The following is a 57,671-nucleotide window of genomic DNA, read 5'->3' as shown; positions in this document are numbered from 1 at the left end:
CCGTCGCCAACGGCGACGCGCTCTCCGCGGTCCCCGTGTCGCTCGCGGTCGGGCCCTGACGTGCGCATCGCACTCGCCGTTCCCGGGCTCGACGCCGACACACTCGAGCTCGCGCTCTTGCGGGCCGGGCACCGCGTGGTGTGGCGGGCGCTCGACACTGACGAGGTGGTCGGTCAGCTCGCGGAGGCCACCCCCGAGGTCCTCCTGCTCGCGGACCACCCCGACGTCGCCACCTCCACCGTCGTCGGGGCGTCCGACCTCCTGGGCGTCCGCAGTGTGCTCGTCACCACGGGGTCTGCGTTGAGCGCGGCCGCCCGTCGGCTGGGGGTGCTCGAGCAGCTCGTTGCTCGACCCGGCGCCCCGATCGACCTCGCAGCCCTGGAGGCGGGGCCGCTCGGCGCCACGAGCCACACGGCCGTTCCCGACGGCACCGGGCTCAGCGGGGACCTGTCCGACGGCCCCGGTCTTCTCGACGGCCCTGGCCTCCGTGATGAAGCTGGTCTTCCCGACGGCGTTGGCCTAAGCGACGACGCTGCTGAGCACGACGACGCTCGACCGCCGAGCCCGCAACCGTCGAGCCCCCCAACATCGACGCCGGTCTCGCCGCACACGCCGCCTTCCCGATCGAGGGGGAGTGCCGCACGCGGCGACACGATCGCCCGCCTCGAGATCGACCCGTCGTCGGTCGCCCCCCGCGTCATCGCCGTATGGGGCCCCGCCGGCGCCCCGGGGCGCACGACGATCGCCATCGGGCTCGCGGCCGAGCTGGCCGGCCGCGGACTGCCGGTGTGCCTCGTCGACGCCGACACGTACGGCGGAGCGATCGCGCCGGCCCTCGGATTGCTCGACGAGTCGCCCGGCTTCGCCGCGGCCTGCCGGCTCGCGGGGTCCGGCAGCCTCACGGCGGACGAGCTCGACCGCGTCGCGCAGCGCGCCCCTCTCGGGTCGACGCTGCGCGGCACGCACGGAGAGCTACGAGTGCTCACGGGCATCGGGCGCCCGCACCGGTGGCCGGAGCTCTCCGCCGAGCGCGTGACGAGCGTCCTGGAGGAGTGCCGGGCGTGGCGGCCGATCGTCGTCGTCGACACCGGCTTCAACCTCGAGACGGACGAAGAGCTCAGCAGCGACCTGCTCGCACCCCGACGCAACGCCGCGACGATCGCGGCGCTGCGCGCGGCCGACGATGTCGTGGCCGTGGGCACTGCGGATCCGCTCGGGCTCGCACGCCTGCTGCGCACCTACCCCGACCTGCTCGACGTGGTTCTCACGACGAGCGTGCGCGTCGTCGTCAACCGCGTGCGGTCGAGCGTGCTCGGGCTCGACCCAGCGGGCCAGGTGCGTCAGACGCTCGATCGCTTCGGCGGTGTGAGCGACGCCGTGCTCATCGACGACGATCCGCACGCAGCCGACGCGGCCCTGCTCACCGCCCGCAGTGTTGTCGACGCCGCGCCCCGCTCGGCGCTGCGGGCCGGCATCGCAGAGCTGGCCGACGTGCTCGAGGTCACCGAGCGGCCCGCTCCGGTGCGCTCCCGATTCGTCGGCGGTCTCGCGGCGCTCCTGCCCGGGCGCAGCGGCTAGCCTGAGGGGGTGTCGACCCTCTCCGATCTCGTGCACGAGCACGCCGCCTCGAGCGAGGCCGACATCGAGTGGCTGCACCTGCTCATCGCTGACGGTCAGCTCATCGCCGACCTCGCCTTCGCCGACATCGTGCTGTGGGTGCCGACTGCGGAAGGCAGCTTCGTCGCCGTCGCCCACCAGCGGCCATCGAGCTCGGCGACGCTCTTCTACCGCGACTTCGTGGGGCAGGAGATCAGGGCCGAGTGGCGCGACCAGGTCAGCGAGGCCTACAGCACGCGCAGCATCGTCGACTCGAGCACGCCCGACTGGTACGAGGAGACCCCGACGCGGTTGCGCGCCATACCCGTGCTGAGTCGCGATCCGGGCGGAAAAGGGGTGAGCGAGCATCCCATCGCCGTCATGACGCGCCACACCAACCTGAGCGAAGCGCGCATGCCCGGCCGCCAGGAACTCACCTTCAACGAGTGCGCCAACGACATCTTCGCGATGATCGCCGCCGGCGACTTTCCCGACATGACCGCACCCAGCGGGCCCCGACGTGGCGCACCCCGCGCCTCCGACGGGCTCCTGCGCCTCGACCTCGACGGCACCGTGACATTCGCGAGCCCCAACGGCCTGAGCGCCTTCAACCGCATGGGCTTCGTCGGCGAGCTCGAAGGCGAGTCGCTCGCGCACGTGACCACGCGCCTGCTGAGCGGCAAGCTTCAGGTCGACGAGTCCCTGCCTCTCGTCGTGACCGGGCGAGCGCCGTGGCGCACCGACATCGAATCGCGAGGCGTGACCGTCACCCTGCGCACGATCCCGCTGCGGCAGCACGGCCAGCGCATCGGCGCGATCGTGCTCGTGCGCGACGTCACCGAGGTGCGGCACCAGGAGCGCGAGCTCATCACCAAGGATGCGACGATCCGCGAGATTCACCACCGCGTCAAGAACAACCTGCAGACCGTCGCCTCGCTCCTGCGCATCCAGGCCCGCCGCACCCACAGCGACGTCGCCCGCGAGTCGCTCACGCAGGCCATGCGCCGCGTTGCCGCGATCGCCGTCGTCCACGACACCCTCTCGGAGGGACTCAGCCAGAACGTCGACTTCGACGAAGTCTTCGCGCGCGTGCTCATGCTCATCGCCGAGGTCGCCTCGAGCCACTCCACGACCGTGCGCCCGACGTCCACAGGCAGCTTCGGCACTCTGCCGAGCGAGTACGCCACGCCGCTCGCCCTCGCGCTCACCGAGCTCGTCACCAACGCCGTCGAGCACGGCCTCGCCGGGCGGCCCGACGGCGAGGTCGAGATCGTCGCGAGTCGCAGCGACGACACCCTCTCGGTGAAGGTGCGCGACAACGGCGTCGGCCTCGGCGAGGGGAAAGTCGGCTCAGGGCTGGGCACGCAGATCGTGCGCACGCTCATTCAGGGCGAGCTCGGCGGCGTCATCGACTGGCACACGTTGCAGGGCGAGGGCACCGAGGTCACGATCGAGGTGCCCCTCCTCTACCTCAAGCGCCGCGCTTAACCGCGCGGCCAGCGGGCCCGCGTTGCGCCAGATCTGGCGCGAAGGGGCGCTTGAGTTGAGGCGGTGCGCCACTATGCGCCAGATCTGAGCCGAACGGGCGCTAGTGGGCGTGCGCGACCGCGAGCCAGTGCAGCGCCGTGTCGCCGTAGCTCGTACGACGGTCGAGCTCGAGCCGCGGTGGCAGGCCGGGCAGCGCGGACCGTGCGCTGCGCTCGATGACGACCACGGCATCCTCGCTTAGAAGCGGGGCGAGCAGGTGGAGCGCGCGTTCGAGCTCCGCATCGCCGAGCTCGTAGGGCGGGTCGAGGAACACGAGGTCCCACGGGCCGGTCGCCGACGCGAGGTACGTCGCGACCGCCTTCGTGACGACCTGGATGCTCGGGGCCGAGCCGCCCGCCGCGCGACCCTGCACGAGTCGGGCATTGGCGCTGCACACGCGGGCAGCCGAGCCCGCGCGCTCGACGAGGGTGACCTCGGCGGCCCCACGACTCGCCGCCTCGAGGCCGAGGGCACCGCTGCCCGCGTACAGGTCGAGCACGCGGGCTCCCGCCACGAGGTCGCGCGCCTCGAGCGATGAGAAGATCGCCTCGCGCACGCGGTCACTCGTGGGGCGCGTGCCCGACTTCGGCACCTGCAGGGTGAGGGAGCCCGCGAAGCCGGCGATGATGCGCGTCACAAGGGCAACGCTACCCTCGCTGGGCGTCGCCGCACGCGCGCCCGTTCGCGCCAGATCTGGCGCGAAACGGCGCATCGCCCCAACGCAAGCGCCCATACGCGCCAGATCTGGCACAAAGCGCTCGCGCGCGCGGGCGCGCGGGCGGGCGCGGGCACGCGGCGCGAGCGCGCGCGGCGGTAGCGTGGGGCCGTGACCAACCCCCTGGATGCGCGGCTCGGCGGCGTGCTGGGCGACCGCACGGCGAAGGCGCTCGCCAAGGCGTTCGGGATGCGCACCGTGGCCGATCTGCTCGCCCACTACCCGCGTCGCTACGCGCGGCGGGGCGAGCTCACGGCGCTGAGCGAGCTCACGGTCGGCGAGTCGGTCACGATCGTCGCCGAAGTGCTGAGCGTGAGCGAGCGCTCCATGAAGCAGCGCAAGGGCTCGATTCTCGAGGTCGCGATCGGCGACGGCAAGGGTATCCTGACCCTCACGTTCTTCAACCAGACCTGGCGCAAGGCCGAGCTCACGCCCGGTCGGCGCGGCATCTTCGCCGGCAAGGTTGGCGAGTACCGCGGAGCGCGGCAGCTCGCGCACCCCGACTACGAGCTCTTCGAGGCGGGCGACGAGCGCGACCCCGGCACGGGCGGCAAGGACGCCCAGAAGTGGGCGATGCAGCCGATCCCGATCTACCCGGCCACGTCGACCGTCGCGAGCTGGCAGATCGCGAAGACCCTCGCGATCGTGCTCGACACCCTGCCGCCGCTCGACGACCCGGTGCCCGAGCCGGTGAGGACCGAGCGCGGCCTGCTCGACCTCACGCAGGCCCTGCAGTGGGTGCACCGGCCCGAGCAGGACAGCCACTGGCGCCGCGCCCGCGACACCCTGCGATTCCACGAGGCGTTCCTGCTGCAGGCAGCGCTCCTGCAGCAGCGGGCCGCCCTCCGCGCGCAGCCGGCCGCCCCGCGCGTGGCGGGCGACGAGCTCGCGGGCTTCGACGCAGAGCTGCCGTGGACGCTCACCGACGATCAGAAGCTGGTCGGCGGCGAGGTCGCGCACGACCTCGCCGCGGACGTGCCGATGAACCGCCTCGTGCAGGGTGAGGTCGGCTCGGGCAAGACCCTCGTCGCGGTGCGCGCGATGCTCACGGTCGCGCAGAGCGGTGGCCAGTCGGCCCTGCTCGCCCCGACCGAGGTGCTCGCGCACCAGCACTACCGCAGCATCGTCGACACTCTCGGCCCCGACCGCGCGGCCCGGATGCGCCCCGTGCTGCTCACCGGCCAGTTGAGCGCGGCCGAGCGCAAGCGCGCCCTGCTGAGCATCGCGAGCGGAGCATCCCGCATCATCATCGGCACGCACGCCCTGCTCGGCGACAAGGTGCAGTTCGTCGACCTGGGGCTCGTCGTCGTCGACGAGCAGCACCGCTTCGGCGTTGAGCAGCGCGAGAGCCTGCGCCGCAAGGGCGCCGTGCCGCCACACGTGCTCGTGCTCACCGCCACGCCGATTCCCCGCACGGTCGCGATGACCGTATTCGGCGACCTGGACATCTCCACGATCGCGACCCTGCCCGCGGGGCGTGTGCCGATCGTGAGCCACGTCGTCGCGCTCGCCGAGCGGCCCGAGCTGTGGCACCGCGCGTGGCAGCGCCTCTCCGAAGAGCTCGAGCAGGGTCGCCAGGGCTTCGTGGTCGTACCCGCGATCGACCCGACGACCGTCGAGGACGACCCTGATGCGCTCGCCGAGGACGCGCGCGATGGGTCACCCCCGGCGGTACCGGATGCTCTGCCGCCGCTGCCCGCGACGGTCGCCGAGCTGACGCCCCTCCTGCGGGCGCATCCCGCGCTCGAGGGTCGCCGCATCGAGCCGCTGCACGGCCGCATGTCGACCGACGAGAAGGACGCCACCATGCAGGCCTTCGCGCGAGGCGAGATCGACGTGCTCGTCGCCACGACCGTCATCGAGGTCGGCGTGGACGTGCCCAACGCCTCGACGATGGTCGTCGTCGAAGCCGACCGCTTCGGAGTGAGCCAGCTGCACCAGCTGCGCGGCCGCGTGGGGCGCGGCGGAGTGCCCGGCCTGTGCCTCTTCGTGACCGCAGCGCTGCCCGAGACGCTCGCGCGCGAGCGGGTCGAGGCGGTCGCGGCGACACTCGACGGCTTCGAGCTCGCGCAGGTCGACCTCGAGCTGCGGCGCGAGGGCGACGTGCTCGGGGCGACCCAGAGCGGCGGGCGCTCGAGCCTCAAGCTGCTGCGCGTCGCCACCGACGGCGACCTCATCGGCGACGCCCGCATCGCGGCGGCCGAGGTGCTCGAGGCGGATGCGGCCCTGGCGGAGCATCCGGCCCTCAAGGATGCCCTCGTGCGTCGCCTCGATGACGACGCCCGCGAGTTCCTCGCCAAGAACTGAGCCGCCAACTGTGTGACGGCCCCGAGCCTGCCGAGCACGCGCGGGGCCGTCGTAGGGTTAAGGCGATGAGAGTGATCAGCTACAACCTGCGCAAGCACGCGGCGGTCGGCGAGCTCGCCGCGCTCATCGCCGACCACCGGCCCAACCTGCTGTGCCTGCAGGAGATCGACACGGAGCGCCTGCCCGTCGACCTCGGGCCCATGCACCTCGCTGACGCGACGAAGCTCAACCGACTGGGGCTGGCGATCTACTACGACCACGAACGCTTCGAGGCGCTCGAGACGAAGGCCTTCGCCCTCAAGAAGTCGCTGCACGACATCATCGCCAAGCCCGCGCTCGAGCGGCTGCTCGGCAGCCACCTGCACGACCGCACGAAGCAGCGCGAACTCGTGCTCGGGTCGTTCCACGCGGCGCCGCTCACGGCCCTCAACTCGCTGCGGCGCACGCAGATCAAGGCCGCGCACGACGCCCTCGACACGTTCGGGGAGACGCTGCCGACCCTCATGGTGGGGGACTTCAACTACCCGGTCTTCCAAGACTTCCTGAACCGGCGCCTGCAGCAGACCGGGCACGAGGTGACCTTGAGCGATGCGCGCACGTACACGCGCTACAAGTTCTTCCGCGGCCACTTCGACTTCGCGACCTCGATCGGGCTGACCATCCGCAGCGTCAGGACGCTCGAGCAGGGGGCCAGTGACCACCTGCCGATCTTCGTCAAGGCGGACTACGCGGAGGACGACGCGCCCGTGGCCGACGACGCGATTATGGGCGGCGCCGACGACTCCGTCACGTCGTCGTAACACGCGCGCCGATAGGGTGGGGTCATGAGCAGGATCGCCGTTGTTCCTGGGTCGTTCGACCCCGTCACGCTGGGCCACCTCGACGTCATCGAGCGGGCCGCAGCGATCTTCGACGAGGTGCACGTCGTCGTGGTGCACAACCCCGGCAAGACGGCGATGCTGCCGATCGCGCAGCGCGTGACCCTCATCGAGCACGCCATCGCTGACCGGGCGCTGCCGCAGAGCATCCTCGTCACCGGCTGGAGCGTGGGCCTGCTCGTCGACTACTGCACCGATGTGGGCGCGAGCGTTCTCGTGAAGGGCGTGCGCAGTCAGGTGGATGTCGCCTACGAGACGCCCATGGCGATCGTGAACCGCGACCTCGCCGACGTCGAGACGGTGTTCATGCTGCCCGACCCTGCGCACGCACACGTGTCGAGCTCGCTCGTGCGGCAGGTCGCGGCGCTGGGCGGGGACGTTGCGCCGTACGTGCCGCGGGCCGTCGCAGAGTTCCTGCAGGCGGACCAGGCAGAGTAGCGCCATGACGCATCCCCTCACCCTCGGGTACAAGGCTTCGGCTGAGCAGTTCGATCCGCGCGAGCTCGTCGAGATCGCCGTCGCTGCGGAAGCGCACGGCATGGAGAGCGTCGCGGTGAGCGACCACTTCCAGCCGTGGCGGCATGAGGGTGGGCACGCACCGTTCTCCCTGGCATGGATGGCCGCGGTCGGGGAGCGCACCTCGTCGATCCGCATCGGCACCTCCGTCATGACGCCGACATTCCGGTACAACCCGGCGGTCATCGCGCAGGCATTCGCCACGATGGGGATGCTCTACCCGGGCCGTGTGTTCCTCGGCGTCGGCACAGGCGAGGCTCTCAACGAGATCGCCACCGGGTTCCGCGGTGCCGGCGAGCAGGAGTGGCCGGCGTTCAAGGAGCGCCTCGGGCGCTTGCGCGAGTCCATCGAGCTCATGCGCCAGCTGTGGACCGAGGAGCGGGTGAGCTACCGAGGCGAGTTCTACTTCACGCAGGATGCGAACATCTACGACCGCCCCGAGACCCCCGTGCCGGTGTACGTCGCCGCGGGTGGCCCGACGGTCGCGCGCTTCGCCGGTCGCGTGGGCGACGGGTTTATCTGCACCTCGGGCAAGGGCGCCGAGCTGTACACGGACGAGCTCATCCCCGCGGTCGGCGAGGGCGCCGAGAAGGCCGGTCGTCGCTTCGAGGATCTCGACCGGATGATCGAGATCAAGATCTCTTACGACACCGACGCGGATGCCGCGCTCGAGAACACGCGCTTCTGGTCGCCGCTGTCGCTCAGCAAGGAGCAGAAGCACGACATTACCGATCCGGTCGAGATGGAGAAGGCCGCCGACGCGCTGCCGATCGAGCAAATCGCGAAGCGCTGGATCGTCGGCAGCGACCCGGATGAGGTCGTCGCCGAGGTGGCGAAGTACGTCGATTACGGGATGAACCACCTCGTGTTCCACGCGCCCGGTCACGATCAGCGGCGCTTCTTGGAGCTCTTCGAGCGGGATCTCGCGCCGCGCCTGCGCGCCCTCGGCTGAGGCGACAATCGGCGGACTCCCAGCTGAGGACGGGAGCTCACGGCCGCGGCGCGTACACTCTCCCGTTGTGACTGGGGGCCGACATTCTTCTGCGCGCGCACGCACGCGCGCACTCTCGGTGACCCGTCGATCGCCGCGCATGACGGCGACACGTGGAGTCTTCGCAGGGCTCATGGCCGTCTGCGTGGGACTGCTCGCCGCGGGAGCGACTCCGCCTTCAGCGGAGGAGGAGCTCGAGCAGTTCGCGACCGCCAATGCGCAGTCCTTCGTCGTACGGGCATCGGTGGACGCGCCCGAGGTCATGCGCGACGACTTCGGGGCGACTCCCGGATACGAGACCTTCATCGCCGGCGGCACCAACCACGACTGGGCGAAGCTCGTGCTGCTCATGGGCGAGTTCCCCCTCACCGACAGCAACGTCACGGTCGTGACCCGCTGGATGCGCCAGGAGAACTACGTGGATGCGTGGTGGACGCGCAACAACCCGCTCAACAACGGCTGGGGTTCGGGCGGCGGGGGAGGGACGGGCACCTACGTGCACCTCGTCGACGCCGCTGAGAATGCGGCCGAGGCCCTGCACACGTTGCCCCGCTACGGCGAGATCGTCGCGACGCTCCAGGCGTCCGCGCCGACCGAGGAGGTCGAGCGCGCCATCTGGTTCTCAGGCTGGGCATCGGGTATGTACAACAACGGCGCGCACTGGGCCTACAACGAGGTGCCCGTCGTGCAGGCGCCGCCGAGCGCCTGGGGTCGCTGACCGCGTTGAACGGTCATGACCTCCGGCGCCCGACGGCGCTCGAGCCGCGCACCGTCGTCGCCTAGTGCGGCGGCACGATCAGGCGGAGCGCCCGCTCGTGCGCGCGTTCGCGACGGTTGGTGGCGAGCTGCTGCTCGACGCGCCTGGCGCGGCGCTCGTGGCGTACGGCGACCGCGGAGCGCCGGCTCCACCGCACGAGGGCGAGACCCACGTGCAGAGCGAGCCGGTCGAGAGGGCTCACGCGGTCGGGCCGCGTGGGGCGGTTCTGGGGCGCGAGCGTATTCGGAGGGTGGCCGGTCAGCGGGCGCTGCCGGGCCGAGGAGAGCGTGTTCACGAGGGGTGTTCCTTCACTGCTGCAGTGACCGTGGGGGAGGTGACGGGCAGCCGAATGCGAGCATCCGACTGCCCGTCGCGAGCGCTCGACAAGAGTGCCGAGCGGCACGGGGCGTCGGCCCGCGGCGCGCGACGGAGAACCCTGCACAGGAAGTGGGCTACCGACAGCGCGCACAGTTGCGGGCCGTGAGCTTCGAGAGCATCGCCACCGTCACGAACGGCGGCGGAATCCGTCAGCTGTTCAGGCGGTGAAGACGCCGACGAAGCCGGCGGTGGTGGGAATCATTCCCTGAGTGTGAATAAACATGGCCGACCTCCTTTCGTCATATGGCGTGGGGAGAATCTAGCGGGATGCTCGGGGCTGGCGCAAGCCTCCGCGAACGGGTTGCGCGCCCTGTTGCCGATTCGTGACCTCGGGCGCTCGCGGGCCCTCGTGTCGGCGGCATCGCCTAGCCTGAGCGCGTGGTGGCCAACGACCAGAAACCCGTGATGCTGTTCGCGCGCGTCGAGGAGTGGGAGGAGTGGCTCGAGGCGCATCCCGATCACCCCGGCGTGCGCCTCAAGATGCGCAAGAAGGCCTCGACGGCGCCGGGGATCACGTACGCCGAGGCATTGGAGTCGGCGCTGTGCTTCGGATGGATCGACGGCCAGATCAACCGCTTCGACGATGACTACTCGCTGCAGGTGTTCACGCCTCGGCGGCCCCGGTCGGTCTGGTCGCAACGCAACGTCGAGATCGTGGGTCGCCTGACCGCGGAGGGTCGGATGCGCCCGCCGGGCATCGCGCAGGTGGAGCGCGCGCAGGCCGACGGGCGGTGGGATGCCGCCTACCGGCAGAAGGGAGTCGTCGTGCCCGACGATCTGCAGGCCGCGCTCGACGCCGCGCCGGCAGCGGCGCAGACGTTCGCCGGGCTCAGCGCGCAAGCGCGCTTCGGGGTCATCTTCCGGCTCGATGGCGTCAAGCGTGCGGAGACTCGCGAACGCAAGATCGCCGGGTATATCGAGACGCTCGCGCGAGGCGACTCGCCTCTCTGACGATGGAGCACGCGAGCTGTCGGCGCGGAAATTATACCCCTGGGGGTATACTGGTGCGGTCCCCACGGAAAGGATGCGCACCCATGTGCTCTGCCATCACCTGCCGCCAGTGCGGCAAGACCACCTGGACCGGATGCGGTCAGCACGTCGACCAGGTCATGCGCCGCGTGCCCCAGAGTCAGCGCTGCCCGGGGCATGAGCGCGAGCCTGGCCTGTTCTCCCGCTTGCTCGGCCGTTCGCAAGCCTGACGCGCGGCAGAATGGCGGCATGACCTCGCCGCGCCTCACCCTCTTCGCGCTCGACGGGCTGCCCGAGTTCGCGCCGGGCGATGACCTGCCCGCCATCATCGCAGCGGCCTCGGTGCAGCAGGGCGTCGAGCCGGGCGACATCCTCGCCGTCACGAGCAAGATCGTGAGCAAGGCCGAAGGCCGCATCGTCGCCGCGGCCGATCGCGAGCAGTCGATCACCGACGAGACCGTGCGCGTCGTCGCGACGCGCGTGCACCCGGGAGGGGTGACGCGCATCGTCGAGAACCGTCTGGGGCTCGTCATGGCGGCGGCCGGGGTCGATGCGAGCAACACCGTTGAGGGCACGGTTCTGCTGCTGCCGCTCGACCCCGACGCGAGCGCTGCCGCGATCCGTGCGGCTGTCGGCGCTGCTGTCGGCGGCGAGGTCGGCGTCATCATCACCGACACGGCCGGGCGGGCCTGGCGAGAAGGCCAGACCGATATCGCGATCGGCGGCAGCGGGGTGCGCCTTCTGGATGACCTGCGCGGGCAGCCTGATGCGCAGGGCCGACTGCTCGATGTGACCGCGCCGGCGCTCGGTGACGAGCTCGCGGCGGCCGGCGACCTCGTCAAGCGGAAGGCGCTGGGCCTCCCCGTCGCGGTCATTCGCGGGCTGCCGCACCTGCTCGACCCTGCCGCCCCCGGCGCTCGCTCCCTCAATCGCGCGGCGGTCGACGACCTGTTCTCGCTCGGCACGGCGGAGGCGCGCGAGGAGGGTCGGCGCTTGGAGCGCGCGGCGCGCGGCTCGGATACCGACCTGCGCAACGGCTGACAGCCCGGTTCGCACGCCACGGCCGCCTTGGCTACGCTTGCTGTGCACCACCGGATTCTGGGGAATCCTCGGCGCAGGAGAGGGGGATGCGGAGATGAGCGGAATCGCCCGCCACGCGCGCAGCGCCCTCGTGCTCGCCGCCCTCGGCCCGATGCTCCTGCTCGGCGGGTGCGCGGAGCCCGAACCGGAGGGCCCCGCGCCCGTGCACCCCTCAGAGGCTCAGGGCATCGAGCCGCCGCCCGGCGTCGAGCTCACCGAGAGCGAGTGCCTCGTGGGCGGATGGCGCATCGAGGGCGAGCCGCTGCACGACTACCTGCTCGCCTTCGACCCGGGCACCGGTATCGACGTCGGCGGCTACCTGACCCTGGGCTTCACGGTCGACCTCTACTACGTCGAGCCCCGAGTCGGCATCACGTGGCAGAACCGCGGGGAGGAGAGCCTCGCCTCCTTCGTCGGCGAGAGCGAAGGCTCGTATCGACTCGTCGACGGGCTGCTCGAGGCCACGGAGGAGCGCGACGATCTCGCCCTCGTCGACGTCGAGCAGGGCCAGCGCAGCAGCGTCGACGAGCTCTTTCTCCGCCCGGTCACCGTCAACCCGCTCGCAGGAGCTTCCGTCGCGTGCTCGGGCGACGCCCTGAGCCTCACGACCAGGATCGGCGAGTCCGACGTGCGACTGGACTTCACGCGGCTGCGCTGAGCGTCGAGGCCGAGAACTCTCGGCGGATTCGTCACCTTCGCGTGGCAGACTTCACCGGGTGACGACGTCGACGAGCACCGCAGCCACGCCGACCGGCTCGGCGAACGACCCCGCCACCGAGGCGCCGATGGGCCGTGAGCCGATGAGCGCTGAGCCGATGGGCGCTGAGGAGTTCGGGGAGCTCGCGTCGAGCATCCGACTCGCCATGAACGGCGTCATGGACGGCAAGCCGGACGCCGTGGATACGGCCCTCGCGGTGCTCCTGGCCGAGGGGCACCTGCTCATCGAAGACGTGCCCGGGGTCGGCAAGACCATGCTCGCCCGCGCGCTCGCCCGGTGCATCGACGGCAGCGTCAACCGCATCCAGTTCACCCCCGACCTGCTGCCCGCCGACATCACCGGGGTGAGCGTCTACCGCCAGCAGCTCGGCACCTTCGAGTTCACGCCCGGCCCGATCTTCGCCCACATCGTCATCGGCGACGAGATCAACCGGGCGAGCCCCAAGACCCAGTCGGCGCTCCTCGAGTGCATGGAGGAGGGGCTGGTGACCGTCGACGGGCACACGCACGCCCTCGCCGCGCCCTTCCTCGTCGTCGCCACGCAGAATCCCATCGAGATGGAAGGCACTTACGCCCTCCCCGAAGCGCAGCGGGACCGCTTCATGGCACGCATCTCCATCGGCTACCCCGACGCCGAGAGCGAAGCACGCATGGTGCGCGACCGCGAGCACGGCAGCCCGCTCGAGCGCCTCGCACCCGTCATCGACGTCACCGGCCTGCGCCGCATGATCGCGACCGTGCGCGAGATCTACGTGAGCCCGGCCGTGGAGCGCTACGCGGTGGCGATCGTGCAGGCGACGCGCGAGGAGCCCGCGCTGCGGCTCGGCGCGAGCCCGCGGGCGACGCTGCAGCTCGTGCGCGCCGCACGAGCCCGCGCCGCGATGGACGGGCGCGACTTCGTGCTGCCCGACGACATCGACGCGCTCGCGACGACCGTGCTCTCGCACCGCATGCTGCTCGTGCCGAGAGCGCAGCACCCCGACGGGCGCCCGGCGCGCAGCGTCGACGAGGTCGTCGAGCGCATCGTCGCCGCGACGACCGTGCCGGTGCCGAGCGCCGGGGGCTGACCGTCGTGCCGCGGCTGACCGCGCGAGGCGGGATCTTTCTCGTCGTCGGCGTCGGCTTGCTCGTGCTCGCCTACGCGGTGGAGCGACCAGAACTGCTGCCGGTCGGGGCGCTCGCCGTGGCCGCTCCGCTCCTCGGACTGCTCGTGGTGGCGAGCACGCGGCCGAGCGTGCAGGTGTCCCGCCGCTTCGAGCCGCCCGTCGCCGTGCAGGACGAGGTCGTGCGGGTGACGACCACCGTCGCGGGTCGTGCCCGCGCTGCCGAGTGGATCGAGCGCGTGCCCATGGGGCCCGGCTTCGCGGGGCCCGGGCGTCTCGCTGACGTGCGTCTCACGCGCCCCGCCGAGTTCGGCTACCGCTACTGGCCCGAGCGACGCGGTCTCGTGGAGGTCGGGCCGCTCCTCATCGAGGATCACGACCCCTTTGCGCTCGCCGTGCGGGTGACCGACACGAAAACGGTCACGACGCAGCTCGTGCTGCCCGCCGTCGTGCGCCTGCCGACGGGCCCCGTGCCGGCTCCCGCGAGCGACACCGGCGCTCGCAGCGCGCGGTCCCGCGAGCGCAGCGACGACGATGTGGTCACCCGCGAGTACCGGCAGGGCGATGCCCTGCGGCGCGTCCACTGGCGGGTGACCGCGCGACAGGGCGAGCTCATGGTGCGGCAGGACGAGCTGCAGGCCGGGCCGCGCAGTCGCCTGCTCGTCGACACCCAGCGCAGCGGCTACCCCGACGCCACGGGTCGACGCGAGGCCTCGAGCGCACTGTTCGAGTGGGCGGTGCGCTTCGCCGCCTCCGTGGCGGTGCACCTGGACGAGCGCGGGTACGCGGTCGACCTCGTCACGCCCACGGCGCTCCCCGACGATGCCCCTCACGCCGATGGCCCGGCGGGGGTCGCTCTCGGCGAGCTCGCTCTGCTCGAGCTCGGCCGCGACGACCCGCACCGGGAGGCCCCCGCGGGGGCGGGCGCTCTGCCGGTCGTCGCGATCGCCTCGCGCCCCGACGCGGCAACGGTGCGCTGGATGCTCGCCCACCGCACCGCGTCCGCCTCAGCACCCGCTCTCGCGGTGCTCGTCGACGATGACCCGAGTCTGCTTCTTCCGAGCGCCGTGCGGGTGCCCACGAGCGTGGCCGGGCAGGACGGGAACAGGGAGGTCGAAACTGCGGAGGAGACTTTCGCCCGGGCCGGCTGGACCGTCGTGCGCGTGCCGACATCCGCGACGCCCGTCGAGGCGTGGTTTGCTCTCGCTGGCGATCGCGTCGTGCCGGAGGTCGAGGTGCGCCGTGCGTGAGACCCACCGCGTGCGCACGTCTGCCGACCCGCGCTCTCGCACGGGCGCGGGCTTCGCCCTCTCAGCCGCGGTCCTCCTCGCGGTCGGTGCGGCACTCACCTCGTTCTCGGTCGTGCTCGACGAGGGCGGGTGGCTGCTCTCGGCGCTCGTGACGGTGGCCGCGGTGATCGCCGCGGGAGCGCTCGTGCGGTATCGCGTGCGCGTCTGGCGACCGCTGTGGTCGGTGCTCGGGGCGGCGACCGCGGGCGTCGTGAGCCTGCAGCTGCAGTTCGCCGCAGACACGACGCTGCTCGGCATCGTGCCGCTCGTAGGGACTCTCGAGCGAGCGCAGGAACTCATCCGGGCTGGCGAGGTGTCGATTGCCGAGCAGGCGATCCCCGCCGACGCGGATGCCGGGCTGCGTTTCCTCATCGCCGCCGGTGCGGGGGTCGTCGCCCTGCTGTGCGACGCCGTCGCCACCCTGAGCCGACGCCCCGCTCTCGTCGCGCTGCCTCTGCTGGGCATCCTCGCGATCCCGGTCGTGCTGGCTCCCGGCGCTCTGCCCGTGCTCTCCCTGCTCGCGACCGCGGCGGCGTTCCTGCTCGTGCTCGCCCTGCACCGCCCGGCTGTCAACGGCGGGTCCGCGGGTGTTCGCCGAGCACTCCTGGTCGGGGCGAGCGTGCTCGTCGCGGCCGTCGTCGTGCCACCCGCATTGCCGCCCGTCGTCGCCGGTGCGGTCGTGCCCGGTGGGGGGATCGCCGGGCTCTCGACCGGCATCAACCCGGTGCTCGAGCTGGGCGACGATCTGCGACGCCCGACCGCCGTGACGGTGCTGCGCTACTCGACCGACCAGAGCGCCGGGCTCTACTTGACGCTCGCGCACCTCGACGAGTTCGACGGCCAGACGGTGCAGCCCGTGGCGGCAGGAGAGCCGCGCGCGCTCGGCGAGATCGGCCCTCCGGCCTGGCTCGGGGCGGCGGTGGAGCGCACGGAGGTCTCCACGCGCATCCAGCTCGAGAGCGTGCGTACGCGGTGGGTGCCCCTGCCGAGCGCGCCCGTCTCGCTCGCGGGTCTCGCCGGGGAGTGGCTCGTGGCGCCCGATGGCGTCACCGTCCAGTCGAGCGAGGGCGTCTTGCGCGAGGGCGCCTACACGGTGCAGAGCCTCGACGCCCGGCCGACCGTCGCGCAGCTCGAGGCCGCGGGAGCCGATCAGGCGGGCCTCGAGTCCTATCGCGCCGTGCCCGACGTGGACCCGGCGATCGCGGCGACCGCTCGCGAGGTGGTCGATGCCGCCGGTGCGACGTCTCCCTACTCCCAAGCGCTCGCGCTCCAGCGCTCCTTCACGGGCGGCGACTTCGTGTACTCGGAGGACGCGCCCGTGGAGGGCGGCTACGACGGCTCCGGCGCCGACATCGTCGCCACGTTCCTGGAGGTGCGCGCGGGCTACTGCGTGCATTTCGCGAGCGCCATGACGCTCATGGCCCGCACGCTCGACATCCCCGCCCGCATCGCGGTGGGCTTCCAGCCGGGCGATGAGAACCCGAGCGTGCCGGGCGAGTTCGTGGTGAGCTCGAACGACCTGCACGCCTGGCCCGAACTGCACTTCGACGGGATCGGCTGGGTGCGCTTCGAGCCGACGCCGTCGCGCGGCGAGACCCCCGGCTACGCGGACCCGACGGCCGCTGTCGCGGGCGACGAGGCCGGGGAGCCCGACGATGCGCCGACCGAGCCCGAGGAGCCCGCGAGCGGCGAGGAGGAGACAGACGCCGCGGAGGGCACCGACGATGATCCCACCGGCATTCCCGATCTCATCGATGGCGGCAATGACGGTCAGGAGACCGGTGCGACGGGCGCGCGATTCGCTCTGGATGCTCGGGCTCTCGCCCTCGCCGCCCTCGCGCTGCTCGCGCTCGCGCTCGTCACTCCCGGCGTCTGGCGCGTCGTGCGGCGTGCGCGTCGGCGACGCTCGCGCAACCCTGTCGAGCGCTGGCGCGAGGTGCGCGACACCGCGCGCGACCTGGGGCTCCCGGCCGAGCCGACCCGTACGCCGCGGGCGCTCGCCGCACGGTGGGCCGCGGTCGCCGGCCTCGACGCCGACCTCGCTGCCGTGCTCGACGCGGTCGAGGAGCGCGCGTTCGCGGGGCGGAGGTCGGTGCCCGAGGCCGAGCCGCCCGAGGTCGGCGCAGTGCTGCGCGGGCTGCGTGACGCGGTGCCGTGGTGGCGGCGCGCTGTCGCGGTCGTGGCACCGCTCTCGCTCCTGGATCGTGCGAGTCTCGAGCAGACCGAGCCGCGGCCGACTCCCGTGGTCACACGACTCTAGGCTGGAGGTCGTGCCCGCACTCGTCTCCCTCGTCATCCCGGTGAAGGGCGGGCCGGGTGCCAAGAGCCGTCTCATCGGTGACGCCGCGCAGCGCGCAGCGCTCGCGAGTGCGATCGCCCTGGACACCGTGGAGGCCGCGCGCGCGGCCAGTGCGGTCGGTGAGCTCGTGGTCGTGGGCGGCCTTCCCGTGCAGCTGCCGGGTGTGCGGGTCGTCGACGATCCGGGCGGGGGGCTGCTCGCGGCCGTCGAGGCTGGGCTCGCCGTTCTCGACCCCGACCTGCCGACAGCGGTGCTGCTCGGCGACCTGCCGGCACTGCAGCCCGACGAGCTCTCGCGGGCCTTCGCGGTGGCGGTCGGGCATGATCGGGCGTTCGTGCCGGATGCCGAGGGCACGGGCACGACGCTCATCGTCGCGCGCGCCGGGGTGCCTCACGCGGCGCGGTTCGGTGCGGCGTCCGCCGCGCGGCACCGCGGGGAGGGCTACGTCGAGCTCGAGCTGCCGCCGCTCAGCGGGTTGCGCCGTGACATCGACACGCGCGAGCAGCTGGAGGCCGCGGCATCCCTCGTTCTGGGAGCCCGGACGCGGGCGTTGCTCAGCCGGACCGCATGAGGTCGTCGGGGGTGAGCACGATCGTGCCGCGAGGGTTCCAGTCGGTCGCGTACTCGCACTCCCAGGCGAGCCCGCCGCGCCAGATCGAGGTGACCGTGTGGGTTCCGTCGTCTCCGACGAGGGCCGCGCACGTGGCGTCGGCGCGCTCGGCGAGCAGGTTCCAGATGAGCACGGTCGAGGCGTAGAGCGCGACGGCGATGCCCACGGCGAGCAGAACGCCGATGAGGCTGTTCATCCACGGCGACAGGGCCACGGAACCTCCCCTCGGGTGCGTGGTCGGGCGTCGGTCGGTCTCTCACGGTAGACAGTGCAGTCCATAGTGAAACACGCGCAACCCTCATTCTCCGCATTGTGTCGGAGTGTGAAGGGTCTTCACCCGCGAAGTGGGGGTGGGTGCTCAGGCGCCTTCGCGCACCTCGGCGATGCTGAGCGCGAGGCGGCGGCCTGTCGCCGCGTAGCCCGACTCGCGGTGAGCGCGTGCGGTGGCGACGCGTTCGGCGGTGGGTTCGCCGTAGGTGGTCGTGCGCTGCCAGGCCGTGCGGCCAATGCCGCTGACGAGGTCTTCGAGCTCGGCGACGGTCTTCTCGGATCCGTTGTCGGCACCCGCCATGCGGCTGATGGTCTCCTCCATGAGGGTGCCGCCGACGTCGTCGGCGCCGCCGCGCAGCATGAGCTGGGTGCCCTCGGTGCCGAGCTTGACCCACGAGGTCTGGATGTGGTCGATGCGCCCGTGCAGCATGAGGCGCGCGACGGCGTGCACGGCTCGGTTCTCCTGCGCCGTGGGGCCGGGGCGGGCGACGCCGGCGAGGTACACGGGCGAGTTGGCGTGCACGAAGGGCAGGAGCACGAACTCGGTGAATCCGCCCGTGTCGTCCTGCACGCGGGCGAGGGTGCGCAGGTGGCCGACCCAGTGGCTGGGGTTGTCGACGTGCCCGTACATCATGGTGCTGCTGGAGCGGATGCCGAGCCGGTGCGCGGTGGAGACGATCTCGATCCACTCGGCGGTGGGGAGCTTGCCCTTCGTGAGCACCCAGCGCACCTCGTCGTCGAGGATCTCGGCGGCGGTGCCGGGAATCGTGTCGAGCCCGGCCTCCTTCGCGGCGGTGAGGAATGCGGCGAACGAGAGTCCGGTGCGGGCGGCGCCGTTGACGATCTCCATGGGGCTGAACGCGTGCAGGTGCATCTCCGGCTGACGAGCTGTGACCTCGCGTGCGAGGTCGAAGTAGGCGGTGCCGGGCAGGTCGGGGTGAATGCCGCCCTGCATGCAGATCTCGGTGGCACCGAGGTTCCAGGCCTCGTCGACGCGGTCGCCGACCTGGCGCATGGAGAGGGTGAAGGCGTCGGCGTCGGTGCGGCGCTGCGCGAAGGCGCAGAAGCGGCAGCCGGTGTAGCAGACGTTGGTGAAGTTGATGTTGCGATTGACGACGTAGCCGACGCGGTCGCCCACTGTGTCGGCTCGCACGCGGTCGGCGAGGTCGGCGAGCGCGTCGAGGTCGGGCCCGTCCGCCTCGAGCAGGGCCAGGTAGTCGGCATCACTGAGCCCGGCGGGGGCATCTTCGGCGCGGCGCAGGATGGCGCGCACGCCGTCGCTCACGGCGGGAGCGTGCGCGGATGCGCTGGTCGGCCTCGTCGTATCGCCGACGGTCTCGCGCAGCTCGGCCCAGTCGCCGTAGACGTCGTCGAAGTCGCTGCGCGCGGTCGTGCGGCGGCCCTCGGTGTCGATGGCGGTGTGCAGGTCGGTACGGCCGGTGCCGGCGTTGCTCGCCCAGTCGGGGTCGGGTTCCTGCCACGGGATACCCTGCGGCAGCCTCCCTTCGACGGCGAGCCCGTCGTCCCCGGCGAGCGCCCGCACGTGCGGCACGATGCGCGGATCGAGCCAGGGTTCTTCGGCGCGCACGTAGTGGGGGTGGGCTGTGAGGCGCTCGCGCAGCGTGTAGCCGCCCTCCGCGGTGAGGCGGGCGAGTTCGTCGAGCTGCGGCCAGGGTCGCTCGGGGTTGACGTGGTCGGGGGTGAGCGGGCTCACGCCGCCCCAGTCGTCGATGCCAGCGCGAATGAGGAGGTGCAGCTCTTCGGCGTCGGTGAGGTTGGGCGGTACCTGGAGGCGTGCGCCGGGACCGAGCACGAGTCGGCTGACGGCGACGGCGGCGATGTACTCCTGCAGCTCGAGGTCGTCGGCGGCGCGCATGGCGGTGCGCGGCTTGGCGCGGAAGTTCTGGATGATGACCTCTTGCACGTGCCCGTGCCGTCGGGCGCTCGCGCGGATGGCGAACATTCCGTCGACGCGCTCGGCGTAGGTCTCGCCGATGCCGAGCAGCAGGCCGGTCGTGAAGGGGATGGCGCTGCGGCCGGCGTCTTCGAGCACGCGCAGGCGCAGCTCGGGGTCCTTGTCGGGGGAGCCGAAATGGGCGAGGCCGCGCGTCTCGTAGAGGCGCCGGCTCGTGGTCTCGAGCATCATGCCCATGCTGGGTGCGACGGGCTTGAGGCGCTGCAGCTCTTGCCAGGTCATGACGCCGGGGTTGAGGTGGGGCAGGAGCCCGGTCTCCTCAAGCACGCGGATGGCGACGGAGCGCAGGTAGTCGATCGTCGAGTCGTAGCCGTGGGCGTCGAGCCACTCGCGCGCGGCGGGCCAGCGGTCTTCCGGCCGATCGCCGAGGGTGAAGAGGGCTTCCTTGCAGCCGAGCGCGGCACCCTGCCGAGCGATCTCGAGCACCTCGTCGGGGGAGAGAAACGGCGCCTTGCCCTGCGCCTCGAGCTGGTTCGGGGTCTGCACGAAGACGCAGTAGTGGCAGCGGTCGCGGCACAGGTGGGTGAGGGGGATGAAGACTTTGCGCGAGTAGGTGATGACGCCGGGGCGGCCCGCTCGTTCGAGACCGGCATCCCGCACCCGGCTTGCGACGGTCAGGAGCCGGTCGAGGTCGTCGCCGCGCGCGTGCAGGAGCGTCTCGGCCTCCGTGGCATCCAGACTCACGCCAGAGTCGGCGCGCTTGAGCGCGCGGGACAGCGCCGAGGCCGTGGGGGTGAAGTCGAACGCAGTCACAGTCCGCACAGCCTACGCCCGCAAACCTGCTCCCTCTCGCGCCAAAGAGGCTCAGGGGCGCAAGGCCAGAGCGAGGTCGAGCGCCTCGGCGGCGAGAGCCGCCGAGGTGTCGAGGTCGCGCATCCACAGCGGCACGGCGCGTGCCGCGAACCCCTCAGACTCGAGCGCGTCGACCGCCGTTGCGTCCTCGAGCCCCACGAGCCAGCCGTCGAGCAGACCGCCGTCCCGGCGCAGACCGTAGTGGCGGGCGACAGCGGCCGCATCCGTCTGCACCCCGATCGCCGAGAGGCACGCCTCCGCCATGCCGCGCACGGATGACCCGCCGATGATCGGGGAGACCCCCACGATCGGCGCGGCCTCCGCCGTGAGGGCCTCCACCATGCCGGGCACGGCGAGCACGGTGCCGATCGACACCACGGGGTTGGACGGGGCGATGAGGATCGTGTCGCAGTCGAGCAGGGCATCCAGAACGCCGGGGGACGGCACCGCGCGCTCGATGCCGTGCTGCACGAAGCGCGCGGCGGGCAGGGCGGCGCGGTAGCGCGTCCACCACTCCTGGAAGTGCAGCTCGCGCACCTCACCAGCCGAGTCGCCCGCGAGCTGCACGTGCGTGTCGACCTCCTCGTCGGTCGCGGGGTGCAGCGTCACGCCGAGCGGCCACCGCTCCTGCAGGCGCCGCGCGACATCTGAGGGCGTGGCACCTGCCCGCTGCCAGGCCGAGCGCGCGATGTGCGTGCCCAGGTCGAGGTCACCGAGCGTGAACCACTCGGGCGCCACGCCGTACGCGTGCAGTTCGGCCGATACGCGCTCGGTCTCCCCGACCCGCCCCCAGCCGCGCTCCTCGTCGTTCTGCCCGCTCAGGGTGTACAGCATCGAGTCGAAGTCGGGCGCGATGCGCAGGCCGGCCAGCCACCAGTCGTCGCCCGTGTTGACGATGACGTCGACCGTCGACCCCGGCCGGTGGCGCTGCACCTCCTCGCGCACGCCGCGCACGAAACGCGCACCCCCGACACCACCGGCGACCACGACGATCCTCATGCCCCCACGCTAGCCGCGCACGACCCTGCTCATCTGCGCGCGTCCGCCTCCAGACGCGCCCTGCGGCCTACCGTGTAACGCATCCGTCATTGGGCGAAACGAGCCGGAAATGCTCGAGGCGCACACTGGCCCCAGTTCGACGAAGAAAAGGGGAAGCACCCATGACCACCATTCGGGCAGCCATCACTCAGACCACCTGGACGGGTGACAAGGAGTCGATGCTCAACAAGCACGAGCAGTTCGCACGCGACGCGGCCGCCGACGGAGCGCAGATCATCTGCTTCCAGGAGCTGTTCTACGGCCCCTACTTCGGCATCACGCAGGATGCGAAGTACTACCGCTACGCCGAGCCCGCCGACGGCCCCATCGTGCAGCGCTTCGCCGCCCTCGCGAAAGAGCTCAGCATGGTCATGATCCTGCCCATCTACGAGGAGGACGGCACCGGCATCTACTACAACACCGCCGTCGTCGTCGACGCCGACGGCACCATCCTCGGCTCGTACCGCAAGCACCACATCCCGCACCTCGACAAGTTCTGGGAGAAGTTCTACTTCCGCCCCGGCAACCTCGGCTACCCCGTCTTCGACACCGCCGTCGGCCGTGTCGGCGTCTACATCTGCTACGACCGGCACTTCCCCGAAGGGTGGCGCGAGCTCGGCCTGAACGGCGCCGAGATGGTCTTCAACCCCAACGCGACCAAGCCAGGGCTCTCCAACCGCCTGTGGGAGATCGAGCAGCCCGCCGCCGCCGTCGCCAACCAGTACTACGTGCTCGCCCCCAACCGCGTCGGCCTCGAAGACAACGAGTACGGCGACGACGCCGTGTTCTTCTACGGCACGAGCCAGGTCGTCGACCCGCAGGGCAACTACGTGGGCGCCCTCGGCTCCTCCGAGCACGAAGAGGTGCTCATCCGCGACCTCGACCTCGACCTCATCCAGACGGTGCGCGACAACTGGCAGTTCTACCGCGATCGTCGGCCCGACTCCTACACGGCGGTGGTGAAGCCATGACGACGACACTCATCACCGGCGGCACCGTCGTGAGCGCGACGGGCCGCGGCCAGGCCGACGTCCTCGTCGACGGCGAGACCATCTTCGCCGTCCTCAGCCCCGGCTCGACCCTGCTCGGCCACGACCTTTCCGGCTCGGTCGACACGGTCATCGATGCGACGGGCAAGTACGTCATCCCCGGCGGCATCGACGCCCACACGCACATGGAGCTGCCGTTCGGCGGCACGGCGGCGATCGACACGTTCGAGACCGGCACGCGCGCCGCCGCCTGGGGCGGCACCACGAGCATCATCGACTTCGCCGTGCAGACGGCCGGCCAGAAGGTCTTCGACGGGCTCGCGGCCTGGCACGAGAAGGCGGCAGGCAACTGCGCGATCGACTACGGGTTCCACCAGATCGTGGGCGGCGTCGACGCCGACGCTCTGGATGCCCTGCCGAAGCTCATCGACGAGGGCATCACGAGCTACAAGATGTTCATGGCGTATCCCGGCGTCTTCTACGCCGACGACGCGCAGATCCTCCGCGCGATGCAGGTCGCCGCCGACACCGGGCTCATGACGATGATGCATGCCGAGAACGGGCCAGCGATCGACGTGCTCGTCGAGCAGCTGCTCGCGCAGGGCAAGACCGACCCGTACTTCCACGGGGTCGCCCGCGCCTGGCAGATGGAGGAGGAGGCGACGCACCGCGCCATCATGCTCGCCAACCTCACGGGAGCGCCCCTCTACGTCGTGCACGTGAGCGCCAAGCAGGCCGTCGAGCAGCTCGCCGCCGCCCGCGACCACGGGCAGAACGTCTTCGGCGAGACGTGCCCGCAGTACCTCTACCTCTCGCTCGAGGAGCAGCTCGGGGCCGTGAGCGAGAAGTACGGCGCCTTCGAGGGCGCCAAGTGGGTGTGCTCGACGCCGCTGCGCTCGAAGGCGGAGGGGCACCAGGACCACATGTGGCAGTCGTTGCGCACCAACGACATCCAGATGGTGTCGACCGACCACTGCCCGTTCTGCATGAAGGACCAGAAGGAGCTCGGGCTCGGCAACTTCTCGAAGATCCCCAACGGCATCGGCTCGGTCGAGCACCGCATGGACCTCATGTACCAGGGGGTCGTCACCGGCCAGATCACGCTCGAGCGCTGGGTCGAGATCACCTCGACCACGCCGGCGCGCATGTTCGGCCTCTACGGCAAGAAGGGTGTCATCGCTCCCGGCGCCGACGCCGACATCGTCGTCTACGACCCGAACGGCCACACGTCGATCGGCATGGACGTCGACGACGACGGCAACCCCACGGGCAAGAAGCACCACATGAACATGGACCACGCCGCGTGGGAGGGCTTCGAGATCGACGGGAAGGTCGACACGGTCATCTCCCGCGGCTCGGTCGTCATCCAGGACGACGCCTACCACGGGCGGGCCGGCCATGGGCAGTACCTGCGCCGCGGCCTGAGCCAGTACCTCGTCTGAGTTCCGGAATACCGAGAGGAAGAGCATCCATGGATTTCGGCGCTGTTCTGCAGACCAACCCGCCCGCCAGCCGCACGGTGCACCTCGCCAAGCTCGCCGAGCAGTACGGGTTCAGTCACGTGTGGACCTTCGACAGCCACATCCTGTGGCAGGAGCCCTACGTGATCTACTCGGCGATCCTGGCCGAGACGAACCGCATCACGGTCGGCCCGTTCGTCACGAACCCCGCGACGCGCGACTGGACGGTCACGGCGAGCGTCTTCGCGACGCTCAACGAGATGTACGGCAATCGCACGGCGTGCGGAATCGGTCGAGGCGACTCCGCCGTGCGCGTCACGAACGGCAAGCCCACCACGCTGGCCGAGCTGCGTGAGTCGATCCACGTCATCCGCGAGCTCGGCAACTCGCGGCCCGTGGAGTACAACGGCTCGACGCTGCAGTTGCCGTGGAGCCACGGCAGCGAGCTCGAGGTCTGGGTGGCGGCGTACGGGCCGTTGGCGCTGAAGCTCACGGGCGAAGTCGGCGACGGCTTCATCCTGCAGCTCGCCGACCTCGACATCGCGAAGTGGATGATCGAGTCGGTGCGCACCGCTGCCGACAACGCCGGCCGCGACCCCTACTCGGTGAAGTTCTGCGCGGCCGCTCCCATGTACATCGGGGACGACTGGGATCACATGCGCAACCAGGTGCGCTGGTTCGGCGGCATGGTCGGCAACCACGTCGCCGACATCGTCGCCAAGCACGGGGCAGGGTCGACCGTGCCCACCGCACTCACCGACTACATCGCGGGCCGCGAGAGCTACGACTACAACTCGCACGGCAAGGCGGGCAACGACCACGTCGACTTCGTGCCCGACGAGATCGTGGACCGCTTCTGCGTGCTCGGCACCGCGAAGGAGCACATCGAGAAGCTCGAGGCTCTGCGCGAGCTCGGTGTCGACCAGTTCGCGGGCTACCTCCAGCACGACAACAAGGAGGAGACGCTGCGCGTCTACGGCGAGCACGTGATCCCGGCGGTGAACGGCTCCAAACAGGCCAAGGTATGATGCAGGCCGCCACCGTCGCACGTGCGCCCTCGCGACGCACGCGCACGGCGCCCCCGGCCTCACGGGCGCGTGCTCGCGCGTGGGGCTTCGGGGCGCTCGGGCTTGCCGCGCTCGCCGCGCTCTGGGAGCTCTACAAGCTCCTCGGGCCGGCCGACGGCCTCGTGATCGGCGAGGTGCGCGTGCTGCCGCGCACGAGCGACCTCGCCATGCCGCACATCTGGGAGACCGCCGGCCGCCTGTTCGAGCCCGTGACGCGGGCCGAGGGCGCGCGCGTGCTGTGGCTCGAGGTCGCGATCGCGGCAAGTCTCACGCTCGGCATCGCGGCGGCAGGGTGGATCGTCGGCGTCACGGTCGGACTGCTGCTCGCCCTCGTCATGCAGCGCTGGCGCCTCGCCGAGTCGGCCGCTCTGCCGTGGATCATCCTCAGCCAGACGGTGCCGCTCATCGCCTTCGCCCCCGTCGTCAAGAGCTGGGGGTCGCGCATCGAGATCGGTGCCTTCGAGTGGCAGGACTGGATGTCGGTGGCCGTCATCGCGAGCTACCTCGCGTTCTTCCCGGTGGCTGTCGGCGCCCTCAAGGGGTTCCAGTCGCCCGACCGACTGCACCTTGAGCTCATGCGCAGCTACTCGGTCGGCTGGTGGCAGACGATGCGCTACCTGCGCATACCGGCCGCCGTGCCGTACCTCCTGCCGGCACTGCGTCTCGCTGCAGCGAACGCCGTCGTCGGCGCCGTCGTGGCCGAGGTCTCGACGGGACTGCAGGGCGGCATCGGGCGCCTCGTCATCCAGTACGCCGGCCAGGCGAGCGGCGACCCCGCCAAGGCCTGGGCGCCGATCCTCGGCGCGATCGCGCTCGGGCTCATCGCCGCCGGATCGGTCGCGCTCATGGGCGCTCTCGCCCGCAACTATCGACGCACAGAGGACGCATCATGACCGAGTCAGTGATCACCACCGACGCCGTGACCGTGACGGCCGTCGACAAGGTCTTCGAGGCGGCGGCTGGGCAGGTCGTCGCGCTCTCCGGCATCGATCTCGTGGTCGAGCCGGGCGAGTTCGTCTCGCTCATCGGCCCCTCCGGCTGCGGCAAGAGCACCCTGCTGCGGCTCATCGCCGACCTCGACACCCCGTCGAGCGGTTCAGTGGAGGTGTTCGGCACGAGTGCTCATCAGGCGCGCGTCGACCAGAAGTACGGCATCGCCTTCCAGCAGGCAGGGCTGCTGCCCTGGCGCTCGGTCGCCGCGAACATCGCCTTGCCCCTGGAGCTGCACGGCTCGAGCAGCGTCGAGACGCGCGAGAGGGTCGCCGAGCTCATCGCGCTCGTCGGCCTCGACGACTTCGGCGACCGCTACCCCGACGAGCTCTCGGGCGGCATGCAGCAGCGCGTGGCGATCGCCCGCGCCCTCGCGAAGAAGCCCGAGCTGCTGCTCATGGATGAGCCCTTCGGTGCCCTCGACGAGATGACGCGCGAGTACATGCAGACGGAGCTGCTGCGCATCAGTGCCGAGACGGGTGCCGCCGTGGTGTTCGTCACGCACTCGATCCCCGAGGCGGTCTACCTGAGCGATCGCGTCGTCGTCATGTCGCCACGCCCGGGCCGTATCGCTGCGGTCGTGCCGATGGCACTCGGCAGCACCGCGAGTCGCGCCGACGACCTGCGCGAAGACGGCGCGTTCTTCGAGATGATCACGGCCGTGCGCGAGGCACTGCACGGGGGAGCGCCGGCGTCGAGTGCCCGAGGCGTGGAGAACCGATGACGGGCGCGGCCACGATCGCACCGCCACGTGGGCGGCCCCCGGGGGCCGCGTGGGGCTCCGGGGGGACGGCGCGGGCGGTCGCCCCGATCGTGCTCGGGGTGAGCGTCGTCGCCGTGTGGCAGCTCATCGCGGGCAGCGGACTCGTCGAGGCGTACCTGCTGCCGAGCCCGGCCGCGATCGGAGCCGAGATCGTCGAGTTCTGGCCGTCGATGGTGAGTGCGGGCGCGATCACGGGCCTCAACGCCCTCGTCGGCCTCGTCGCGGGCACCCTCATCGGCATCATTTCGGCGCTCGTCGCGTCGACGCGCCGATCCCTCGACGGGATGCTCGCTCCCATCGTCGCTGCGCTCGCAGTCATCCCTATCGTCGCGCTCGCCCCGGTCCTCAACACGATGTTCGGCGCCGACTCGCAGACCGGCCGCCAGCTCATCGCGGCGCTCGCCGCCTTCGTGCCGGTCTTCCTGAACACCGCGCGGGGTCTGCGGCAGACGCAGCCCGTGCACCGCGACCTCATGCGCAGCTACGCCGCGAGTAATGCGCAGATCATGCGCACCATCACTCTGCGCACGGCGGCGCCCTTCACCTTCACGGGCATCCGCCTCGCCTCCTCGCTCGCCGTCATCTCGGCCCTCGTCGCCGAGTACTTTGGCGGCCCGCGCGGCGGCCTCGGCGGCCTCATCTCCACCTCGGCGGCCTCGAGCGCGTACCCGCGCGCGTGGGCCTATGTGGTCGCCGCGATCATCCTCGGGCTGGCGTTCTCGCTCGTCGCCTCGGGGCTCGAACGACTGGTCTCTCGTCGACGGTGACGTGACCACACGAGGTCCCCGACACGCTCGGGGCCGACCCTGCACCACACCAGCACCGTCGAGAACACGAAAGGACACAGCACATGATGAACAACCGCCATCGTCGCCTCGCGACGTTCAGCGCGCTCGGCCTCAGCGCCGCGCTCGTGCTCACCGCCTGCGCCACGACCGAGGAGGCCCCGGAGGCTGACTCGGGCGAGGAGCTCACGCCGGTCACGCTGCAGCTGCAGTGGCTGCCTCAGGGCCAGTTCGCGGGCTACTTCGCCGCGCAGGAGCAGGGCTATTTCGAGGAGGCCGGGCTCGATGTCGAGATCATCCCGTCGGGTGGTGACATCGTGCCGCAGGACGCTCTCGCCAACGGCGACGTCGACTACGCGATCGCCTGGGTGCCCAAGGTGCTCGGCTCGATCGAGGCCGGCGCGAACGTCACCAACATCGCGCAGATCTTCCAGCGCTCCGGCACCCTCCAGGTTGCGTGGGCCGACGGAGACATCTCCTCGGTCGCCGACTTCGAGGGCAAGAAGATCGGCTCGTGGGGGTTCGGCAACGAGTGGGAGATCTTCGCGGCCATGGCCGAGGAGGGCCTCGACGCCTCCACGGTCGAGATCATCACGCAGGACTTCAACATGAACGCGTTCCTCGCGGGAGACATCGACGCCGCCCAGGCGATGACCTACAACGAGTACGCGCAGCTGCTCGAGGCGGTCGACCCCGAGACCGGTGAGCTCTACACGGCCGACGACTTCACGGTCATCAGCTACGAGGACACCGTGGGTGCCATGCTGCAGGACGCGATCTGGGCCGACACCGAGCGGCTCGAGAGCGATGCCGACTACCAGGAGACGACCGTCGCATTCCTCAAGGCCGTCATCAAGGGCTGGATCTTCGCGGCCGAGAGCCCCGAGGAGGCGGCGCAGATCACGATCGACGCGGGCTCCGGCTGGGGCCCCAGCCACGAGCTGTGGATGGTGAACGAGACCAACAAGCTCATCTGGCCGGCCCCGAACGGCATCGGCTACATCGATGAGGCCGCCTTCGACGCGACCGTCGCGGCGGCCCTGAGCGCCGTCAACGAGTCGGGCGCGAGCCTCATCACCGAGGAGCCGCCGGCGAGCGCGTGGACCAACGAGTACATCGAGCAGGCGCTCGCCGAGCTCGAGGCCGAAGGGTTCGACATCACGGGTGACAGCTTCACGCCCATCGAGGTCGAGCTGCTCGAGGGCGGCAACTAGCCGCCTCACGGTTCGAAGCCGGGCTCGCGCGAGTGCGCGGCCCGGCTTCGGGCATCCCGGGAGGATAATGATCTCGCCACCGTCACCGCCGACATCAAGGAATCGATAGCCATGACCGACACCCAGACCCGGTCACACTCTGTTGCACCCGCCCTCGACCCCGCCGACGGCGCTCGCGCCCTCGCGCTCGACAAGCAGTACGTCTTCCACTCGTGGAGCGCCCAGGCCGCCCTGCAGCCGCTCGTGGTGGCTGGTGCTGCCGGGTGTGAGGTCTGGGACTACGACGGCACCAGGTGGCTCGACTTCTCGTGCCAGCTCGTCAACACCAACATCGGGCACTCGCACCCTCGGGTCGTCGAGGCGATCCAGCGCCAGGCGGCCGAGCTCGCGACGGTCGCCCCGTCGACCGCGAACCTTGCCCGCGGCGAGGCGGCGAAGCGCATCGTCGAGCGCGCGGGCGAGGGCTTCGCGAAGGTCTTCTTCACGAACGGCGGTGCCGACGCGATCGAGAACGCGATCCGGATGGCGCGCCTCACGACCGGCCGCGACAAAGTGCTCTCCACCTACCGCAGCTACCACGGCAACACGGGTTCGGCGATCGTCGCGACGGGCGACTGGCGGCGCATGCCCAACGAGTACGCGACCGGCCACGTGCACTTCTTCGGCCCCTTCCTGTACCGCAGCGAGTTCCATTCCGAGACTCCGGAGCAGGAAACCGAGCGCGCCCTGCAGCACCTTCGCCGCACGATCCAGGCCGAAGGCCCCGGCACGATCGCCGCGATCCTGCTCGAGAGCGTTCCCGGTACCGCTGGCGTTCTCCTGCCTCCGCCCGGCTACCTCGAGGGCGTGCGCGCGCTCGCCGACGAGTACGGCATCATGTGGATCGCCGACGAGGTCATGGCGGGCTTCGGCCGCACGGGCGACTGGTTCGCCTGGCAGAGCGAGGCGCTCAACCCGTCGCGCGCGACCCCCGACCTCATCGCTTTCGCGAAGGGCGTCAACTCTGGCTACGTGCCTGCGGGCGGCGTCATCATGTCGCCGCGCGTCGCCGCCGAGTTCGACGAGCGCGTGTTCCCCGGCGGCCTCACCTACTCGGGTCACCCCCTCGCGATGGCCTCCATCGTCGCCTCGATCGATGCCATGACCGAGGAGGGCATCATCGAGAATGCCGCGATGATCGGCGCCGACCACCTCGGCCCCGGCCTGCGGGCGCTCGCCGAGAAGCACCCCATGATCGGTGAGGTGCGGGGGCTCGGCGTGTTCTGGGCGCTCGACCTCGTGACCGACGCGGGCACGCGCGAGCCTGTCGGCCCCGCCGTGATCGGGGCGCTCAAGAAAGAGCTGCTCGCGCGCGGAGTCATTCCGTTCGCGGCCGACAACCGCATTCACGTCGTGCCCCCGTGCATCGTGACCCCCGAGCAGGTCGCCACCGCGCTCGAGGCCTACGACGCGGCCTTCACGGCGGTCGCGACCGCGTAGACTCGGGCGCCATGCCTGCTGACCAGTCCCCCTACCGCGTCAACGTTCGCGACCTCGTGCACCGCCCCGGCGAGATGCGCGAGAAGACGCTGTCGTTCGCCGTACCCGAGCAATTGGGCGCGGCCGCGATGGTGGTGAAGCAGGGCGCGCCGCTCGAGCTCGACCTGCGTCTCGAGGGCCTCCACGACGGAATTCTCGTGTCGGCCGACGTGCGCACGGTCGCCTCGGGGGAGTGCGTGCGCTGCCTCGACCCGGTCACCGAGCCGCTCGAACTCGAATTCCAGGAGCTTTTCGCGTATTCTCCTGAGGACGCTGTCGACTACACGGTTCACGATGATCACGTGGATTGTGAACCTGTGGTTCGGGATGCGGTGGTGCTCGCACTACCGTTCCAACCGGTCTGTCGTGCTGACTGCCCTGGTCTCGACCCCGAGACCGGCGAGAAGCTGGCCGATCAACCCGAGCGAGAGCCCCGCGACGAGATCGATCCCCGCTGGGCGGCGCTCGAGGGCCTGCTCACCGACGACGACACCCCGCACTGACCTCGTAGCGCGTGCACGCGCTGCGACACGAGAGAGAGAAGACACACCATGGCTGTTCCCAAGCGGAAGAAGTCCCGCTCCAACACCCACTCGCGCCGCTCGCAGTGGAAGGCGCAGGTCCCCACGCTCGTGAAGACGATCGAGAACGGCAAGGTCGTCTACAGCCTCCCGCACCGCGCCAAGGTCGTCGAAGACTCCGCCGGCACGCCCCTGTACATGGAGTACAAGGGTCGCAAGGTCGCCGACGTCTGAGCGGACGCATCGCGATGACGAGCGAGTCCGCGGGCGCTGCCCCTGACCGTTCGTCACTGTCGCGTGCGCTCGGGCTCACCATCGAGCCCGATCTTCTCGATCTCGCCCTGACCCACCGGTCGTGGGCCTACGAGAACGGCGGCGGGCCGACCAATGAGCGGCTCGAGTTCCTCGGCGACTCGATTCTCGGGCAGGCCGTCACGGTCATGCTCTACACGACCTACCCCGATCTGAGCGAGGGCGACCTCGCCAAGCGGCGTGCCTCCCTGGTGTCCGCCGTCGCGCTCGCCGAAGTCGCCGCGATGATCGACCTCGGGCAGCACGTCAAGCTCGGCAAGGGCGAAGAGCTCACGGGGGGCCGCGACAAGTCGTCGATCCTCGCCGACACGGTCGAGGCGCTCATCGGGGCCGCCTACCTCGACCGCGGCGCCGACGAGGCGACGGCGCTCGTGCTGCGGCTCATCGATCCGCTCCTCGCCGACCCCGACCGCTTCGGCGCCGCCATGGACCCGAAGACCTCCCTGCAGGAGCTCGCCGCACGGCTCGGCATGGGCCTTCCCTCCTACGAGATCAGCGACGTCGGCCCCGACCACTCGAAGGTCTTCACCGCGACCGTCGTCCTCGACGGCACCCCGATCGCCACGGGCGAGGGTACGAGCAAGAAGCACGCCGAGATGGGCGCCGCCCTCGAGGCGTGGACGGTGCTGCAGCAGGGCCGCCGGCACTAGCGGTGCCCGAGCTGCCCGAAGTCGAGGTCGTGCGCCACGGTCTCGCCCCCGCCGTGAGCGGCGCGACGATCGAGGCGATCGAGGTCTACGACGAGCGGTCGCTGCGCCGTCACCCCGGCCCGGCCGAAGACTTCATCGATCGGCTCACCGGCGCACGCCTCGACTCCGCCGTGCGCCGCGGCAAGTTCCTGTGGCTGCCCCTCCACGACGAGGAGGGCGACCCCGCCGAGGCTCTCGTGGTGCACCTCGGCATGAGCGGCCAAGTGCTGCTGCGGCAGCGCGACGCCGACGACGGGCCGCTCACGCGCATCCGGCTCGACATCGTGCACCCCGAGCACGGCCCGCTACGGCTCAACTTCGTCGACCAGCGCATCTTCGGCTCGATGGCGATCGACGCACTTGCCCCCACAGCGGACGGTGCGGCAGGCGGGTACGGCAGTGCTCAGCCGAGCATCCCGAGCCAGGTGGCGCACATCGCGCGCGACCCGCTCGATGACGCCTTCGACGACCGCCTCTTCCTGCGGCGTCTCGCGGCGCGGCGCACGACCATCAAGCGAGCCCTGCTCGACCAGACCCTCGTGAGCGGAATCGGCAACATCTATGCCGACGAGGCGCTCTGGGCGGCGCGCGTGCACTACGACCAGCCGACCGAGCACCTCGGCCCCCGCCGCGCCCGCACTCTGCTCGCCGAGGTGCGCACCGTGCTGCGGCGCGCGCTCGAGGAGGGCGGCACCTCCTTCGACGCGCAGTACGTCAACGTCAACGGGGCGAGCGGGTACTTCAGCCACTCGCTGCGCGCCTACGGCCAGCAGGGTCGACCGTGCGAGCGGTGCGGCGGTCTCATCGTGCGCGTGCAGTTCATGAACCGCGGCTCGCACTACTGCCCGCGCTGCCAGCGCATCCGCGTGCGCCGCGCCTGACTACGCGAGGTCCTTGCGCCAGGCGCCCTCGTACACGAAGGGCTCGAACCCGAGGGCCTCGTTGACCGCGAGCATGTGCCGGTTCTCCTCCGCGTTGTAGGTCACGATCGAGGGATGCCCGGGCCGCAGTCGCTCGAGCTGCGCGAGGTTCGCGGCCTTGAGCAGCATGCCCAGGCGGTGCCCGCGGTGCTCGATGAGCACGATCGTGTCCTCCTGGTCGACAGGTCGCCCGCGCTCGGCGGGCGCGACGAGCTCGGTGAAGCCGACGAGTCGCCCCGAGGGCACGTGCTCGACGGCCGCGACGAACGGGGTGCGGGGGCTGTCCGCCTCCTCGCGCTCGTCGGCGAGCAGACGCTCGACCGTCCACTCGTCCTCGGGCTCTTCGAGGCCGGCGGTCGGCGCATCGGTGCTCATGCGGGTGAGCAGTCGGCAGATGTCCTCCCGCCACTCGGGGGGTGTGTGCCGGCCCCAGAGGTGCACGCGGTAGTCGGGGCCCGCCGCGGCGCTCGCCTGCTCGAGCAGAGCATCCATTCGGGCGGGGTCGACAGGCAGCGGCAGTCGGCTGCCCCGCTCGACCTGCTCGAGCCGGTAGCCGAGAGCGAGCAGCAGCCGCGTCTCCCGGGTGTCGGCGGGCACGTCTCCGAACCCGGTCGGAGCCGCCAGGCGCTCGCCGCCGGCCCGCCACGACGGTGCGTACACGATCGCCTTGGTGCGACCCTCGGCGAGCGCCAAGAGCTCGAGTCGCTCGGCCATCGCGCGGCCGAGCCCGCGGCCGCGCACCTCGGGCAGCACCTCGACGTGCAGCCACGCCGTGTCGGCCGCATCGCCGAGCCGGAACTCGGCGATGCCCCGGCACACGATGCGCCCGTCGAGCCTCGCGACGAGCATCCGCATCGGTTCGAATTCCTGCTTGCGCCACCCCGGCAGCAGCTCCTCGGCCGGCCGCACGTCATCGCGCGTGCCCGAGTCGTGCTCGTTGACCGCATTGCGGACCCCGATCGCGGCGACGAAGTCGGCCGCGTCAGGCGCGTCGATCCGCGCGGGGATGACCACCTCGCTGAAATCGACCCCACCCATGACGGCTCCTCGCTCGCAGGCCAGCCCGCCAGAATACGCGCGCGCCACCCGGTACGGTAGCCCTGACCGATCAGTCCGCGCGCCAGCCCGCGCGACAGCAGCCGAGGGAGGGCAGCGTGCACCTCAAGTCGCTCACCCTCAAGGGCTTCAAGTCGTTCGCGCAGCCGACCACCTTCCAGTTCGAGCCGGGCGTGACGTGCGTGGTCGGCCCCAACGGCTCGGGCAAGTCGAACGTCGTCGACGCCCTCGCCTGGGTCATGGGCGAGCAGGGCGCGAAGACGCTGCGGGGCGGCACCATGTCTGACGTCATCTTCGCGGGCACGGCGACGCGCGGCCCGCTCGGCCGCGCCGAAGTGCTGCTGACGATCGACAACTCCGACGGGATGCTCCCCATTGAGTACGCCGAGGTCACGATCTCGCGCACGCTCTTCCGCAACGGCGGCAGCGAGTACGCGATCAACGGCACAGCCTGCCGCCTGCTCGACGTGCAGGAGCTGCTGAGCGACAGCGGGCTCGGCCGCGAGATGCACGTGATCGTCGGGCAGGGCCAGCTCGACGCCGTGCTGCACGCGAGCCCCGAGGAGCGTCGCGGTTTCATCGAGGAGGCAGCGGGCATCCTCAAGCATCGTCGTCGCAAGGAGAAGACGGTGCGCAAGCTCGAGGGCATGCAGGCGAACCTGACGCGTCTGAACGACCTCGCCGGCGAGATTCGCCGCCAGCTGACGCCACTGGGTCGCCAGGCGGAGATCGCGCGCGAAGCGCAGACGATCGCCGCGATCGTGCGGGATGCCCGGGCCAGAATCCTCGCCGACGAGGTCGTCGCCCTGCGCGAGAGCCTCGCCGACCACCAGCGCACCGAGTCGGAGCGTTCGAGCGAGCGGCTCGTGCTGCAGAGCCAGCTCGACCAGGCTCGCGTGCGCGTGCAGCGTCTCGAAGCGGAGCAGGTCGGAGACGCGGTCGACGGCGCGCGCCGCCTCGCGTTCGAGCTCGAGCAGGTGCAGGAGCGCCTGCGCAGCCTCTACTCGCTCGCCCAGCAGAAGCTCACCCTGCTCAGTCAGCAGTCTGAGCTGCCGGGCCTGTCGTCGACCATCACGCCGGCGCAGGTGGCGGAGGCCCGGGCCGAGGCCGAGTCCCTCGGCGCCGAGGTCGACGCCGCCGAGCGCACAGTCGGCGAGGCGGCCGCCCGCACGGCCACCGCCCGCGCGGCGCTCGACGCCCTCGACGAGGAGATCGCCGCGCAGAGCGCCCTCGTCTCGCAGCACGACCTGCAGCTCGCCGCCCTCGCCGGTCGCGTCGAGGTCGCGCGCTCCACTCTCGCGGCTGCGCGCGGCGAGCTGCTGCGGCAGGAGTCGGCCCTCGAGGCGGCGCGCGAGCGCCAGTCGCGCACGCGCGCCGAGCTCGACGCCCTGCCCGCCCTCGAGGAGGCCTCCGGGCGCGACGCCGAGCTCGACGCCGCCCTCGAGGCCGCCGACACCGCGGTCACCGACACCACCGCGCGCATCGACGGCGAACGGGATGCCCTGCACGCCCTCGAGCGCGAGCGCGACGCCCTCGCGGCGCGGGTCAGCGCGCTCTCGCAGGCGGTGGATGCGCCTCACGGGGCATCCGGCCTGGTCGGCACGGCCGGCGTGCGCGGCCTCGTCGCCGACCACCTGCAGGTGAGAGGCGGGTTCGAGGCCGCGATCGCCGCGGCGCTCGGCTCGCTCGCGGAGGCGGCGCTCGCCGACGACCTCGACGCGGCGCTGCGCGCCCTCGAGAGCGCGCGCGGCAGCGATGCCGGCCGGGTAGAGGTCGTGCTCGCCGAGCTCTCGAGCGCGGGCTCCGACACGAGCGACCTCGCGGGCGGTACGGGGCTCACCCCCGCGGTCGACGTGGTCACGGCTCCCGCCGGTGTGCTCGACCTGCTCGCGCGCACCCTCATCGCCGACGACCTCGACGCTGCACGCGCCGCGTGGCCCGCCCTCGAGAAGCGCGGCGACGGCGCGGCGAGCGTGAGCATCGTCACGCGGCAGGGCGAGGTGCTCACGCGCTCCGTGCTGCGCGGCGGGTCGGGGGAGGGTCGCAGTCGACTCGAGCTCGCTGCCGAGCGCGACACCGCCCGTGATCGGCTGAGCGACGTCACGACGGGCATCGAGCGCGCGCGGTACGCCCTCGATGCGTCGCGCACCGCGCTCACCGAGGCGAAGGCGGCGGCCACCGCGGCGCTCGCCGCGGTGCGCGATCAGGATGCTCAGCGCGCGGCTCGCAGCGAGCAGGTCTCCCGGGCCCGAGCGCAGGCGGAGGCCGCCGAGGCGGAGGCCGCGCGCCTCACGAGCGCCCTCGAGCGCGCCCAGGAGTCCGTCGTCGAGGCGGAGCGCGCGGTCGAGCGGTCTGAGGCGGAGCACGCCGACTTCGCGGGTCGCCCGCGCCCCATGCTCGATGCCTCCGCCCGCGACCAGCTGCTGAGCGACCTCGAGGCCGCGCGTGCGGCTGAGCTGGAGCGGCGCATCGAGCTCGAGACGGCGCGCGAGCGGGTGCGCGCCGCACGCGACGGTGCCGAGCAGCTCGAGCGCCGCCGCCAGGCCGAGCGTGCCGCCGCCGATGAGGCCGCCCGCCGCGCTGTACTGCGGCAGCGCCAGGTCGAGCGCGCGACGCGCGTCGCCGCGTCCCTGCCCGCCGTGCTCGCGGCCGTCGACGCGTCGGTCGCCGAGGCGCGCGTCTCGCTCGCCCAGGCGGAGGCGCAGCGCACCGCGCAGAACGAGGAGCTTCTCGAGCTGCGCCGCAGCGAGTCCGCTCTGCGCGAGCGGCTCGCGGGCATCACCGAGAACGTGCACGGTCTCGAGCTGCAGATCTACGAGAAGAAGCTGCACCTGGGCCAGCTGCTCGAACGCGCGGGGGAGGAGCTCGGGCTCGTCGAGGAGGTCCTCGTCGACGAGTACGGCCCGCACGTGCCCGTGCCGGACGACGATGCCCTCACCGCGGCCGCCCGAGCGGCGGCCGATGCGATCGCTGCGCAGGCTGCCGCGCGCGTCGACCCCGATCCCGATGCGCCCGAGGTCGGCCGCGAGCCCGAGCCCGACCCGACCACTGACGACGACGCGGCCCGCACCGCCGCACTCGTCGCCGACGCCGCCGCGCGCGCGTTCGCGACTCAGGCAGAAGCGACCGATGTGCCCGGTTCGCACGCACCTGAGCACGCACAGCCTGAGTTGCGAACGGCAGAACCGAGCGGCAAGCCGTTCGACCGCGCCGAGCAGCAGACGCGGCTCGCGCGAGCGGAGCGCAAGCTCGGCCAGCTCGGCCGGGTGAACCCGCTCGCCCTCGAGGAGTTCGCCGCGCTCGAGCAGCGGCACAAGTTCCTCACCGAGCAGCTCACCGACCTCGCGAACACCCGCCGCGACCTGCTGACGATCATCGACGAGCTCGACGAGACGATGCAGCACATCTTCTCGTCCGCGTTCGCCGACACGCAGGCCGCCTTCGACACGGTGTTCCCGATCCTGTTCCCCGGCGGCACGGGCAGCCTGCACCTCACCGACCCGGAGAGCATGCTCACGACGGGCATCGAGGTGACCGTCAAACCCGCAGGCAAGAAGATCGAGCGGCTGAGCCTCCTGAGCGGCGGCGAGCGGTCCCTCGCCGCGGTCGCCCTCCTCATCGCGATCTTCAAGGCCCGGCCGAGCCCGTTCTACATCATGGACGAGGTGGAGGCAGCGCTCGACGACGCCAACCTCGGCCGCCTTCTCACGATCTTCCGCGACTTGAGAGCGGCATCCCAGCTCATCATCATCACGCACCAGAAGCGCACGATGGAGATCGCGGATGCCCTCTACGGGGTCAGCATGAGGCAGGACGGCGTGAGCGCCGTCGTCGGGCAGCGCGTGCAGAATCCGGACGAGCTCGCCAGCTGAGCCCGACGCAGTCCGCGTCGACGACTGCGCTCGCGGCGAACGTTAGGGGTGCGACCGGCCCGATGCCAGGCACGGCCCGCTAGTCTGGGGAAGTTCGCCCGACGACCTCAGGAGCCATTTCAGTGTCGACCACCACCTCGCAGCCGACCAACCGATCGCGCTCAGCCCTCATCATCACGGCCATCGTCGTGGGTGTTCTCGTGGCGCTGTTCTTCGTCTTCGCGAACGTCTACACCGACATCCTCTGGTTCGACCAGCTCGGGTACCTGCCCGTGCTCGCGACGCAGTGGATCGCCACGGGCGTCATGTTCCTCGTCGGATTCGTGGGCATGTTCCTGCCCGTGTGGGCGAGCCTGCAGATCGCCTACCGCTCCCGGCCGGTCTACGCCAAGCTCAACTCGCAGCTCGACCGCTACCAGGAGGCCATCGAGCCTCTGCGCCGCGCCGCCATGATCGGCATCCCCGCCGTGCTCGGCCTCTTCGCGGGCGTCACGACCTCGGCGCAATGGACCCAGGTGCTGCAGTTCTTCAACCGGACGCCCTTCGGCACGACCGACGCTCAGTTCGGCTTCGACATCGGCTTCTTCGTCTACGAGCTGCCCTTCTACCGCGGCATCATCGCCTTCGCCTCCGCCGCCGTGCTGCTCTCGCTGCTCGCGGCCCTCGCGACGAGCTACCTGTACGGCGCACTGCGCGTCAACGGCCGTGAGATCCGCATCTCCCGCACCGCGCGCATCCAGCTCGCGATCACGGGTGCCGTCTACATCGCGCTCCAGGGCGTGAGCATCTGGTTCGACCAGTACGCGGCCGTCATCGCGCCGAGCGAGGGCTTCCTGCCCGCTGGTGCTGGTTTCGCCGAGGTCAACGCGACCATTCCCAGCAGGGCGATCCTCGCCGGCATCGCGGCGCTCGTCGCCGTGCTCTTCATCATCACGGCGATCGTCGGGCGCTGGCGCCTGCCGATCGTCGGCACGGCCCTGCTGCTCGTGAGCGGTCTGCTCATCGGCAGCGTCTACCCGTGGATCGTGCAGCGCTTCCAGGTCGACCCGAGCGCGCGCACGATCGAGGCGCCGTTCATCGAGCGCAACATCGACGCCACTCGAGCGGCCTACGGTGTCGACGAGCTCGTCGAGATCTCCTACGACGCGAAAACGGACGCGACCGAGGGCGCTCTGCGCGAGGATGCGGAGACGACCGCGAACATCCGCCTCATCGACCCGGCTCTCGTCACCGAAGCCTTCGCCCAGCTCGAGCAGTTCCGCCAGTACTACCAGTTCCCCGAGTTCCTCGACGTCGACCGCTACGAGATCGGCGGCCAGACGCAAGACACGGTGCTCTCCCTGCGCGAGCTCAACCCCGACGGGCAGACCTCGCAGAACTGGTACAACAACACCATCGTGTTCACCCACGGCTACGGCGTCGTCGCGGCCTACGGCAACCAGCGCGCCGACGACGGCCAGCCGCTCTTCCTCGAGTCGGGCATCCCTGTCGACGGCGCGCTCACCGAGGCGCTCGGCGAGTACGAGCCGCGTGTCTACTTCGGCGAGTTCTCGCCCCTGTACTCCATCGTCGGCGGCGGCGAGAACCTCGAGCTCGACTTCCCCTCCGACGGGGCGGGCGAGGATGCCGCGGGCAACGCGACGTACACCTTCGAGGGTGAGGGCGGGCCCGCGCTCGACAACGTGTTCAAGCGCCTGCTGTACGCGATCAAGTTCCAGTCTGAGCAGATCTTCCTCTCCGAGGCGGTGACCGATGACTCGCAGATCCTCTATGACCGCAACCCGCTCGACCGGGTGCAGAAGGCCGCCCCGTACCTGCGACTCGACTCTGACCCCTACCCGGCGGTCGTGGACGGCGAGATCGTCTGGATCGTCGACGGCTACACGACGACGTCGAGCTACCCGTACTCGACCTCGGTGCCGCTCTCGGCCGCCGTCGCCGACACGTACACGCCGTCGCCGCAGTTCCCGGTCGACGACATCAACTACATCCGCAACTCGGTCAAGGCCACCGTCAACGCGTACGACGGCGAGGTGACGCTCTACGCCTGGGACGAGGAGGACCCGATTCTGAAGACCTGGCAGAAGGTCTTCCCGACGACTCTGCGCTCGGTCGACGACATGAGCCAGCAGCTGCTCGACCACGTGCGCTACCCCTCCGACCTGTTCAAGGTGCAGCGCAACATCCTCGGCGCCTACCACGTGACCGACCCTGGCTCGTTCTTCTCGACGGACGACGAGTGGGTCACCCCGAACGACCCGATCTCGTCTGCCGCCGCGCCGACGACGCAGCCGCCGTACTACCTCACGATGCAGGTTCCCGGGGAGGACGAGCCCGGCTTCACGCTGTACTCGACCTTCATCCCGCGCACCGCGAGCGACAACGAGCGCAACGTGCTGACGGGCTATCTCGCGGCGAACTCCGACCCCGGTGACGACTACGGCAAGCTCACGCTGCTGACCCTGCCCTCGCAGACCATTCCGGGGCCCGGCCAGGTGCAGAACCAGTTCAACTCCGATACCGAGGTCGCGAACCAGCTCGCTCTCCTGCAGCGCGGCGAGACCGAGGTGCTGCGCGGCAACTTGCTGACCCTCCCGGTCGGCGGCGGCTTCCTGTACGTGCAGCCGGTCTACGTGCAGTCGACGGGTGAGACGAGCTACCCGCTGCTGCGCAAGGTGCTCGTGTCGTTCGGTGACTCGATCGCCTTCGAGGACACGCTCGACCAGGCTCTCGATGCGCTCTTCGGCGGCGACTCGGGCGCCGACGCGGGTGATGGTGACGTCGACCCGACGCTGCCCGAGGTGGATCCCGAGGCACCGACCGACCCCGAGGCTCCCGAGGAGCCGACCGAGCCAACCACGCCGCCCGCAGGTGACCTGCAGGCCGCGCTCGAGGATGCCCGCCAGGCGCTCCAGGACCGTCAGGCGGCCTATGCGGCCAACGACCTCGTCGCGGCCGCTGAAGCCGACGAGCGGCTGCAGGACGCGATCGAGCGTGCGATCGCCCTGAGCGACTAGCCGCAGCGAGCAGTAGACGATACCGTCTGTCCCCCGAGCAGGGCTCCCGCGCTCGGGGGATGGCGGGCGCTCGCGGGCACTCCTAGGCTCGCTGAGCGAAGGGGGGCTTGGAGGGAAGCCCATCGTGTCGGCACTACTCGCCGCAGCAGTGTTCATCGCCAGGCCGTTCATGCGACTGTGGGCGTCGTGGCGTCAGCAGGACCTCTCGTGGATGCCGCGCCCCGCGGGCACGCCGCACGCCGTCGCTGACGGTCCCTCAGCCGACCGCGTGCTCATCATCGGCTCGGGCCCCGCCGTCGGCTGGGGCGTCGCCTCCCACGATCTCGCTCTCGCCGGCTCTCTCGCCCGCGCGCTGAGGACGATGACGGGGCGCGGCGTGATCGTCGACGTGATCGCGAACCCGGAGATGACGTCGGCGAATCTCGCGCCGATCATCGGGGGTGCGCGGCTGAGCGACTACGACGCGGTCGTGACGACGGTCGGCATCAACGACGCGCTCGCGGGCACATCTCCTCGAGTGTGGCGGCGCAACATCCGCCTTGCGCTCGAGATCTGGCGCAATCGGGTCGCTCAGGGCAATCTTCTGCTCCTGGTCGGGACGACCTCGATCACGTCCATCCCGACCTTCGTGGGGCGCGGTGGATGGTTCGCCGATCTGCTCGTGCGCCGTCTCAACGAGATCACCGACCGGTTGGCCGACCCGTTGCCCACCGCTCGCACTCTGCCGCTGCCGGCGGTGCCGAGCCCGGAGGGCGCCTCCGGCCGGCACACACCGGCCCACTACGCCGCCTGGGCTGCGGTCATCGCGCACGAGCTGGCACCCGCGCTCGATCTCGCGTTCTCCGAGCACGACTCGGTGGAGGGCCGCCGCCGCACCCGTGCGGTGGACCGCATGACGTCGGGTATCGCCGACGCTCCCGAGCTCGTGAAGCTGCTGCAGGGCGCGCAGGCCTCGCTCGACAAGATCGTCACGATGACGGCGGCGGCGATGAACGCCCCGACCGCTCTGCTGACGGTGCTCGGCCCCGATCGGCAGTGGCACGTGGCGCGCTACGGCATCGACCTCGAGGGCGTGCCGCTCGAGCAGTCCTTCTGCGCGATCGCGGTGCGCAACGAGGAGACGCTCATAGTTCCGGATGCTCCGCACGACCCGCGCTTCGCCACCAACCCGCTCGTCACCGACGTCGACGGCATCCGCTACTACGCGGGCATGCCGCTGCAGGATCCTCAGGGTCGGTACTTCGGGGCGCTGTGCGTCATTGACTCCCGACCCCGCAACATCACGACCCCGTCCGACCTCTCGGTACTGCGCAAGCTCGCGACGGCGGCGCAGAGCACCATCTGGGGTGCGATCTTCAGCGACGGCGGCCGGGTCGCGCACCCCGGGGTGCCGCAGGATGCCCCGACCTCGCCTGTCGATCTGCGCCGCGAACTTCTCGCGACACCGGCGTGAGCCGCGCCGACGGGGAGCGCGTGCCCCGGTGCCGGGCTCGATTCGACGGTGCCGAGGGCGACTGCTAGACTGGGGGCTTCGCCGCGGGGTGGAGCAGTTCGGTAGCTCGCTGGGCTCATAACCCAGAGGTCGTAGGTTCAAATCCTGCCCCCGCAACCATGTGATGTCTCACGACATCTGCAACGGCCGAACCTATTTTTGGGTTCGGCCGTTTGCCTTTTCTAGGGGCTGATAGTTCTTCTCGAGGTCGATGACGAGTTCGCGGATGACTTCTCCTGTGGTGGCGTTGATGACGGTGACGTTGAGGTCTTGGGCGAGGATCAGCACGCGGGTTCCGACGTAAGGTCGGCCCAGGCCGATGTGTCGCATGCCGCTGTGCACGCGCAGGCAAACGGTGCCGTTCTTGTCGACACGGTCATGACGGATGCGGTCGTGCGAGTCAGCTGCCCGGTGCTGCGCTCCTCGCGGTGTTGCCTTCGGCAGTGCCCGGTAGCGGGCTGCTGGGGTTGAGTGGTGCGGGAGCGATCGGTGAGGGCGGCGCTGGTTGTAGTAGCTGACGAACTCATCGAGCTGGGCCTGCAGCTTGAACCGTCCCCGGTTCTCTGCCGCTCCTATGCGGGTGTCAGCACCGGGTGGTGTGACGTTTCGAGGTCAGCGTAGTAGTCGGCCTCGAACTCTTCCGGGGGCACGTTGCCCAGGGTCGAGTGCAAGCGCCTCGCGTTGAACCACTCGACCCATGCCGCGGTCGCCCACTCGACATCATCAATCGTTCGCAGCGGGCCAGTTCTGAACGGTGAGCCGTCACGGATGGCTTCGTTCTTGAACAGTCCGATCGTGGACTCAGCAAGCGCGTTATCGAGTGCGTCGCCGACGGAGCCGATCGATGCGGCGATGCCTTCCAGCCCTAAGGTTTCGGCGAAGGACACGCTGGTGAATTGAGCTCCGGCGTCGCTGTGATGCACGAGCCCGTCGCCAACACGATGCCCGGCTCGGTCGCGTCGCCAAAGGGCCATCCTCAATGCGGTGGTCACCAAAGGCGTGGTCTTCGTCGTTGCCGCGTGCCAGCCGACGATCGCGCGGGAGAAGCAGTCGATGACGAACGCGACATAGACAAACCCTGCCCAGGTGCGCACGTAGGTGAAATCGGCAACCCAGCGTTGGTTCGGGGCAGCTGCGGTGAAGTCGCGATCCAGCAGGTCCGGAGCGCGAGTCGACGCGGAATCCGGCACCGTCGTGCGCACGCCTCTGCCTCGCACCAACCCCTTGATGCCCAACTCGCGCATCAGCCGATCGACGCGCCTGCTAGAGACGGTCAGCCCTTGCCGACGCAGCAGCGCGGTCATCTTCCGCCGCCCATACATCGACTCCGGCGTCGCCTCACCCTCGTCGTTGACGCGGGCAGCACGGATCGCCTCGATCAGATGCGCATCGTCGATATCTCGATGGCTGGGCTGGGCATGTTTCCAGGCCCGATAAGTGCGCTCGGCGACCGGCACGCCCTGCTGCCGCAGGACCGTGCAGATCGACCCGACCGAGCGGCCGAAAGAACGCTGCTCCTCGATGAAGCCGAGGATCAGCGGCGTCGGGGGTCGAGTTCCCCGGCGAAGAAAACCGCTGCATCGCGCAGGATCGCGTTCGCTTCACGCAGCTCACGATTCTCCCTCTCCAGCTTTCTGATGCGTTCAAGATCGTTCGTCGTCAGGCCGTCACGTGCACCGGCGTCGACTTGCGCTTGCCGCACCCATCGGCGCAGCGACTCGGTACCGAAACCGAGCCGGGCAGCGACCGTCTGACAAGCGGTGGTGAGGTTCGGATACTCCTCGAGATGGTCAAGCACCAGCCGCACTGCGCGCTGCCTGGTCTCCTCCGGGATCTTCTTGGGCATGATGAACATTTTCCTTCCAGACTCGAAAGGAAACGGCATCAAACCGGGGACGGTTCAGGTTCGTGCTGTAAGAATGTAAACATGATGCTAAAGACGCCGGCGGAGTGGGGCGATCAGCAGGTGTCTATATTGGACTTGTTCGGTACCTTCCCCGGGGAGCTCGGCCAGGACAAGGCCGCTGTCGACCAGGCCGTCGCCGACACTGCCACGACGACTCGGATCGGGCAAGACTTCGCCGAGGGAAAGGCGATGGAAGAACGGGGCACCTCGACGTTCTTCGAGGACGGCGAACAGCTCGATCTGAACTCCCTCACCGACCTCACCGATCCTTTCGGACGCGCCATTGCCAACTGACACCGCCCACCCCCCAACAGTGCCGGCCCTTGCCCGCCCCCTGCTGCCATGGTGGGCCGCCCTACTGGTCTCGGCTGTCGCGGGATTCGCGTTGGATCTGGCGACCCCCGCGGTTGGGTGGTGGCCGCTCACTTTCGTCAGCGTCACCCTCGCCCTGATGACACTGATAGGCCGCAGCGCCGGTGGCGCGATGCTGGTCGGTACCGTATACGGCGTCGCGTTTTACGCTACCCACTTGGAGTGGGTCGGCGTCTACCTCGGTCCGGTCCCCTGGGTCGCTCTCGCCGGACTAGAAGCCGTTCTCTTTGGATTGGGCGCGATCCCGATCGCGCTCGCCTACCAGTGGAGCGCCCGCTACCGGGCAAGGGGCACTGTGCAGCTGGTCGCAGTTCCCGCGCTGATCGGCGGGTTGTGGACGGCCAGGGAAGTGGTGATGGGTGCATGGCCGTATACCGGGTTCCCGTGGGCCCGCCTAGGGATGACCCAGGTCGACGGACCCTTCCCGGAGGTAGCGTCCTGGACCGGCGTTACGGGGCTGTCGTTTCTCATAGCGGTCGGGTGCGCCGCCCTGCTGCAGTGGGGCCGCGCAGGCGGCATCCACCACCCGGCCAGCGCGCTACCCGCCGCCGTGATCGGGATGGGTCTGCTGCTGGTCCCGGCGTTCCCCACCAGCGACGCCGGGTCGTTCCGGGTTGGGTGGGTGCAGGGGAACGGTCCCACCGGCTACTTTGACGACCGCTCACCTGGTGACGTGCTCACCGCGCAGACCGCCGCGACCGTACCCGTCCTCGGGCAACCTATGGACCTGCTGGTGTGGCCGGAAGGCAGCGTCGACAGTGACCCGCTCCAGGACCGCCGCACCGCGGCGGCGCTCGACGAGCTGACCGCTAGGGCGGGCGCCCCTGTCTTGGTGAATGCCGCCACCACCCGCGGGGGCAACGTGTTCAACACATCGATTTTGTGGACCCAAGGCGATGTGGACCGGCAGCTGCACGACAAGGTGAACCCGGTCCCGTTTGGAGAGTATGTACCCGACCGCTGGTTTTACGAACTTCTCGCCCCCGACCTGATCGGTCTCATTCAACGCGAATACACCCCCGGCACGAACCCGCCCGCGGTCACCGTGAACGGAATCGGGGTGGGATTGGCGATTTGCTTCGACGTGATCTACGACGCCGTGATCTGGGACGGCGCCCGCCAGGGTGCGCAGGTGTATGTGTTCCAAACGAACAATGCTGACTTCCGCGGCACCGACGAGAACTTGCAACAGCTCGCGTTCGCCCGCATGCGCGCGATCGAGACCGGCCGCTCCGTCGTCAACGTCTCTACCGTTGGCACCAGCCAGGTCATTGCCCCCGACGGTACCACTATCGCCTCCGCCGGAGTCGACATTGCCGCCGCTGGCGTGACCACCGTCCCCTTGCGCACCGGACTGACCCCCGCCAGCATCCTCGGACCTGCGATCACTACCGGAATCACCCTCCTTGCGATTGGCGGACTGATGGTGTTCGGCATCCTGCACCGAATCCCACGCCCGAATGCCTCGAGCTCGAGGAGACAAATCGCACGACCGGAGGGACTGCTGAAGGTTTAGGTGACAGACTGGAACCAGAAACGTGGGGCAGGTCACCTTTCTGCCGCATAGCCCGCCTTTTGCTTCCCGGGATGGAGCCCGAAGCTGCGAAGAAATATGGCGGCGGCGCACCGAGAACTTGAGATCGCTGCCGTGGATAGCAGCGAGTCGCGCTGAGAAGGTGTCGGCTTTGAGTCGCGTCCGCGTCGCCTTGACTGTTTGTGGGCCGACTCCGCCGTCGGCCATTGCCTTGAGGTGCTTCGGCAGAGCCGCCGTGATCGCGGGGCCTAATTGCCGTCGACCGCGATCGATGCCGTGGGGGAACTGATCTTCGGCATGGCGGCATCCTCCTCGTGCTTCTCGGCGGCTTCGTCCCTTCTATCGCGAGTCGCTTTCGCCTGGGTGAACCGCCTGTTGTTTCGGGCTTGGATGCACGCTTTTCGAGCGACGTCACTTCGAGTCTTCCTGGCCGCGTCGTGGTCAATTTTCGCCACGAACCGCTCCTCAATGTAGGGCCAGCGCATCGCCATGGTCGACGACGACTCCCGGCAAGATGGCGTCACGGTCGCACAACGGTGCGAGGCGGTGAGAGCGTCTCGCTACAGCCCCAACAGTGCCCGCCGGAATCGAGACATCCAGCCACGGCAGTGCACGTTAGCTTCGATGCCTATAATAAGCCCGAATAGGAGTGGAGCCCCGTAAAGAAGAGGTTGACGATCGTATAGTTGAAGATCACGGCGGAGAAGCCGACGATCGCCAGCCACGCCGAGCGCTCGCCGCGCCAGCCGCGTGTGGCGCGAGCGTGAATGTAGGCGGCGAAGAGCGTCCAGATGATGAAAGTCCACACCTCTTTGGTGTCCCAACCCCAGTAGCGACCCCAGGCGCGCTCGGCCCAGATCGCTCCCGCGATGAGGGTGAAGGTCCAGAACACGAATCCGACGACGTTGACGCGATAGGCGAGCGATTCGAGGGTCGTCGCCCCGGGCAGCGTGTCGAGAAAGCGCAGGCCTTCGGCCTTGTGCGCGGCGCGGCGAGCGCTCAACAGCTGCATGATTGAGAGCCCCGCGCCGATCGCGAAGAATCCGGTCGCAAGCGACGCGACGAACACGTGAATCACGAGCCACACAGACTGCAGAGCCGGGGGAAGCGGGATCACATCAACATAAAAATTCACTGTCACGATCCCGAGCGCCAACACCGTCATGCCGGTGATGTAGGCGCCCAGGAAACGGAGGTCTTTCCAGACCTGTGCGACGAGGAAGACTCCCATACCGATCGCAGTCGCGGTCAAGCCGAACTCGAACATGTTGACCCACGGAACACGCCCCGCAGCGACGCCCCGCAAGACGGTGGCCCCAACGTGGAGCACCCAGCCAAGAAGCGCGAGGGCGAACGCGGCGCGCTGGTACCGGGTGGCGCCTGTCGGCGGGGAATCCGCCGTCGTCGTCGCCCGAACCGCGGTCGAAATGCCACCCGCCTGCCGAGCCGATGTGACCTCGACGACAGCGGCCGAGGTGGGCTCGGCCGCACTGCGCTTCGCCAGATCAAACGTGAAGAGGATGAACGAGATGGTGTACACGCCCATGGCCGAGTAGACGGCGACCAACGAGAGGGCAACCATGTTCTCCATAAGACCCTTATTCTACGATCGGGAAGCTGAGAGTTGGGTCGACGCGACTGTTCGTTCGCTGCTCGCGTCACGAAGCGTGGCCTCGTGCGAGTCGGCCAGCTCGGCGACTGCGCGCTCGAGCCGTGGGTCGTCGCCTCGTGCGAGGCCGGCGTACTGCAGCCTTACGCCGTCGCCTGTGGTTTCGGCCGCAATCCACAAGCGACGGCGCGGCACGAAGAGGCTGGTGAGCAGGCCGAGGAAGGCAAGCACGACGGAGATCAGTACACCGACTTGCGTCGGATCGTGATGCACTTCGAGACTCACGAACCGGGGGAGGCTCGTGAACTCAACCGAGCCAAGTCCGTCGGGCAACTCGACTGCGTCGCCCAAACCGAGAACAAGTGACTCGACCCCCGTGTCGCCGCCCGTGATTTGCGTCAGTTCGTCCGTCTTGAGCGAGTAGACACTGCGCGGCACCCCCTCGTTCAACTTGAGGTCGCCGACGAAGGCATTGAGCGTGAGCACCGGCTGATCGGGTTGGGGAAATACCGAGGTCAGGGCGCCCGATTCAAGGGGGACGGCGGAAGGGTAGAAGAACCCGATCATGCCGAGTTGTTCGTCAAGCCCATCAGGCACTTTCACGACACCGAGACTCGTGAGATTCGAATCCTGTGGCAAGAACGGCACGGGTTGACTGAAGATCGCGGTTCCCTCGGAGTCGTAGACCGTGATCCATGGCGCGAACCCGTTGCCCAGCAGGTAGGTGGTCGTCCCGGCGATATCGATCGGCTCGTTCACCTTGATGTCCTCGGTGCGTTCGACTCCGTTCTCGACCACCGTCACTGATGCGGTGAAGTCGAGAGCGATTGGGAAACCTGTCGTGGTATCGAGGTCATAGACGGGCACGAAGTCATCAAGCCGAATCGAGAAGGGATCGAGCCTTGTCTCGTCAAAAAAGCGACCGGGGCTGAATGAGTCGAAGCTCGTGAGTTGGTTCGTGAAGCTCTGGCCTTGAACAATGACCCGCTGACCGTTGTAGCCGAAACCCCCAGCGACTCCGACGGTCAACAGAACCCCCAGGAGTGCGAAGTGGAAGACGAGATTGCCGGTCTCGCGCAGGTATCCCCGCTCGGCGCTGATCGAGTCGCCATACCGCGCGACACGGAAACCCTGTCGTCGCAGCACCCGTTCGCCGGCCTCAAGAGCCGCCGCGACCTCGCCGGCCGCGTGCCGCTCGGTGTACCCGACAAGCCGGTTCAAGCGCGCAGGGGTCGCGGGCGGCGCGGCCCGCAGCGCCCGCCAGTGGTGCTGGGTGCGCGGGATCACGCAACCGATGAGCGAGACGAACAGGAGCAAGTAGATGGACGAGAACCAGACCGAGCTGTAGGTGTCGAAAACCTGCAGGGTGTCCAAGACAGCGAACAACTCGGGGTTGTTTCGCTCGTATTGCACGACGCCGTTGGGGTCGGCCGAGCGCTGCGGTACGAGCGAGCCGGGAATCGCGGCCACGGCGAGGAGCAACAGCAGCAAGAGTGCCGTGCGCATGCTCGTGAGCTGACGCCAGAAGAACCGCAGCCAACCGACCGCGTCGAGCCTTGGCTGCGCGATCGTCGTCGACCGCGGCTCGGGAGCCTCGGTATCGTGGTGATCAGAGGGGCGTAACGGTTCCACCGATCACCGCCCCGAGGCTCGAAATGAACTGCTGCCACAGCCCGGTGACCATGGCAAGGCCGATGGCGATAAGCAGCGCGCCGCCGATGATGTTGATGGCCCGGATGTTCCGTTTGAGCCACTCCGTTGCACCCGCCACCCAGCGGAACCCGAACGCGACGAGCAAAAACGGGATGCCGAGACCCAAGCAGTACATGAGCGCGATGATCGCCGCACGACCGATGTCACCCTCGTTGATAACGAGAGCATTCACGGCGACGAGAGTGGGCCCGATACAGGGCGCCCACCCGAGCCCGAACACGATGCCGAGCAGCGGCGCGCCTCCGAGCCCGGTGGCAACCTGGAGGCGCGGCGCGACCTTGCGTTGCAAGAACGACACCTGACCGATGAACACGAGGCCCATGAGGATCACGATGACGCCCGCGATGCGCGTGATGAGGTCGATCCACGGCAGTAGCAGCAGGCCCGCCGTCGCGAAGACGATCGAGAGACTCACGAAGACGATGCTGTACCCCAACACGAAGAGCGCCACACCCAACAGCAGGCGGCCCCGCCGTTGCGCGAGCTCGCTGCTACTCGTGACGCCGCCGATATAGGCGAGGTAGCCGGGCACGAGTGGTAGCACGCAGGGCGAGGCGAAGGCGAGAAACCCGGCGGCGAGCGCGATGGGCAGGGCGAGCAGCAGGTTGCCGCTCAGCACGATCGCACCGATCGGGTTGACCGCGCCCGCGAGAGTGCCCGCGATGGCGATCACGAGTCTTCGGCGAGCACGTCAGTGATCATCGAGCGCAGGACACTCGGCTCGCTGATGACCCCCGAAATACGAGCGGCGACGCGGCCCTGCTGGTCGAGCACGAGCGTGGTCGGCACGGCGTTCGGCGCAACTTGCCCCGCGAACGCGAGACGCACCGACCCGTCATTGGCGTCGAGGATCGAGGGGTATGTCACTCCGAACTCCTCGGCGAACGACATCGCGGTGGGTGCCTGGTCGTAGATGTTCATGCCGAGAAAGCTCACCCCGTCGGGCGCGAACTGCTGCGAGAGCGCCTCAAGATCGGGGGCCTCGAGCCGGCAGGGCGGGCACGCCGCGTACCAGAAGTTCACAACGAGCACCTCGCCGCGGTAGTCATCGCTCGAGACCGTGTCGCCGTTCTCGATCGTGCCCTCGAATTCGATGGCCTCGCCGCGGTCGGCTTCGGCGATAACGGTATATGCGCCGTCGCCCGAAATGTACCCCTGCCCGTTGCCCGATCGGTACTGCTCGGCGAGGGAGTCGTTGGCGGTGCATCCGGTGAGCACGACGGCGATCGCGATGGTGACGACGAGGCGGCGGGCATGTCGGCTGGCGACGGCGCTCATACTTCTCCTAGATCGGTGGCCTTCGGGAGCAAGTCTGCGTCGCGCTCCTGATAGCTAGTCTCAGGAAAGCGGAACTCGGCCCACGCGAAGCTCGTGCTCGAAAGTCTACGTTGGCATGGCGTTTCGATCCGCCCTGGCTCAGCCTGCACTTCATGATGTGACGAGCTCATGTCCTGCATGCCTGTGCGACTTGGGCTGTTCACAGGCCGGCGAAGTCGTGCCGGACGAGCTTCCTCCACTTGCGCTGACGATGCCGATAGCACATCTCTGCGTATCACCAATACAGAAGCGTGAAGACACCAGCGTCGATCTCAATCGTGTCGGAGTAGCGCGAGCCGTCGCCCTCCGGCTTGACCGCGATCAGGTGGTCCCACTTCTTCAACCCGATCTCACCATGCTCGCGTGACTGAATTGTCATCGAGCGGTCATCGACGCTCTCGATGAGGATTGTCCTCGTCCCCACCGGGATGATCGAGAACATGAAGCTTCGGCCGTCATACGCCGTTCCGGGAATCCAGGTGCCTCGGGTTATCCCATCGAGGGGAGAGAACTTGCCCATCGGTGCGATGACGCAATGAAGCAACTCTTTGCGCTTGACCGTGCTCCACACCGTGGTGGGACTGGCGTTGAGGAAGGTGGAAACGTGGACCCTCATCTGCGTGCCTCCGAAGTGTCGCGCGCAGCGTCGGTCTTAGCGGTGCCGGCGATCCGATCGATGATGACTTTGACATCGGTGCCGACGCCACCCATGAAGGCAGAGTTTCGTGAACGAAGCCATCCCAAGCCGAGGAAGTACAGCCCGCTGACGGTCTGTGACTGTCCACCCTTGTGGGAGGGCATGCCGTTTCGATCGAGAGCGTCCGGGATCTGCATCCACCCGTAGTCAGCGGTATAGCCGGTGCAGTAGATGATCGTGTCGTACTGTCCACTCGTCTTGTCAGCGAAGAACTGAATCGGCCTGACTTTCGTTCCTATTGGGAGCCTTGTCCGGCAGGTGCTGGATTGGCTGATTCGAGGTCAGCGTAGTACGCGGTTTCGACCTCAATCGGAGTGCGCATGTCGAGTTCGCCGTGGAGGCGCTGGTTGTTCCACCACCAGACGTATTCGAGCGTTGCGAGCTCGACCTGCTCGACCGTGCGCCAGGGTCCTTGCTGGCGGATCAGCTCGGTTTTGTAGAGGTTGTTGATCGCCTCTGCCATCGCGTTATCAAACGAGTCGCCGACGGTCCCGGTGGAGGGCACGGCGCCGAGCTCGACGATCCGGTCGGTGTAGACCATCGCCATGTAGTTCGAGCCGTGATCCGAGTGATGCGTCAGCCCGGTCAGGTCGTCGCCAGCGTCCCAAGCGGCCATGTCGAGCGCCTGAAGCGGCAGGATCTCGGCCTTCAACGTGGCCGCGACATTCCAGCCGACGATCCGGCGGGAGTAGACGTCGGTGACGAACGCGACGTAGGCGAACCCGGACCACGTAGCGACGTAGGTCACGTCGCAGACCCAGAGCCGGCGTGGCGCGTCGGCAGTGAACTTCCGGTTGACCAGATCTTTCGGCAGCACCGTCGCCGTGTCCGAACGAGTCGTGAACACGCGCTTCGACTTCTTCACCCCGCGCACCCCGGCCAGCCGCATCAGCCGCTCGGTCTGGTCCCTGCCGATGTCCCAGCCCTGGCGTCGCATTAGGGCGTGCATCTTCCGGCGCCCATAGACGCCGTAGTTCTCCGCGTGCAGACGGGCGATCTCCGGCACCAGCAGGTCATCCCGCAGCTGCCGTGCCGACGGCGCACGTCCGACGGCGGCGCGGTAACCGCGGGAGGTGAGGAACCCCTGGACTGCCGGTCCAAGGACTCGGCAGATGAGCTCGACCCCGAAACGATCCCGGTGCAGGTCAATGAACCGGATCATCTCGGTCAGGGGCGGTCGAGCTCCTTCGCGAAAAACACGCTCGCAGCCTTGAGGATCTCGTTCGCCTTGCGCAGCTCGGCGTTCTCCTTCTGCAGCCGCTTGATCTCCGCCGCCGCATCCGTGGTCAGACCGGGCTTGACGCCCGCGTCGGCCTCGTAACGGCGCTGCCACAATCGCAGCGTTTCCGCGCTCATGCCCAGCAGCCCGGCCACGTGACGCACCGCGCTCATCATCGTCGGGTGCTCCGGCCGTGCCTCCGCGAGCATCCGCAAAGCCCGCTCACGCATCTCCGGCGAATATCTTCTGTGAATCGTGTTCCATCCTTGCTTGAAGAACGGAACGAAAGTCAGGCCGATTCAGATGACTCCGCAAGCGGTGTGTGCTCGAGCGTAGTTGTAATGCTCAAGCCACGGCGCGAGAGCATCGTGACGGGCTTGGTTGGTTAGGAATGGGTGTCGGTACGCCCAGTTCTCCTGCAGGTTTCGGTTGAACCGTTCGGCCTTGCCGTTCTGCCAGGTGTTGGAGCCGGTCCTCGTGAGCCTGGGAGCCGCGGGCGCGGAGTCTCCCTGATGATCCTCTGCAAAGGTGGCCCACCGACTGGTCGAATCGTGTCGGAGCGGTTAGCCTTTACCAATCCGTGATAGTCGGATTTCGCGTGATCACATCAATCCCCCGTCGTGGCCGAGAGGCTGAACGATGTAGGTTGCGCGGAACAGTCCACGTACATGACACGAAGTAAGGCCCCTCGATACCTGTGACCGACCAGCACCAGCCGCGGCAGAGCAGTCCTGACACGGACGCCACCGCACTCCCCGGCGGACTCGAATCTCTCGGCTTCTCTTTTACTGAGGATTCCCCGGTTACCGAGCCGGTGGAAACGCCTCGCGAGGCATCAGAAGCGGCGCCGCTCAGTCGCCGCGCATTGCGCGAGGCTGAGAAGAAGTCGTCGACCCGTCGTGGACGCGGCGCCAACCGTCGGGCCGAGCCCGCCGAGACGCCTTCGGCTGCGCAGGCACCCGTTGACCCGGCTGACATCGCCACCGCACCACTTGAGGCCATTGAGCCTGCTGCCACCGAACCCGTCGTAATTGAGCCAGTTGCCAGCGCGACCGGGGCACCACAGGTAGACCACCCGGCTGCCTCGCGTGGACGCCGTGCGCACGAGGCTCGATCCGTGCTGCGTCGACCCGCCCCTGCTGCTCCCGCACCACTCCCCAGCACGGCCACGACCTCAGGGCCGACCGTGTCCCTGCGACGCCGTGTCGCGCAAAGAGCTTTTCCTCCGGTCGTCATGGCCGCGGCCGCCGCGCTCCTCATCGGGACTTCTGTGCCGCCGAGCGCACTCTTTGACCCGGATGCCCCGCCTGCATCGGCTGCGTTCGCTTCGGTGCCGACCAACGACGCCACCATGGCCGACGACGGCACCGAGATTCTCGCCGAGGCTGAGCTCGAAGAGGGCCAGGTGCTCGACATGGCCGCGATGGCCGAGGTCGCTGCCCCCGTCGCGAGCCGCGACGACTGGTCTGTGACCTCATACGCCGAAATGCTTCGCCTCAAGTACGGAACCCGAAACTTCTCCTACGCGACCAACGGCACGGGCGCCGTGCGGTGGCCGTTCCCGAACCCGGTGCCCATCAGCTCGGGGTTCGGCGACCGCGTTGCCCCGTGCTTCGGCTGCTCCTCCTACCACCGTGGCCTCGACATGCTTGGCGGACGGGGCAATCCCATCTACGCGATCGCCGATGGCGTCGTCACCGGCGTCGGCCAGTACACGTCGTACGGCTACCGCGTCGAGATCTCGCACATGATCAATGGGCAGAGGGTAACAAGCCTTTACGCCCACATGGAGTGGGACAGCTCGCCACTCAAGGTAGGGCAGGAGATCCCGGTGGGGACTCTCGTCGGCACGGTTGGCAATTCGGGACTCTCAACGGGCCCTCACTTGCACCTCGAAATCGCGATCGACGGTATCGCGATCGATCCCTTCGCCTGGCTCACGACGAACGCGAGCTAGGACGGCGGCGCAAGCTGTTCGGGTGCCAGGTACTATAGCGCTTGTGTGGGCGCAGCGAGTAGACGAGGGTGGGTTGCCAACTTCCCGGCGATCAGCGCTCGCACGTCTCGTCATCGTGGCCGTCACCCTGCTCGTCATGTCGTGCGCGATCATTGGTGGGGCAATCGCCAGCGCCCCAGCGAGCGTCGAGGGCTCCGTCTCTTCTCCTATCGACGTGCTAGATGGTCGTTCCGGACCGTCGCTTCAGTTCGAGCTCGAGAACCCCGGGTTCGCTTCCCCGCAAGCCGAATCGTGCGCAAGCGCGTGTCTCGAACCTCGAGACGCATTCGCTGCATGCCTCACGATCGCGCTGTTCGTGCTGGCGTCAATCCGACCCGCCACCCTCAATCACATTCCTAGTTCGCCTCGCGAACAACCATCTCATGCTCCACTGCCACCGACAGCTATGCCCGCCCCCAGGCCCGACCTGACGGCGATGTCTGTTTGCATTCGCTGATCGCGGCCTGAACGCAGCGAGAGCCGCCAGGGTAACAAAGCCAGTCGCGTGCGGACCGCGCCTGTGCGGCGGATGGCCCAGGGATGGTGCCTGCCGAGGCGTGCTCCACAGTACCAATTTCGGCTCGCCGCGAGCCGTCTTCATCCATCATCTACCAAAGGGAGAGCTCTGTGTTGTCGATCACCAAGCCGTTTGAGTCCGGACTGTACAGTCCGGCAGTTAATTCGATCGATCTCGGATTCGTCGAGATTCGCTTCTACGCACTATTCATCGTGACGGGTATGGCCGTCGCAGTCATTGTCATGGGCCGGCGGTTGCATCGCCGCGGGCTTCCTCGCGGTTCGGCGCTCGCGATCGCGCTGTGGGCCATACCGATCGGCATCGTCGGTGCACGGTTTTACCACGTGGTCACACATCCTTCCGACTACTTTTTCGAGGGAGCCGACCTCTGGAAAGTATTTGCCATCTGGGAGGGCGGCATCGCAATCTTTGGCGCCGTCCTCGCAGGCGCCATCGGCCTCTGGATCGGCGCTCGTCAGGAGCAGATCCGCTTTCTTGACGCGGCGGATGCGCTCGCACCAGGTTTGCTCCTGGCGCAGGCGATCGGGCGCATGGGCAATTACGTCAATCAAGAATTGTTTGGCACACCGACGACCCTGCCCTGGGGCATTCACATCGACCCGGGAAACCCCGCGATACCCCCGGGTACCCCTGAGGGCACGCTGTTTCACCCTCTGTTCCTTTATGAACTGCTCTGGAACATCGTCGGGGTCGCGGTCATTCTCGTTGTCGAGCGTCTCTGGCGTAGGCGCCGCAACTCCGACGCACCGCGGGGTCTCGCTCTTGGCCTGTATCTCATCTGGTACGGGGTCGGTCGAGCGTGGTTCAACACTTTCCGTCTCGACCCCACGGAGTTCGACGTGCTCGGGATCAAGATCAATGTGCTCACCGCCATCGCCGCAGCAATCGTTGGCGTTGCGCTCGTCGTAATGGCGCTGGCGAGACGGCTGGAACTGCCCGCGGCATTGCTGTCGAGCGCGGGCGTGAACGAGTACGAACGCATGGCGCCCACGAAAGAGGACCAGTCATGACCGCCTCAGAGCCACGCCCGGCACGAAAGCGACTTGACGACTACACCCGCCGCCGACTGTTCCTCCGCATCGGGCAGGCGATCATGGTGGCGGGCGGGATCATGGGGCTCGTGCATTGGCTTACCCACCTTGAAGCATTCGGCTCCGAGCAACCGCCGCTCCTGCTCGATCTTGCCATCGGGTATCCCATGGCCGCTCTCTTGCTCATCCTCGGAGGTGCTGTGGCGAGCCGGAAGCCGAAGGCCCCGGCGAAGTAGTACAGCGAGGGTGGGCTGTATGGCAAGACGTGGATGACCAGATTGAGGCTTGCGTACCAATACCCCAGGGGGTACTCTCGCCGCATGAAAAGCTAAGTCGCCCCCGCTACCGCGCCCGTTCTCGACCCGCAGCGGTCGACCCCTATCGCCCTGCGGTGGTTAGCTGTGATCGCAGGCTCGGCGGCGATCATTGCGACGTACTGGGACGGAGCTTGGCACTCTGAGATCGGACGAGACAGCACGTTCGCTCCTCCCCACGTACTGCTGTACTCAAGCATCGCCGCTGTCGCGCTGATCATCGCCGCATGGGTTGTTGTGACTCTGGTCAGAGAACGTTCAGCGCTGTCGGTCCTTCGACACCGGGCCCTGGTCTTGACGGGTGCGGCTCTTGCCGTGGTGGCACTGTCGGCCGCCCTCGATGTTCTTTGGCACGAGTACTTCGGTCGGGACTCGGTGCTCTGGTCCCCTCCTCACCTCCTCGGGATCATCGGCAGTGTGGTGGTAGTCGTCGGCGTGACCATGAGTGGCGACCGAGGTCGTCCACTGCGAAGCGCCGATGTGGCGCTCGGTGCCGTGCTCCTAGGCACGGCAATGCTCCCGGTGAGGTCAAGTCCCTGGAAGTGGTGTAACGGCTGATCCTTCGCTTTATGCGCTGAGTGCGATGAAGGTGTCGGCGACCACCTCGCTTTCGGTGTCGGGCAGGACGCGCATGCGGGAGCGGGCCAGAACGTCCAGCCCGAGGTAGCGGCGGCCTTCTGCCCACTCGTCGGTCTGCTCGGCCAGGACGCCGCCGACGAGGCGGATGACGCTGTCGCGGTTGGGGAAGATGCCGACGGAGTCGGTGCGGCGGCGGATCTCGCGGTTGAGGCGCTCGTTGGGATTGTTCGACCAGATTTGGGACCACACGTCTTTGGGGAACTCGGTGAAGGCCAGGATGTCGGCCCTGGCGGTATCGAGGTGCTCGGCGACCGCGGGGAGCGTCTCGGTCACGTAGTCCAGGGTGCGGTCGAACTGGGCGTGCACGTCGACAG

At 69.2% G+C, this 57,671-nt stretch carries 52 protein-coding genes, 1 tRNA gene and 2 pseudogenes (1 of these 55 running past the window's edge); 37 read left to right on the top strand and 18 right to left on the bottom strand.

What is annotated here, in order from left to right; translation table 11 throughout:
* The 3 genes in view from FK219_RS06265 to FK219_RS06255 are tightly spaced (at most 9 nt apart) and all read left to right on the top strand, a layout consistent with a single transcriptional unit that may run on beyond the window.
* Positions 1–59: the final stretch of a hypothetical protein gene (locus FK219_RS06265; RefSeq protein WP_152582407.1), read on the top strand. It extends 586 nt beyond the left edge of the window; the window shows 59 of its 645 coding nt (coding positions 587–645); its start codon lies beyond the left edge, outside the window; it ends in the stop codon at positions 57–59.
* A 1-nt stretch (position 60) separates the two neighbouring features.
* Positions 61–1,578 (top strand): nucleotide-binding protein, encoded by a 1,518-nt coding sequence (locus FK219_RS06260; RefSeq protein WP_152582406.1) that lies wholly within the window; start codon positions 61–63, stop codon positions 1,576–1,578.
* Positions 1,579–1,587: 9 nt separating this feature from the next.
* Positions 1,588–3,084: a sensor histidine kinase gene (locus FK219_RS06255; RefSeq protein WP_152582405.1), complete on the top strand. Its 1,497-nt coding sequence runs from the start codon at positions 1,588–1,590 to the stop codon at positions 3,082–3,084.
* A 100-nt stretch (positions 3,085–3,184) separates the two neighbouring features.
* On the opposite strand, the gene rsmD is transcribed toward FK219_RS06255, so the two are convergent.
* The gene (gene rsmD / locus FK219_RS06250; protein WP_152582404.1) at positions 3,185–3,760 is read right to left on the bottom strand and encodes a 16S rRNA (guanine(966)-N(2))-methyltransferase RsmD; all 576 of its coding nucleotides are present in this window, start codon (positions 3,758–3,760) and stop codon (positions 3,185–3,187) included.
* A gap of 189 nt (positions 3,761–3,949) precedes the next feature.
* On the opposite strand from rsmD, the gene FK219_RS06245 reads away from it, so the two are divergent.
* The 5 genes from FK219_RS06245 to FK219_RS06225 all read left to right on the top strand — a co-directional run bounded on the left by FK219_RS06245 (position 3,950) and on the right by FK219_RS06225 (position 9,248).
* Entirely contained in the window at positions 3,950–6,145 is a 2,196-nt protein-coding gene (locus FK219_RS06245) for an ATP-dependent DNA helicase RecG (RefSeq protein ID WP_152582403.1), read from the top strand.
* 65 nt (positions 6,146–6,210) lie between these two features.
* Positions 6,211–6,945: an endonuclease/exonuclease/phosphatase family protein gene (locus tag FK219_RS06240; protein ID WP_152582402.1), complete on the top strand. Its 735-nt coding sequence runs from the start codon at positions 6,211–6,213 to the stop codon at positions 6,943–6,945.
* 24 nt (positions 6,946–6,969) lie between these two features.
* On the top strand, positions 6,970–7,461 hold the full coding sequence (coaD, locus tag FK219_RS06235) for a pantetheine-phosphate adenylyltransferase (protein WP_152582401.1): 492 nt from the start codon (positions 6,970–6,972) through the stop codon (positions 7,459–7,461).
* A 4-nt stretch (positions 7,462–7,465) separates the two neighbouring features.
* The gene (gene fgd, locus FK219_RS06230; protein WP_152582400.1) at positions 7,466–8,491 is read left to right on the top strand and encodes a glucose-6-phosphate dehydrogenase (coenzyme-F420); all 1,026 of its coding nucleotides are present in this window, start codon (positions 7,466–7,468) and stop codon (positions 8,489–8,491) included.
* 139 nt (positions 8,492–8,630) lie between these two features.
* Positions 8,631–9,248 (top strand): hypothetical protein, encoded by a 618-nt coding sequence (locus FK219_RS06225; RefSeq protein ID WP_152582399.1) that lies wholly within the window; start codon positions 8,631–8,633, stop codon positions 9,246–9,248.
* A 61-nt stretch (positions 9,249–9,309) separates the two neighbouring features.
* On the opposite strand, the gene FK219_RS06220 is transcribed toward FK219_RS06225, so the two are convergent.
* The gene (locus FK219_RS06220) at positions 9,310–9,582 is read right to left on the bottom strand and encodes a hypothetical protein (RefSeq protein ID WP_152582398.1); all 273 of its coding nucleotides are present in this window, start codon (positions 9,580–9,582) and stop codon (positions 9,310–9,312) included.
* Between the two features lie 461 nt (positions 9,583–10,043).
* Here FK219_RS06220 and FK219_RS06215 point away from each other — a divergent pair, with 461 nt between their 5' ends.
* From FK219_RS06215 to cofC, 7 genes are all read left to right on the top strand, one after another.
* Positions 10,044–10,616 carry a YdeI/OmpD-associated family protein gene (locus FK219_RS06215; protein WP_328821618.1) on the top strand — a complete coding sequence of 191 codons (573 nt, stop codon included), beginning with the start codon at positions 10,044–10,046 and terminating at the stop codon, positions 10,614–10,616.
* A gap of 267 nt (positions 10,617–10,883) precedes the next feature.
* Positions 10,884–11,675: a coenzyme F420-0:L-glutamate ligase gene (gene cofE, locus FK219_RS06210; protein ID WP_152582397.1), complete on the top strand. Its 792-nt coding sequence runs from the start codon at positions 10,884–10,886 to the stop codon at positions 11,673–11,675.
* A gap of 94 nt (positions 11,676–11,769) precedes the next feature.
* On the top strand, positions 11,770–12,372 hold the full coding sequence (locus FK219_RS06205; protein ID WP_152582396.1) for a hypothetical protein: 603 nt from the start codon (positions 11,770–11,772) through the stop codon (positions 12,370–12,372).
* A gap of 142 nt (positions 12,373–12,514) precedes the next feature.
* Positions 12,515–13,498, top strand: coding sequence for an AAA family ATPase (locus FK219_RS06200; protein ID WP_152582461.1), 984 nt, complete (start codon positions 12,515–12,517; stop codon positions 13,496–13,498).
* Between the two features lie 5 nt (positions 13,499–13,503).
* Positions 13,504–14,784 carry a DUF58 domain-containing protein gene (locus FK219_RS06195; protein ID WP_152582395.1) on the top strand — a complete coding sequence of 427 codons (1,281 nt, stop codon included), beginning with the start codon at positions 13,504–13,506 and terminating at the stop codon, positions 14,782–14,784.
* Positions 14,777–17,083 carry a transglutaminase family protein gene (locus FK219_RS06190; RefSeq protein ID WP_152582394.1) on the top strand — a complete coding sequence of 769 codons (2,307 nt, stop codon included), beginning with the start codon at positions 14,777–14,779 and terminating at the stop codon, positions 17,081–17,083. The genes FK219_RS06195 and FK219_RS06190 overlap by 8 nt, the downstream gene beginning before the upstream one ends.
* Positions 17,084–17,093: 10 nt before the next feature.
* Complete coding sequence (cofC, locus tag FK219_RS06185) at positions 17,094–17,693, top strand: 2-phospho-L-lactate guanylyltransferase (protein ID WP_165638066.1); 600 nt, start codon at positions 17,094–17,096, stop codon at positions 17,691–17,693.
* On the opposite strand, the gene FK219_RS06180 is transcribed toward cofC, so the two are convergent.
* The 3 genes from FK219_RS06180 to cofD all read right to left on the bottom strand — a co-directional run bounded on the left by FK219_RS06180 (position 17,677) and on the right by cofD (position 21,768).
* Complete coding sequence (locus tag FK219_RS06180; protein WP_152582392.1) at positions 17,677–17,946, bottom strand: hypothetical protein; 270 nt, start codon at positions 17,944–17,946, stop codon at positions 17,677–17,679. The two genes, cofC and FK219_RS06180, sit on opposite strands and share 17 nt — an antisense overlap.
* 144 nt (positions 17,947–18,090) lie before the next feature.
* Positions 18,091–20,730: a bifunctional FO biosynthesis protein CofGH gene (locus FK219_RS06175; RefSeq protein ID WP_152582391.1), complete on the bottom strand. Its 2,640-nt coding sequence runs from the start codon at positions 20,728–20,730 to the stop codon at positions 18,091–18,093.
* A gap of 51 nt (positions 20,731–20,781) precedes the next feature.
* Complete coding sequence (gene cofD, locus FK219_RS06170) at positions 20,782–21,768, bottom strand: 2-phospho-L-lactate transferase (protein WP_152582390.1); 987 nt, start codon at positions 21,766–21,768, stop codon at positions 20,782–20,784.
* 161 nt (positions 21,769–21,929) lie between these two features.
* Here cofD and FK219_RS06165 point away from each other — a divergent pair, with 161 nt between their 5' ends.
* The 12 genes from FK219_RS06165 to mutM all read left to right on the top strand — a co-directional run bounded on the left by FK219_RS06165 (position 21,930) and on the right by mutM (position 32,996).
* Positions 21,930–22,778 carry a nitrilase-related carbon-nitrogen hydrolase gene (locus FK219_RS06165; protein ID WP_152582389.1) on the top strand — a complete coding sequence of 283 codons (849 nt, stop codon included), beginning with the start codon at positions 21,930–21,932 and terminating at the stop codon, positions 22,776–22,778.
* A complete protein-coding gene (gene hydA / locus FK219_RS06160) occupies positions 22,775–24,238 on the top strand; it encodes a dihydropyrimidinase (RefSeq protein ID WP_152582388.1) in 1,464 nt (487 codons plus the stop codon). The genes FK219_RS06165 and hydA overlap by 4 nt, the downstream gene beginning before the upstream one ends.
* Before the next feature lie 29 nt (positions 24,239–24,267).
* Positions 24,268–25,284, top strand: a complete 1,017-nt coding sequence (locus tag FK219_RS06155) for a TIGR03842 family LLM class F420-dependent oxidoreductase (RefSeq protein ID WP_152582387.1) — start codon at positions 24,268–24,270, stop codon at positions 25,282–25,284.
* Complete coding sequence (locus FK219_RS06150; protein ID WP_235923790.1) at positions 25,281–26,216, top strand: ABC transporter permease; 936 nt, start codon at positions 25,281–25,283, stop codon at positions 26,214–26,216. Before FK219_RS06155 ends, FK219_RS06150 begins: the two co-directional genes overlap by 4 nt.
* Positions 26,213–27,037, top strand: coding sequence for an ABC transporter ATP-binding protein (locus FK219_RS06145; RefSeq protein ID WP_152582386.1), 825 nt, complete (start codon positions 26,213–26,215; stop codon positions 27,035–27,037). Before FK219_RS06150 ends, FK219_RS06145 begins: the two co-directional genes overlap by 4 nt.
* Positions 27,034–27,843: an ABC transporter permease gene (locus FK219_RS06140; RefSeq protein ID WP_152582385.1), complete on the top strand. Its 810-nt coding sequence runs from the start codon at positions 27,034–27,036 to the stop codon at positions 27,841–27,843. The genes FK219_RS06145 and FK219_RS06140 overlap by 4 nt, the downstream gene beginning before the upstream one ends.
* Before the next feature lie 86 nt (positions 27,844–27,929).
* Complete coding sequence (locus FK219_RS06135; protein WP_407941888.1) at positions 27,930–29,075, top strand: ABC transporter substrate-binding protein; 1,146 nt, start codon at positions 27,930–27,932, stop codon at positions 29,073–29,075.
* Between the two features lie 111 nt (positions 29,076–29,186).
* Positions 29,187–30,554 (top strand): aspartate aminotransferase family protein, encoded by a 1,368-nt coding sequence (locus tag FK219_RS06130; RefSeq protein WP_152582383.1) that lies wholly within the window; start codon positions 29,187–29,189, stop codon positions 30,552–30,554.
* An 11-nt stretch (positions 30,555–30,565) separates the two neighbouring features.
* Positions 30,566–31,096: a YceD family protein gene (locus tag FK219_RS06125; protein ID WP_152582382.1), complete on the top strand. Its 531-nt coding sequence runs from the start codon at positions 30,566–30,568 to the stop codon at positions 31,094–31,096.
* 48 nt (positions 31,097–31,144) lie between these two features.
* On the top strand, positions 31,145–31,348 hold the full coding sequence (rpmF, locus tag FK219_RS06120) for a 50S ribosomal protein L32 (protein WP_152582381.1): 204 nt from the start codon (positions 31,145–31,147) through the stop codon (positions 31,346–31,348).
* Positions 31,349–31,362: 14 nt separating this feature from the next.
* Positions 31,363–32,076: a ribonuclease III gene (rnc, locus tag FK219_RS06115; RefSeq protein ID WP_152582380.1), complete on the top strand. Its 714-nt coding sequence runs from the start codon at positions 31,363–31,365 to the stop codon at positions 32,074–32,076.
* 2 nt (positions 32,077–32,078) lie between these two features.
* Complete coding sequence (gene mutM / locus FK219_RS06110; RefSeq protein ID WP_152582379.1) at positions 32,079–32,996, top strand: bifunctional DNA-formamidopyrimidine glycosylase/DNA-(apurinic or apyrimidinic site) lyase; 918 nt, start codon at positions 32,079–32,081, stop codon at positions 32,994–32,996.
* On the opposite strand, the gene FK219_RS06105 is transcribed toward mutM, so the two are convergent.
* Complete coding sequence (locus FK219_RS06105; protein WP_152582378.1) at positions 32,997–34,073, bottom strand: GNAT family N-acetyltransferase; 1,077 nt, start codon at positions 34,071–34,073, stop codon at positions 32,997–32,999.
* A gap of 116 nt (positions 34,074–34,189) precedes the next feature.
* On the opposite strand from FK219_RS06105, the gene FK219_RS06100 reads away from it, so the two are divergent.
* The 4 genes from FK219_RS06100 (at position 34,190) to FK219_RS06085 (ending at position 42,592) form a co-directional block, all read left to right on the top strand.
* The gene (locus tag FK219_RS06100; protein ID WP_152582377.1) at positions 34,190–37,963 is read left to right on the top strand and encodes a chromosome segregation SMC family protein; all 3,774 of its coding nucleotides are present in this window, start codon (positions 34,190–34,192) and stop codon (positions 37,961–37,963) included.
* 122 nt (positions 37,964–38,085) lie between these two features.
* On the top strand, positions 38,086–40,980 hold the full coding sequence (locus FK219_RS06095; protein WP_152582376.1) for a UPF0182 family membrane protein: 2,895 nt from the start codon (positions 38,086–38,088) through the stop codon (positions 40,978–40,980).
* Between the two features lie 124 nt (positions 40,981–41,104).
* Positions 41,105–42,433 carry a GAF domain-containing protein gene (locus FK219_RS14085; protein WP_152582375.1) on the top strand — a complete coding sequence of 443 codons (1,329 nt, stop codon included), beginning with the start codon at positions 41,105–41,107 and terminating at the stop codon, positions 42,431–42,433.
* 82 nt (positions 42,434–42,515) lie between these two features.
* Positions 42,516–42,592, top strand: a tRNA-Met gene (locus tag FK219_RS06085).
* A 33-nt stretch (positions 42,593–42,625) separates the two neighbouring features.
* Here the strand turns inward: FK219_RS06085 and FK219_RS06080 are convergent.
* Positions 42,626–42,814 carry a hypothetical protein gene (locus FK219_RS06080; RefSeq protein ID WP_152582374.1) on the bottom strand — a complete coding sequence of 63 codons (189 nt, stop codon included), beginning with the start codon at positions 42,812–42,814 and terminating at the stop codon, positions 42,626–42,628.
* A gap of 230 nt (positions 42,815–43,044) precedes the next feature.
* A protein-coding gene (locus tag FK219_RS06075) for an IS3 family transposase (protein ID WP_152582373.1) occupies positions 43,045–44,318 on the bottom strand; the annotation gives its coding sequence in 2 pieces (ribosomal slippage) (positions 43,045–44,048 and positions 44,048–44,318; 1,275 coding nt in all).
* Between the two features lie 81 nt (positions 44,319–44,399).
* Here FK219_RS06075 and FK219_RS06070 point away from each other — a divergent pair.
* A complete protein-coding gene (locus tag FK219_RS06070) occupies positions 44,400–44,672 on the top strand; it encodes a DsbA family protein (RefSeq protein ID WP_152582372.1) in 273 nt (90 codons plus the stop codon).
* A complete protein-coding gene (gene lnt / locus FK219_RS06065; RefSeq protein ID WP_407941886.1) occupies positions 44,662–46,266 on the top strand; it encodes an apolipoprotein N-acyltransferase in 1,605 nt (534 codons plus the stop codon). The genes FK219_RS06070 and lnt overlap by 11 nt, the downstream gene beginning before the upstream one ends.
* A 266-nt stretch (positions 46,267–46,532) precedes the next feature.
* Here lnt and FK219_RS06060 read toward each other — a convergent pair whose 3' ends face one another.
* From FK219_RS06060 to FK219_RS06025, 9 genes and pseudogenes are all read right to left on the bottom strand, one after another.
* The gene (locus tag FK219_RS06060; RefSeq protein ID WP_152582371.1) at positions 46,533–46,739 is read right to left on the bottom strand and encodes a hypothetical protein; all 207 of its coding nucleotides are present in this window, start codon (positions 46,737–46,739) and stop codon (positions 46,533–46,535) included.
* 173 nt (positions 46,740–46,912) lie between these two features.
* Complete coding sequence (gene ccsB, locus FK219_RS06055) at positions 46,913–47,875, bottom strand: c-type cytochrome biogenesis protein CcsB (protein WP_235923789.1); 963 nt, start codon at positions 47,873–47,875, stop codon at positions 46,913–46,915.
* A gap of 12 nt (positions 47,876–47,887) precedes the next feature.
* On the bottom strand, positions 47,888–49,399 hold the full coding sequence (gene resB / locus FK219_RS06050; RefSeq protein WP_235923788.1) for a cytochrome c biogenesis protein ResB: 1,512 nt from the start codon (positions 49,397–49,399) through the stop codon (positions 47,888–47,890).
* 103 nt (positions 49,400–49,502) lie between these two features.
* Entirely contained in the window at positions 49,503–50,279 is a 777-nt protein-coding gene (locus FK219_RS06045) for a cytochrome c biogenesis CcdA family protein (protein ID WP_328821616.1), read from the bottom strand.
* A complete protein-coding gene (locus FK219_RS06040; protein ID WP_152582369.1) occupies positions 50,276–50,884 on the bottom strand; it encodes a TlpA family protein disulfide reductase in 609 nt (202 codons plus the stop codon). The genes FK219_RS06045 and FK219_RS06040 overlap by 4 nt, the downstream gene beginning before the upstream one ends.
* 274 nt (positions 50,885–51,158) lie before the next feature.
* Complete coding sequence (locus tag FK219_RS06035; protein ID WP_152582368.1) at positions 51,159–51,539, bottom strand: hypothetical protein; 381 nt, start codon at positions 51,537–51,539, stop codon at positions 51,159–51,161.
* Positions 51,536–51,757 (bottom strand): hypothetical protein, encoded by a 222-nt coding sequence (locus FK219_RS13445; protein WP_210416783.1) that lies wholly within the window; start codon positions 51,755–51,757, stop codon positions 51,536–51,538. The genes FK219_RS06035 and FK219_RS13445 overlap by 4 nt, the downstream gene beginning before the upstream one ends.
* Positions 51,758–51,855: 98 nt before the next feature.
* A protein-coding gene (locus FK219_RS06030; RefSeq protein WP_407941885.1) for an IS3 family transposase occupies positions 51,856–53,069 on the bottom strand; the annotation gives its coding sequence in 2 pieces (ribosomal slippage) (positions 51,856–52,808 and positions 52,808–53,069; 1,215 coding nt in all).
* 69 nt (positions 53,070–53,138) lie between these two features.
* Positions 53,139–53,297, bottom strand: a pseudogene (locus FK219_RS06025) (integrase core domain-containing protein); the annotation flags it as partial.
* 659 nt (positions 53,298–53,956) lie between these two features.
* Here FK219_RS06025 and FK219_RS06020 point away from each other — a divergent pair.
* The 4 genes from FK219_RS06020 (at position 53,957) to FK219_RS06005 (ending at position 57,276) form a co-directional block, all read left to right on the top strand.
* Entirely contained in the window at positions 53,957–54,796 is an 840-nt protein-coding gene (locus FK219_RS06020) for a M23 family metallopeptidase (protein ID WP_152582367.1), read from the top strand.
* A gap of 666 nt (positions 54,797–55,462) precedes the next feature.
* Positions 55,463–56,383 (top strand): prolipoprotein diacylglyceryl transferase, encoded by a 921-nt coding sequence (gene lgt / locus FK219_RS06015; protein WP_328821615.1) that lies wholly within the window; start codon positions 55,463–55,465, stop codon positions 56,381–56,383.
* Positions 56,380–56,640, top strand: a complete 261-nt coding sequence (locus FK219_RS06010; protein ID WP_152582365.1) for a hypothetical protein — start codon at positions 56,380–56,382, stop codon at positions 56,638–56,640. The genes lgt and FK219_RS06010 overlap by 4 nt, the downstream gene beginning before the upstream one ends.
* 165 nt (positions 56,641–56,805) lie before the next feature.
* Positions 56,806–57,276: a hypothetical protein gene (locus FK219_RS06005; RefSeq protein WP_152582364.1), complete on the top strand. Its 471-nt coding sequence runs from the start codon at positions 56,806–56,808 to the stop codon at positions 57,274–57,276.
* 9 nt (positions 57,277–57,285) lie between these two features.
* On the opposite strand, the pseudogene FK219_RS13650 reads toward FK219_RS06005, so the two are convergent.
* A pseudogene (locus FK219_RS13650) lies at positions 57,286–57,671 on the bottom strand (transposase); the annotation flags it as partial.

Source organism: Microcella pacifica (assembly GCF_009371975.2).
In the GTDB taxonomy this organism is placed as follows: domain Bacteria; phylum Actinomycetota; class Actinomycetes; order Actinomycetales; family Microbacteriaceae; genus Microcella; species Microcella pacifica.
This window is presented reverse-complemented; position numbering and strand designations above follow the sequence as displayed.

Bases quoted from the DNA above. Each gene is read 5' to 3' on its own strand.
- FK219_RS06240 (WP_152582402.1), top strand. From the start codon at position 6,211: ATGAGAGTGATCAGCTACAACCTGCGCAAGCACGCGGCGGTCGGCGAG.
- coaD (WP_152582401.1), top strand. From the start codon at position 6,970: ATGAGCAGGATCGCCGTTGTTCCTGGGTCGTTCGACCCCGTCACGCTG.
- fgd (WP_152582400.1), top strand. From the start codon at position 7,466: ATGACGCATCCCCTCACCCTCGGGTACAAGGCTTCGGCTGAGCAGTTC.
- FK219_RS06225 (WP_152582399.1), top strand. From the start codon at position 8,631: ATGACGGCGACACGTGGAGTCTTCGCAGGGCTCATGGCCGTCTGCGTG.
- cofE (WP_152582397.1), top strand. From the start codon at position 10,884: ATGACCTCGCCGCGCCTCACCCTCTTCGCGCTCGACGGGCTGCCCGAG.
- FK219_RS06205 (WP_152582396.1), top strand. From the start codon at position 11,770: ATGAGCGGAATCGCCCGCCACGCGCGCAGCGCCCTCGTGCTCGCCGCC.
- FK219_RS06200 (WP_152582461.1), top strand. From the start codon at position 12,515: ATGAGCGCTGAGCCGATGGGCGCTGAGGAGTTCGGGGAGCTCGCGTCG.
- cofD (WP_152582390.1), bottom strand. From the start codon at position 21,768: ATGAGGATCGTCGTGGTCGCCGGTGGTGTCGGGGGTGCGCGTTTCGTG.
- FK219_RS06165 (WP_152582389.1), top strand. From the start codon at position 21,930: ATGACCACCATTCGGGCAGCCATCACTCAGACCACCTGGACGGGTGAC.
- hydA (WP_152582388.1), top strand. From the start codon at position 22,775: ATGACGACGACACTCATCACCGGCGGCACCGTCGTGAGCGCGACGGGC.
- FK219_RS06155 (WP_152582387.1), top strand. From the start codon at position 24,268: ATGGATTTCGGCGCTGTTCTGCAGACCAACCCGCCCGCCAGCCGCACG.
- FK219_RS06150 (WP_235923790.1), top strand. From the start codon at position 25,281: ATGATGCAGGCCGCCACCGTCGCACGTGCGCCCTCGCGACGCACGCGC.
- FK219_RS06145 (WP_152582386.1), top strand. From the start codon at position 26,213: ATGACCGAGTCAGTGATCACCACCGACGCCGTGACCGTGACGGCCGTC.
- FK219_RS06140 (WP_152582385.1), top strand. From the start codon at position 27,034: ATGACGGGCGCGGCCACGATCGCACCGCCACGTGGGCGGCCCCCGGGG.
- FK219_RS06135 (WP_407941888.1), top strand. From the start codon at position 27,930: ATGAACAACCGCCATCGTCGCCTCGCGACGTTCAGCGCGCTCGGCCTC.
- FK219_RS06130 (WP_152582383.1), top strand. From the start codon at position 29,187: ATGACCGACACCCAGACCCGGTCACACTCTGTTGCACCCGCCCTCGAC.
- FK219_RS06125 (WP_152582382.1), top strand. From the start codon at position 30,566: ATGCCTGCTGACCAGTCCCCCTACCGCGTCAACGTTCGCGACCTCGTG.
- rpmF (WP_152582381.1), top strand. From the start codon at position 31,145: ATGGCTGTTCCCAAGCGGAAGAAGTCCCGCTCCAACACCCACTCGCGC.
- rnc (WP_152582380.1), top strand. From the start codon at position 31,363: ATGACGAGCGAGTCCGCGGGCGCTGCCCCTGACCGTTCGTCACTGTCG.
- FK219_RS06105 (WP_152582378.1), bottom strand. From the start codon at position 34,073: ATGGGTGGGGTCGATTTCAGCGAGGTGGTCATCCCCGCGCGGATCGAC.
- FK219_RS06070 (WP_152582372.1), top strand. From the start codon at position 44,400: ATGATGCTAAAGACGCCGGCGGAGTGGGGCGATCAGCAGGTGTCTATA.
- ccsB (WP_235923789.1), bottom strand. From the start codon at position 47,875: ATGGAGAACATGGTTGCCCTCTCGTTGGTCGCCGTCTACTCGGCCATG.
- resB (WP_235923788.1), bottom strand. From the start codon at position 49,399: ATGCGCACGGCACTCTTGCTGCTGTTGCTCCTCGCCGTGGCCGCGATT.
- FK219_RS06040 (WP_152582369.1), bottom strand. From the start codon at position 50,884: ATGAGCGCCGTCGCCAGCCGACATGCCCGCCGCCTCGTCGTCACCATC.
- FK219_RS06035 (WP_152582368.1), bottom strand. From the start codon at position 51,539: ATGAGGGTCCACGTTTCCACCTTCCTCAACGCCAGTCCCACCACGGTG.
- FK219_RS13445 (WP_210416783.1), bottom strand. From the start codon at position 51,757: ATGCAGATCCCGGACGCTCTCGATCGAAACGGCATGCCCTCCCACAAG.
- FK219_RS06010 (WP_152582365.1), top strand. From the start codon at position 56,380: ATGACCGCCTCAGAGCCACGCCCGGCACGAAAGCGACTTGACGACTAC.